Source organism: Limnoraphis robusta BA-68 BA1, assembly GCF_034932365.1.
GTDB lineage: Bacteria > Cyanobacteriota > Cyanobacteriia > Cyanobacteriales > Microcoleaceae > Capilliphycus > Capilliphycus robustus.
This window is the reverse complement of the sequence record NZ_JAYGHR010000092.1, coordinates 1-52,251: the sequence shown is the minus strand read 5'-3', so window position 1 is coordinate 52,251 and position 52,251 is coordinate 1. Positions and strand designations below refer to the sequence as shown.

Genomic DNA, 52,251 nt, shown 5'->3' with positions numbered 1-52,251 from the left:
ACCGGAAGATTCCTGCGACTCCAAAGCTAGGAGCGAAGAACCAACCTGACTGTCCTAAAGGATACATCAAAAATACGCTGACGAATACTGCGATCGGTGCAGTAAAGGCAATAGCGTTGTAGGGACGGACACCGACTAAACGGGCGATTTCTAACTGACGTAAGCAGAAGCCAATTAGAGCGAAAGCACCGTGCAGGGCGGTGAAAGCCCACAAACCACCGAGTTGGCACCAGCGAGCGAAGTCCCACTGAGCTTCCGGTCCCCAGAGGAACAGTAGGGAATGTCCCAAGCTGTTAGCAGGGGTACTGACGGCTGCCGTTAAGAAGTTGCAGCCTTCTAAATAGGAGCTAGCTAAACCGTGAGTGTACCAGGAGGTTACGAAGGTGGTTCCGGTTAACCATGCGCCTAAAGCGAGATAGGCACAGGGGAAGAGCAGGATACCCGACCAACCTACAAATACAAAGCGATCGCGTTTCAGCCAGTCATCGAGGACATCAAACCATCCTCTCTGGACTTGAGAACGTTCGATAGCAATAGTCATCTACGAAATTCTCCAGATTTATGATTACAAGAGGCTAAGTAACTTTATATTTTACAGTCTTTCTCATCTGCTTTAACAAAAAATGAGAGACAGTACAAGATGATGTTACTTTTCTTTACCTCTGTGATCAGTATAAGGATTATTTCTGTTTGTGACAAGGGGGAGTTTTGACAGTGATCAGTAAACAGTGACCAGTGACCAGTGACCAGTGACCAGTGACCAGTGACCAGTGACCAGTGACCAGTGACCAGTGACCAGTTATCAGTGACCAGTTATCAGTGACCAGTGACCAGTTATCAGTTATCAGTTATCAGTTATCAGTTATCAGTTATCAGTTATCAGTTATCAGTTATCAGTTATCAGTTGTCCGTTCCTCCATTCCTCCCTATTCCCCATTCCCTAATCCCCATTCCCTAACCCCTACCCCTACCCCTAACCCCTAACCCCTATTCCCTGTTCCCTGATAAACGGAGAATGAAATACTATACTGAATTGATGAAGTTCCAATTCTGCAATTTTTTTAGGCCCCATGTTCTCGATTGATATTATTGTTAAGTACACGCCCATCCCCTTATCTGTAGAGCAGAAGTCCCTCGAAGATGCTCAAGCCACTTATCAAAGGGTGATTGATGCTATGCAAGCCAGTCAGCCCCAAGTGATTGAACTGACTTGTGATAAGATTCCCGACAAAAAGATTTCTATTGTCAGTAGCGAAATTTCAGCCGTGCAAATTTCCCAAAAAACAGCATCCACCACAGGTAGAGCGCCCGGCTTTGCTATGCTTGGACAATGAAACCCTCAGACTCTGTAAATGTTCCGATCCCTGCTATTACGGTTCGTAACCTTTGCTATAGTTGGCCGACAGGCGCTCAGGTGTTGAAGTCTTGTTCTCTAGCTGTTCCCCAAGGCGAATTCTGGATGCTATTGGGGACAAACGGCAGTGGGAAGTCAACGCTGTTGCGTCTGTTGGCGGGTTTACTCACCTCCCATTCTGGGGAAATGACGATTAACGGGCGAGTTGGCTTTGTTTTCCAAAACCCTGACCATCAACTGGTAATGCCGAGTGTGGGGGCTGATGTGGCGTTTGGGTTAGTCGAAGACCAACTGTCTTTAACTGAAATTCGTCAACGAGTCGCTGATGCACTCTCAGCAGTCAAGTTAGAAGCGTTGCAGCGAAGGCCAATTTATGCCCTCAGTGGCGGTCAAAAACAGCGCATTGCGATCGCAGGCGCTTTAGCCAGACAATGTGAAGTGTTACTCTTTGATGAACCAACCGCCCTGCTTGACCCGGACAGTCAACTTGATCTCGTCAGTCAAGTCCGTTCTTTGGTTAAAAGTCGAGGAATTACAGCCTTATGGGTAACCCATCGCCTCAATGAACTCGACTACAGCGACGGTGCTTTTTTACTCTCAGGTGGACGAGTTGTCGCTCAAGGTGATCCTGAACCCCTCAAGCAGCGTTTGATGCAACATCTCAAATAAGAGTAACCCGTGAACAGCTTTGTCGGGGCGGGTTCCACCTAGATGTATGTCTTCCCCCAAACAATCAACATAAACCCGCCCTCTTATTACAGGCAGTCTTTTGAACTCCTGAACTTCTGAACTCTTTTTATTTTTTTGTTATTCTTTCCTGCTCATGTAATAATGTGTTAAGAAAAAAATGTCACCGCTATTTATAGCAGTACACTGTACAGGTTTATGCAAAAGTATCAGAGTCCTAAGCCATGCCACGTCTTTTATCTAAGGCTATCCTGTTAGTTGATGGCTACAACATGATCGGAGTCTGGCCCCAATTGCAAAAAAAGCAAGAAGGGGAAGGAATGGAAGAAGCTCGTCGCACACTTGTAGAGACATTAGTCAACTACAGTGCTTTTGAAGGACTTGATGCTCGGGTCGTCTTTGATGCTCACTATCAAAATACCCCTAGCGTTATCGAAAGCATAACTCGGAACTTATCCGTTCACTACACGGGTTATGGTCAAACCGCAGACAGTTATATTGAAAAAATCTGTGCTTCTATGGCTCATCAACTTCGCTTGTCTAGACGGCGGTTGATCGTTGCAACTTCAGATAGAGCGCATCAACTAACTGTTATCGGTTACGGGGCTGAATGGATGTCAGCCTTGCAATTGGCTCACGATGTCGAATCTACCGCTCGTTGTCGCCAACGCCGTCACAAGTCCAATAAACAGTCTTCTAGTCGTTTTCTGGCGAATTCTCTCGATGTAGAGTCTCAGAAACGTCTAGCCATGTTACGCATGGGACTCAAGCCCTAAACCTCAAAAAAAATATTTAAATAGTGCTTGACTTTTTTGGGTGCAGTGGGTTACTATAAATAACTGTGACTAAAATAAATTTTTAGAGCGATCCTCGGTAGCTCAGTGGTAGAGCGGTCGGCTGTTAACCGATTGGTCGTAGGTTCGAATCCTACCCGGGGAGTTTGAACAAAGGAAAAAAGGTGAAGGATGAAGGACAAAACGCTGAGTTTAGAACTTCAAACCTCAGACTACGGGAAGTATTGGTTACTCGATGCAGATGTAACCTTTCTTAATCATGGTTCCTTTGGAGCTTGTCCCACTCCGGTTTTACAGCTACAAACCCAACTGCGAGAACAGCTAGAACGTCAACCTGTGCATTTTTTTGTGCGGGAATGGGAGTCTTTACTCGATGAGGCGCGTCGTCAGTTAGCTGAATTTGTAGGGGCTACAGCAGAAGAATTGGTCTTTGTTCCCAACGCCACAACGGGTATTAATAGTGTACTGCGATCGCTGTCTTTTTCCCCAGAAGATGAACTGCTAACCACCAACCACGAGTATAACGCCTGTCGCAACGCTTTAAATTTTGTCGCTGAACGTTGGGGGGCGAAAGTGGTTGTTGCTAATATTCCCTTTCCGATCAATTCATCGGATGAGATTATTAATTCTATTTTAACACAAATTACCCCACGCACCAAACTCGTTTTAATCGATCATATCAGCAGTCAAACGGGTTTAATCTTTCCTCTGAAACGTTTAATTCAAGAACTCAATACACAGGGAATAGAAAGCCTCATTGATGGCGCTCATGCTCCGGGAATGTTACCCTTGAACTTACAAGAAATTAATGCGACTTATTATAGTGGAAACTGTCATAAATGGCTATCTGCACCCAAAGGAGCTGCTTTTTTATACGTTAAACCCGATAAACAAGCCGCCATTCGTCCTCTAACCATTAGTCATGGTGCGAACTCTCCCCGCACAGATCGTTCTCGGTTTCAACTCGAATTTGATTGGATGGGAACCCACGATCCGACGGCTTATTTTTGTATTCCTGAAGCGATCAAATTTATGGGATCATTGCTACCGGGTGGATGGTTAGAATTGATGCAATATAATCATAAAATGGTGATTGAGGCGCGAAAAATGTTGAGTGATCAATTAGACATTGCCCTCCCTTGTCCAGAAAAAATAATCGGTTCAATGGCAACGATTATCTTACCCGATAAAATACAGTTAATTCCTCAGCTACAAGAAAAACTTTGGCAACAATTTAAAATTGAAGTTCCGGTAATTCCTTGGGACAATCAGCCTCAAAAATTACTGAGAATTTCGGCTCAGGTTTATAATACCCATTCAGATTATAATAGATTAGTCGAAGCTTTAATTAGCTTATAGCGTTTCCGACTTGAGCAAGGTATAGGCAGCAGGTTGTAAGCCTTGCACCCCTAAAGTTCACTGCACCTCGTCTGAATGAAAAAGGCTATAATGTGCGCTACAAATTATTAATATTAAAAACAATTGTAGGGTGCATCAAATATCTTGCATTTTATTCAGCAAACAAGAACTACGGTTTGATGCACCCTACCTCCAGAAAAGATAAAAACTCAGTTTTTCAGAGAAACCCGGTTTTTGAACGGTAGCTCACCATTTGAGAAAGAACTGAGTATAATAGGTTAACCGAGAGTTTATATTAATAGAACCAAGAGAATCAGTAAATTGCTGATTAACATGAGGAAAGTATGAGTCAGAATATTGTAGAAAATAAAGTCAGTCAACAGTATGGTAAAGTGTATTTAGTGGGTGCTGGGCCGGGAGATCCCGGGTTAATCACCTTAAAAGGGAAAGGACTACTGCAATGTGCAGATGTTGTCGTTTATGATGCTTTAGTGAGTCCGCCTATTCTGGACATGATTAACCCTGAAGCTGAACACATTCACGCTGGAAAACGACGGGGACGACACTCAAAAAAGCAAGATGAAATTACTCAAATTTTAATCGAAAAAGCCAAAGAACACGCGATCATTGTGCGGCTAAAAGGCGGTGATCCCTTTGTCTTTGGACGAGGTGGCGAAGAAATGGAAGACTTAGTTAAAATGGGAATTCCTGTGGAAGTGGTTCCCGGTGTAACGTCTGGAATTGCAGCACCCGCCTATGCCGGAATTCCACTGACACACCGCAATTATAGTTCATCTGTGACCTTTGTAACGGGTCACGAAGCTGCGGGAAAATATCGACCGGAAGTCAACTGGAAAGCGATAGCCGTTGGTTCAGAAACCCTTGTAATTTATATGGGTGTTCATAATTTAACTCATATTACCTCAGAATTGATCGCCGCAGGTCGAACTCCAGAAACACCGATCGCCTTAATTCGTTGGGGAACTCGACCCGAACAAGAAGAATTAATCGGACAGTTAGATACAATTGTACAACAAGTAGAAACCACAGGATTTGAAGCGCCTGCGATCGCCGTTATTGGAGAGGTGGTTCATCTGCGTCAGATTTTACCGCATTGTCTCCCCTCTGTCGAAGGTAGATAGATTCTCAAAAACCACGTTAAACTGGAGGGAGATCATCAATGATGTTGCGTATTTTTCCGTCAAGTTTAAAGCTTTCAGTTGATTGTGTCTAGCCTAGATTATCAAGCTAAAAAAGCCTATCAAGTGGGAATGCGCTGGCTAACCGGAGCGTTTATTTTAGCCAGTGTCAGCTTAGGTGGAGTTTGGGGTTATGATTGGATAAAAAATCGACCCTTGACTCCAACAACTGCTGAGTTAGTTGAGGTTGAATTAGACAATGTTGAAAATAAAATTAGTGCAGGCGGAACAGTTGAATTAGGGGGACAACGAACGATTAAATCACCCGAAGAAGGAGCCGTTGATCGGGTGTTAATTAAACAGGGAGACCGAATTTCATCAGGTCAAGAATTAATGATTTTAAGAAATCCTCAACGAGAGACAATCTTAAATAAAAAACAATTAGAAATTCAGAAACAGGAAATATTAGTTGAACGCAATCGAGAAAAAATAGAAGAAGCTGAAAAAAAGCTAAGAATTGCTCAAGCGGACTATGAAGAAGATGTGGAAGATTATCAAGAAGAATTAGCCTCTAAAGAAGCCATTCAAAACTTAGAAATCGACAAAATACAAGCAAAAATTAATCGAAATCGTCAGAAACTAGAAGAAGCAAAAGCGAATTTAGAAGCCGCAGAAGCAGAACTCGAAAACTCAGAAAAACTGTTAGAACGAGGGTTCATTGCTCAACAAGAAACTGATCGCCAAAAACAAACTGTTCGTGAAAGTAAAGCCTCATTAAGAGATGCTGAACTTGAGTTAAAAAATTCCAAAATCGAGTTAGAAACTGCCCAAGTTAGAGAAGTGGAAATTCAGGCTAGTGTTGATAGTAGTACAATTTTTGAAGCTGAAATAAACCTCCAAGAAGCTCAGTCTGAATTGAAACAAAGTCAAAGTGATCTTGAGCGTATAAAAATAGAATATCAAGAAGAAACCCTAACTTTAGAAAATAATATTGTTACCGCTCCTATTGATGGCGTTATTCTGAATATTAACGTTAAACCAGGAGATGGCGTTAACCGCAGTGATGAATTAATGACATTAGGCGATCCCAATCAAGAACTAATTCAACTGCAACTTTCTACTCTCGATGCCGCTCAAGTCAAACCCAATCAACTGGCTCGAATTAGTGTCATAGGCCCTAACACAGAAACCTTCACTGGACGAGTTCAAAGCATCGGTTTACAAGCCAGAAGTGCAGGAAATAATAATAATTCGGAGTCATCAGGTCAAGCCACAGTCCCCGCAACCATTCAACTCGATCAACCCACGAAAACATTAATTCCAGGAAGCGCAGTTAGTGTAGAAATTGTCTTAGAAGAACGCAATAATGTAGTCGTATTAAACACCGAATTAATTCAACGTGACGGACAATCTCCCTATGTTTGGATAATAGATTCTAATAATACCGCACAAAAACAAGCCATTACGTTAGGATTAGAAGGGTTAATTCAAGTTGAAGTTACATCCGGTTTAGAAGCAGGTGATCGCGTCATTTCACCCTCTCCTGATACGCCCTTAGAACCAGGAATACCGATTACAGAAGCTTCTTCTACTCCCACTGACAGTAATCCTCAAAGTAGTCCTCGACGCAACCGCAGACGTCGATAATTATCCTATAATATCTATTCAAAAATGAGTCTATCTCCTTTTAATTTAATGGGTTTAAGTTGTCAGTCACTTCTCGGAAACCCCGTGCGTTCCGGCTTATCAATCATTGGGGTTTTTATGGGAGTTGCTGCGGTGAGTGCAACCCTACAAGTTCGTAATATTAGTCAAGCTGTTATCGTTCAACAACTCGCAGAAAGAGACGCTCCTCAAGTTGGTTTTACTCCTCAGTGGAACCGTATTACTCGTCAAAGAGTATCGTTCAACTTAGAAGATCTGGAGTTTTTACAACGACGTTTAAGAGGAGTACAAGCAATTAGTGGTATAAATTGGATGCGTTCATCTCAAGTCGTCTTTCAAGATCAAGAAGCCACACCTGGAATGAGAGCAGTAACGCTCAACTATCTAGAGACAATAGGTCAACGATTGCTTGCTGGACGTTCTTTTACATCTACAGATTTTGAACAATATCGACCTGTTATCATTATCGATCAATACCTAGCTGAACAACTTTTTCAAGGCAAAAATCCTCTCGGTCAAAATATTTATATTGAATATCGACCTTATAGTATAATAGGCATTATTCCAACTGCAAGTGATGAGGAACCGACCGGAACTATTTATATTACGACGGCGTTTCACAGTACAATTACTGGAAATAATACGATTAGCTCAATTTCGATACGTCCTCAAAGACTTGAAGATTTACAATCTTTAGAGGAACAGGGTCTAAAACTTTTAGAACAGCGTTATCCCGGCTCTAAATTTTGGTCTTGGAATACTGTAGATGATATTTTAGAACAGAAAAAAACCCTTGAATCAGTCTCAACTGCATTGTTAGTCGTTGGAGCAATTTCACTGTTAGTCGGCGGGGTGGGAATTGCCAATATTACCATTGCAGCCGTGATTGAACGAACCCCCGAAATCGGCTTACGACGAGCCATTGGAGCCACCCAAAACGATATCATGTTGCAGTTTGTCCTAGAAGCGGCTATCTTAAGTTTGGTTGGGGGAAGCATCGCAATTTTGACGGTACATGGATTAACCGTAATTGTCGCCCAACGCTTTGAGTTCCCCTACACTTTTGAGAGTCGCAGTGCAGCACTCGCTTTATCTTCTGCGGTGTTAGTCGGTGTCGGAGCGGGATTTTTCCCAGCGTTACGAGCGAGTCAGCTTGATCCGGTGAAAGCGTTAAAAGGACAATAACTAAAACTCATTTATTTGTTGATGACATTACTCGTCAGTTTCTATGTCTTTATCTCCTGATCACTCCTCGGAAAATTCTGTTTCTCAGTCTCCAACGTCTGGGAAAAATAAACTGGGTTTAATTCTTGCTGGAGTTGCAAGTTTAGGGGTTACTTTCCTACTCGGATGGCGATTTTCTAATGCTAATGCTGTGCGATCGCCCTCAGAAGTTCAACAGGAAACTCCACCGCAATTATTAACACAAACTCCCCCCGTTGAACCTCAACCCTCCCCAACCCCAACCTTTAAAATTCCTCAACCTGTTGAAAATAAAGCAGTAATGGGAGAGATTTTACCTCAGCCTACACGTTCTACTCTCAATCGGGAAAAATTCACGCCCACTCCTCAATTTAATGACGAGCAAAATCACGAGATAAATTTCGGTGATTCTCAGAGTTTAAAAAATAATATTCCTCCGATAGAATCCGCAAAAATAGAACAGGAAATAGAAACAGAATTGAATTTTAACTCCCCTATTTACTTGACAGAATTTAGAGCAAAAATAGAAACAGAAAAATTTCAAAAAACTCAAACCCAACCCGAAATAAACCTAGAACCTCAACCCAGTTTATCCCCATCTCTACCTGCTTCAGTTGAACTTGAATTGCCAGATGTAATCTTTTTAGCCTTAGAAAATAATCGTATCATTAAAAATCAATATCTAGAACGCATTGTTCAACAACAAGATTTAGCCGTTGCAGAAGATAAATTTAGACCCGATTTTACGCCAAGAATTGCTTTAGATTGGCAAAATATAGAGCAAGGCGGAACAACCAATACAACCAGTGGTTTAGTGTTATCCGCACAGTTAGAAATGACCATTCCCACAGGAGGCGAATTAAATTTGGGTTGGGAAGGTCAACGAGAAAACCGCAGTGGAGATGGTTTAAGTGATCAAAATAATAATATTTTTAGACAAAATTTAGAACTTTCTTTTAGACAACCTTTATTAAGAGGAGGAGGAATTGATCTCAATCAAGCTTCGATTAAAATTGCTCGCATTGATGAGACTATTCATTTACTGGACTTAAAATCAACATTAATTACTCAAATTACAGAAGCAATTTTAGCCTATCGACGTCTCATTCAAGCTCAAGAACAACTAAAAATCGAACAAAACTCTTTAGAAATTGCTCAACAACAAGTCGAAAATACTCAAATTTTAATCGATGCGGGTCGTCAAGCCAGAGTCGATTTAGTTCCCGTACAAACTCGGGTTGCGAATCAAGAAATTAGTGTATTAGATGCCGAAAATAATCTTCAACAACAACGACTAGCATTACTTGAAGTTATTGATGTCGATCAGAACTTAAATATTGTTGCAGTTGAAGAAGTAACATCGATTGAATCTCAATTTCTTGATTTTGATGTTATTCAACAACTTGCTTTAGAAAATAGACCGGATTATTTAAAATCAAAGCTTGATTTAGAACGTTCCAATTTTGAACTGCAAATCGCGGAAAATAACCGACGTTGGAATATTGATTTCAGCACAGATATTAGTCGGAATTTAGCACCAGATATTCTTGAAGATAGAACCGAAGCTCGAGCGGGAATTGAACTGAGAAAAACGTTGGGCGATCGCAATATCGAACGAGATTTTCAGCGAAGTCGAGTTAATGTATTACAGGCTGAAAATAATCTGAATGAGGAATTTCAGCAAATTGAAATTGAAGTTCAAAATAAAATTAGAGATGTCAATGATAACTTAAGAAAAGTTCAACTCGCTCAAAGAGCAGCTCAACTGGCTGAAGAACAGTTTCGCAATGAAGAAGAAAAAGTTAGACTCGGAGTAGGAAATAACTCAATTGTTGATTTAGTTCGGTTTCAAGAAGATTTGGGACGGGCGAGAAATAATGAACTTAATGCTAAAATAGATTATCTCAATTCTATTACCGAATTAAATCAAGTAGTGGGAACGACATTGGAAACCTGGAATATTACCCTTGAAAAAAATGTAGAGATGTCTCCTAATTCTCAATCAAGTCACCAAAATGAACAGTGAAAGCATAATAACTCTAAGTGTATCTGAACAAAGCCGTTTAGAGCCACAAAATCAACGCTTAGATCGTTGGTTATCAGAACATCTAGAAACCCTCTCGCGATCGCGCATTCAAGACTTAATTTCCCAAGGTCATGTGACCGTTAACCAACAGGTTTGTACGTCCAAAAAGTTAACCCTAAAAACCGGAGATTCTATAGAAGTCAAAATTCCTCCCAACGTCCCGTTAGAATTGGAAGCCGTTGACATTCCTCTTGATATTTTATACGAAGATGAACACCTGATTATAATTAATAAACCCGCAGGTTTAGTCGTTCATCCTTCCGCCGGACACAGTAATGATACTCTCGTTAATGCCTTACTCGCCCATTGTCAGACCCTCGCTGGAATTGGAGGGGTTGAACGTCCGGGGATTGTCCATCGTTTAGATAAAGATACCACAGGTGCAATAGTTGTGGCAAAAACCGATTTTGCGCTGCAACATCTCCAACAACAAATTAAAGCAAAAACCGCCCAACGTCAATATTTAGGTGTCGTTTATGGTTCACCCAAAACAGAATTTGGAACCATAGAACAACCCATCGGGCGACATTCTGTTGATCGCAAAAAAATGGCAGTTGTTCCCGTTGAAAAAGGGGGAAGAAATGCCATCACCCATTGGAAAATTCAAGAACGTTTAGGAAACTATACCTTAGTTTTATTTACCCTAGAAACCGGAAGAACCCATCAAATTCGCGTTCATTCAAACTTTATCGGACACCCCATTGTCGGCGATCCAGAATACAGTAATAGACGCTCAATTGGGGTGAATTTATCCGGTCAAGCCCTTCATGCGTGGAAGCTGAAATTACAACATCCGGTTACAGAAGACTGGATCGAAGCAACAGCCCCTATTCCCGAAGAAATGAACACCTTATTAAACGTATTGCGGCGTCGTTCAAAATCAACTTGATTCTCGTAAAATTTAACTCGATGGAGGAGAACTTGCAGGAGGAAGTATTTTTTGACTATTTTCGACAATTTGCATTAATTTTACCATAAAATCCGTATGAATAGGAACCGATGTTTTCGGGGGTTTAGTCGAATAAAAATTGAGACGAGTCAAGGGTGTAATCGCAACTATATCCGAAGAAGAAAGGGTTGTTGAGGGGTTGACTTCCACAGACAATTCTTCAGTATCTTCTAGAGTAGAAGCAGAAGACAACAGCAGAGTAGATTGAGGTAAATTTCGACTAATTAACTGTTCAAACTCTAGATTAAAATGATAAATGGGCTTGCCTCGACGTTGCCAAATCGATAAAATTTGTGTAACCGAAATCGATTTGTAGCGACCCTGATAGAGAGCCTCAATAACCGCCAGATAAATCCAATAATACTCATAGTTCTCCGCCCATCGATCAATCATTTGTTCGCTGGAATAGTCCCCCAAGTCAAAACTATAGTGATTCAGCAAAGCCGCCGCGATCGCCGCCTGATCGAGTGAAACATCAAACACAATAAAAATTCATTAAAAATCAACGGTTAATCACTCAAATTTTTAACAAATCAAAGCAATACTAGCACAAGCAAGATAGAAAATGAGTTAATCTTTAATCCCCGAGAACGGTTCCGAGCCACCCGTCCAATTAAAGTCACTGATCCGCAGGTTTAAACTGCCCACCCGTCGCACAGGACTAACCCGCAAAATAACCCCATAAGTCCGACGACTATATTCTAAAGAAAACTCATTATCAACCGCCAAACCATTTTCCAGGTTAATCGAATACTCAAAACCCGCCCGCAAACCGCCATAAATTTGCTGAACCAGTCCAAACGTCAGAATACTTTCATCCACCCGACGATCAAACAAAAACGGTGATTCCCCATCAAGAGCCACTTGAGTATAAAGGATATTAAATCCCGTATAGTCCAAAAAGTCTCGGGAAAAATGACCAAATTGCCCTTGCAAACCAACCGTACCACTTAAATAGGACTGGGAATCATCTTCAGTGTAAATACTCGTCACACCTTGAGCCACCATAATCAAACGAATAAATGGAACCACAGGTCTAGCCGTGTATTTTAATCCTTCCGTGGGAGTCGCAGGTAAAGCTTTTCCCTGCCAAATAATTGGAGGATAAATTAAAGTTGCTAGTCCTTGAAAGCGAGTACGAGTAATCCGATCATTGTCCCGACCCGGTTCACTGAGAATATCCAAGCGATCCGTTCTCGCTTCAATTTGTTGTAAGCCGCCTTGAAATCTAAACACCGCCCCAGAATCTCCCAGTAAAATTTCTGGAGAGGTTAAAACCGCCCCCGCACTGCGTTGAATCGTTCGGAAGCCTAATGTCCCATTGAAAATCCGATCGCGATAGCTATACTCCCCCGTCAGAGTATAACCGCCAATTAACTGTCGTACCCGAAGACTGGCACGATACTCATCTTCTTCGAGATCGGGAAAATCCTCAAAATTGGTAATCGATAAGCGGCTATCAAAAAAGGTGTAAGGAGAAAGTGGCCCCGACAATTCCGCTTGCAAGCCGTAAAAGCCGCCATCGGAGGGATTAAGATCTTCCTCAAACGCTCTTTGAAGTAAAAATTGGGGAGAAATATCCAAGCCAATCGGACCAAATCTCACCGGACTCACATTCCACTCTACATAGTAACCCCCCAAATCATCGAGGTCATAACCAATGGAAAAGGGAGCGGGTTCTCGTTGGCGGCGATCAATCACCGTGCGATCGCGAAACAAAGGTAAACTAAATTTTTGATCAAAAACTAAGCGGGAACCTGTCGTTAAGATTTCATCTTGTAAGGGGGAGATGCGTTGCAGTCGAGCGGTATCTGCCCTTAATTCCAGTTCCGGCGGAGAAAAGGGATCGTTTGTAATTCGCACATCTTGGGCTTCCCATTCCCCATTCGGGAGAATATCAATCCGTTCCGCTTCAAAGCGCAGGCGGTTGACATCCCCTTGCAAGTCGGGAAAGGACAAACCACTCACCTCAACATCAGCCCCCTCTGTGGGAGCCACATTTTCCACGGGTTGGGCCGAAGTGATGCGATCGCTAATCGGGGATCTCACCGCTTGTCCAACCCCTTGTTCTTGTAAGGGTTGAGCCGCTAAACCCGGACCGAGATCGGAAAGAGAGATCACGCCACTCGCATTGCTAATCACTCCTGTACTTTTCACCAAGTTGTAGTCCATGCGTTGGCCGCGAATCACTTGGTTTTCTCGCGTTAGGGCGACATTCCCGCTTGCGACCACCTGACGAGTATTGAGATTAACTTGGGCTTTATCCGCATCAATTAAAGTATTTTGAAAGCGGATCATCACATTCCCTTCGGTTGTAATAATTTGCCGTTGTTGGTCAAATTCCTGGCGGTCTGCTGTCACTTCCACCAGATCTGTCGGTAAAATGACAGGAATTGGAATGGTTTCAGGGCTGGGTTGAGAAGGGGTTTGTGAGAGTAATGAATCTGCTGTCCGGTTTTCATTCGCTGAAAAGCTGAATGATTTGGCCACCTGATAGTCGGCTTCCCCAGAGGGTTGAGTTGTCAACGGGGAAAATATCTGAGGTTGAGTCAATTGAGAGTTCGTTAAACCTAAAGACAAAGCAGGCCCCAGGGAGTCAGCCGATACTGAGGTGGAGGGAGAAAAAGAAGCCAACTCTTGCTCTAGTGCTTTAAGTTTGGGGAGTTGATAGGCTACGGTTTCATTTTTGTGGATTTGTTTAGGCGATACAACATCTGAAGACAACTGCATTGGAGTTGAAACAGTCTGCGGCTGAAGAGGATTGAGGGTTGAATCGGGTAGGGTTTGAACAAGCGGAGGTGGTTCAGGCGGCGGTACCGGGTAGGGCATAGTTTAGTAACAAAAATCACAGCAGCAGCCCGGATTTATGGGCTTAACCGCGTGAAGGACTGCACTAGAAGAATGCCATTAGCCATGAAGCCTATTGACTGATGACTAATGACATTCAAGCTCGTTATCTTAACACAGTTGAGGGGTTACTCTGTCGAGCAATTCCGAAAGCTTTTGAAATTCAACACCACTTAACCGTGTCTACAACCCGGATTTCCTTCTCTTACTCCAAGTCTTTCCGTTTGGGGTTGCGGGCGGGGTCGTTCGACAAAAATCCAAAGATAAACAGCAACACAAAAAAGGACACCACTATATAAACAATGACTTTTAGAGTCTCCATGACAATTTCTCCTAAAGGGCGATTTTCAAAATGGGTTGCGATGCAACAATCTACAGTTTTCTTATACTATCTTAAAATTTGACTCATTTTTTCCCCGATTTAACGGGCTGTCCATTTTTGCTTCACCCATTCCCAGGCTTTAATTACGGCTTCTTCTACCCAGAAAATTACTCGATCTACCCATTCTAACACTCTCTCTAACGGGTGCTTCACATACCCCACTGCTCTTGCTTCTGTTTGCACGCAGTTAGATTCTTCTTGCCGATCGCTTTTTGAGGATGTGTCTAAATATTTGCAGGCATCACTCATTATTAAACCATAAGCCGGGGAGGTTGTCAACCCTTTTTCTGAAAAATTTTGAGATTTTGTCTTCAAAATTTTGACAACCGTTTGAGACGTTGTTAAGGGTTGAATTTTTCCCGTTGGGGGAATAAATTTTTGAGGTTGGGGTTTTCCTGCAAGCAAATTTTCCGGTGGCGAGGGTAAATTTAATTGTTGATTATGATCTTTAAAAAAGAAATAGTCAATCGCCGCCCAAATTACCGCTTGCACTTGATGGAAATTCGCGGTAACTGAGGTTTGCAGAGAGTGATTTTCCGCAGTATAAACCGTTAAGTCGCTGGCGCTGGTTTTCCAGGCTTGAGCAAGGGTAATTCCTAATTCTTCGGTTTGGCGGGTGATTGCGGTTGTATATTTCTGAGCCGTTGTCATTGCACCCGACAACAGGGTTTGCAGTTGTGAAGATTGAGGAGATTTTTCCCGTTTTCTCAGACTCGAAAGATCAGCAACTTCCCGAGAAATCAATTGGCTAAGTTTTACCCTTTCTCTCCAGGACAGCACATCTAAAATTTGCTGCTCCGCCCCAACTAAGACTAATTTTTTCGTTTTGACTTGGCAGGCGATCGCTTGCACTGAATTTGGATCAACCTTTAACCGAGGTGAACCCTTGACTTGTGCGATCGCAATGGTCACAATATCAATAATCGGCTGATCAACTCCATCGAGCTGCTTTTGACTGGCTTGCGCCTCCTTGAGTTGCGGTGATTGGGGTTGTTGAGTAGACCCAAGGCGTTTCTTTCCTTTGACCAGGCTCTCCAACAGGGAGTAAACTGAGTACATCACTGTCTGTACAGTTGTACTGGTCGAAAACTGAACTTGTCGCCAAGTCAAACCACAGCTATCGAGAAACTGCTGATAATTCTCGACAATTAAGTTCAACAGACGGCTTTTAAAGGGGCCAGAAGCAGGAGAGGACATCTCTAAAATTGGGTTGAATTTTTATATTTGGGTAAATTCGAGACTGGGGTCAGTGAGTCTAACGGAAATACTGCTCTTATTTTAACGAACCATGACCGCATTGGGAGCATCTTTATCTCAAATTTCCACAACAATTGAGCGTCTGCGTCAGTTAACGCGGCTGGATGTTCAAACAAGTTGGAATTTTTGTCAGCCCGATGGGAGTATTTCCCCCGTTGAGTTAAACGAACGTCAACATATTGCTTGGCCGCCTCAACAAGTTATCGAGTTACAACAAACTATTATTGTTCCCACCACTTTAAACAATTTTCCGTTAACCGAGTTTAGTTTACGACTCGTTTTAAAATGGTGGGCGGAAGTTGCCTCTATTTATGTTAACGATCAACTCATCCAAACCGGAGACTTATTTGATTGTTCGACAAGGGTTTTATTATCGAACTCCGTAAAACCCGGAGATGTATTTACCCTTCGTTTACAGTTAGTTAGTCCGAAACATGATCACGGAGCCTTAGTTCAGTCGGTTTGTGTTTATGAAACCTCAACAGAAAATCGAGTTGACCCCGGTTTTCTCGCGGATGAGTTGGAAGTATTTCTGATTCAAATTACCCAAAACCCCACCTTAATTGAACAACGACAAGAACATCTAAACATTTTCGCCACAACTCTCAACCAAATAGACTGGTTTGCTTTACCAGAACATCCCGAAAAATTCAACAACTCTCTGATTGCTGTTCGACAAACCCTAATTCATTATATTTCCACTAACCTCCCCAACTTTAACTCAAAAATCGCCCTACTCGGACACGCCCATCTAGACCTCGCTTGGTTGTGGCCTGTCGCTGATACCTGGAAAGCTGCCGAAAATACCTTTAAATCTGTATTATCCCTACAACAAGATTTCCCCAACTTAATCTTTACCCATTCTTCCCCCGCCTTATATGCTTGGATAGAAACTCATCATCCTGATATATTTTCCCAAATTCAACAGCAAGTTAAAAACAAACATTGGGAAATTGCAGCCGGGTTATGGGTAGAACCAGAACTGAATATCATTAGTGGAGAATCTATCGCCCGTCAACTCCTCTATGGTCAACTTTACACCCAAGAAAAATTTGGTCAAGTTTCCCCCATTGCTTGGCTACCCGATAGTTTTGGCTTTTGTTGGCAACTTCCCCAATTGTTGAAACAAGGGGGAGTTGAATATTTCGTGACGCAAAAATTGCGATGGAATGATACGACTCAATTTCCCTACGGTTTATTTAACTGGCAATCTCCCGATGGTACGGAAATTGTTAGCTATATGTCGGCTTTAATTGGAGAAGGCATTGACCCGATTAAAATGGCGACTTATGCCGCAGAATGGCAAACTCAAACGGGGTTAAAAACAGCTTTGTGGTTGCCGGGAGTGGGCGATCATGGCGGAGGACCGACACGAGATATGTTGGAAGTCGCCGGGCGCTGGGAAGGTTCTCCCTTTTTCCCGAAATTATCCTTTTCTCAGGCTATTGATTATTTAAGCGATATTTCTCAACAGTCTGGAGAACTTCCCGTTTGGCGGGATGAGTTGTATTTGGAGTTTCATCGCGGTTGTTACACGACTCATGCTGACCAAAAGCGCTGGAACCGTCGCTGTGAGAATTTGCTCTATCAAGCGGAGTTGTGGTCTGCTGTGGCAACGTTACAGACAACTGCCGTTTATCCTAAAACCGAGTTAGAAGCGGCTTGGAAGCAGGTTTTATTTAACCAATTTCACGATATCCTTCCCGGTTCTAGCATTCCTGAAGTTTACCAAGATGCTAATCAAGCTTGGCAGGAGGCTTACAACACCGCAGAACAGCTTCGAGAACGGGCAATCATGGCGATCGCAACTTCGACTCCCCTCCCTCCTCCTCCCCAACCCGGTTGTTATCCTGTTCTCGTTTGGAATAGTCTCAATCAGTCTTGTTCCCAAACGGTAGAACTTCCCTTATCTTATCCCGGCGTTTGGAAGCTGTATGATACTGCTGGAAAGGCTTTGCGGTGTCAAGTTGGGGAGGGAAAATTGCGGTTTTTGGCAACTGATGTGCCATCGGTGGGTTTTCGGGTGTTTTGGTTGAGCCGAGAAATGGCTGAAACCCATGAAAAATCGTTAGTCGAAGCCCCCAAAACCCCCCTACAGGCAGACGCTTCCGCAGATTTTAGTACAAGTATCCCATTGATACAGAATTTTGTCAATCTTAATATTAATTATCCCCAAAGTTGGGTGTTAGAAAACGAATGGCTAAAAGTTGAAATCCCTGATAATACGGGAAAAATTAGCCAAATTTGGGATAAGAAAAACCGGAGAAAAGTCTTGGCAGAAATGGGCGGGAACGACTTACAGTTTTTTGGGGATTCTGGTCAGTATTGGGACGGGTGGAATATCGATCCAAACTACAAGCAATATCGCTTAGAACCTCCCCAATTAAAATCAATAACTTGGAAAGAACAAGGAGAGATTCAACAGCGATTACAAGTGATTCGAGTTTGGCGAAACTCCGAATTTATCCAAGATTATGTTTTAGAAGCCGATTCCCCCATCTTAAAAATTGAGACAAAAGTCAATTGGCAAGAGCGTCATGTGTTAGTAAAAGCGGCATTTCCGTTAACAATAACGGTTGATAGGGCTAATTGTGAAATCCCCTGTGGAGTGATGCAACGTCCGACAAAACCCCAAACAGAAACAGAGAAAGCAAAATGGGAAATTCCGGCGATGAATTGGGTTGATTTAGGGGATGAGAATTATGGGGTGAGTCTGTTGAATGACTGTAAGTATGGCTATGATTTTCAACCCGATCAAATTCGCTTAACCTTATTACGCGGTTCAACCTGGCCTGACCCGGAAGCGGATTTAGGAACTCATCAGTTTACTTATAGGATTTATCCTCATTCTGGAAATTGGAAAACGGCGAAAGTTACCCAGTATGGTTATCAGTTAAATCAACCGTTACAAGTGCAAGTTTTGAGTTTAGAAGATTGTCAATTTTCAGAACAAGGGCTGGGAAGTCAAAGTTTTCTGAACTTAGGAACTGACGCTTTAATCTTGATGGCATTCAAACAAGCCGAACAGAATTCCCAGCAGTGGATTTTAAGATGTTATGAGAGTTGGGGTGAGGAAACGGAGTTAAAATTAGAGAATGCTTTGGGATTAGCGATCGCCAATTCGGTGAACCTGTTGGAAGAAGTGATAGATTCTCCCAACTTTCCTAAAATTCCCCCCTGGAAAATTGTCAGCCTGCAACTGTTCAATTCTTCTGAGTCCTAACAAAGATAATGATTTCACGGCTAACTTTTAATGACGGTTTCTCGGTTTTTCTAAAATCTCAGGGAATTTACCCGGATGGGTTTATAGATGCTAGAAGGGGAAAAATGCAGCAACCGCAATCCTTACAACCGGATTTTTTTAGCGTAAATTCACCATTAATATATTCTGGGAGTAACGATAATATCATCTAGCAATGCTTTGTTATTGAATTCGACAGTGCATGAGAATTAGCGATTAGCTGCGGCTTCTTTGATCACATCCACAACTTCTTTTGCATGAGAAATAATTGGAAAGTGACTTGATTCTAAAACAACTGTCGTTGCACCCATTCGTTTAGATAAATCATGCTGTAAATTGGGTGGAACAGCCCGATCATTGTTGGCAATCATATACCAGCTTGGCTTATATTTCCATGCAGGCTTCTCTATTTTTTCGTTTGGGAGTGAGGTAGAAGGTGGAGTTTGAGTCGCATAGATCAATGCTATTTCTTCTGGTGAAAGAGCGCTTGCAATAATCTCTTTTACACCTTCTTTTGAAATCCAAATAAAACCCTCTTGTTCTTGAAAATGGGGTGATGGAGATCCGTATTTACTCATCAAATCTATCATTGATTCGTTAGCATCGGGAGCAAGTGCGGCAATATAAACCAAGCCAGAAACTCGTTCATCATTGCCAACTTCGGTAATCACCATACCGCCCCAAGAATGACCCACCAGAACACATTGACCTTCGATACGATCCAAAGCACGTTTGGTTGCAGCAACGTCATCAGCTAGCGAAGTGAGCGGGTTTTGAACTGCGATAACTTCATAACCTTCTGCTAACAATATCGGAATTATATTACGATAACTAGACCCATCAGCCCAAAAACCATGAACCAACACAATATTCTTAATTTTGCTCATCATTGTTGTCCTAAACTAATCTCTGTGTTTTCCTCTAATCTATTCTAGGTGAAACTATTTCATGGCTGTTTTGAAATAGGGTTACAGTTTCAATAGTACCATATATAAGGTATCCCCCAAATTTGGAATGAGGGAAACTCGGGAGAAAACTAAGTTTAAATTAGAGAATAGGTTGGGAGTAGCGATCGCTAATTTAGTTAAGTTATGGTCAGAAACGATAACATCTCCCAACTTGACTCAATCTAAGAATGCTGAGTTATCGGAAAAAAAGATAATGATTTCATGGCTAACTTTTAATGACGGTTTCTCGGTTTTCCCAAAATCTCAGGGAATTTACCCGGATGGGTTTATAGATACTATCGGAGTAGAGAAGAAAACTGAGTTGAAATTAGAGAATGGGTTGGCAGTGGCGATCGCTAATTTCGTTAAGTTATGGTCAGAAACGATAACATCATGGAGAGACGTTATATATAAGGTATCCACCAAATTGGGAATGAGGGAAACTCGGGAGAAAACTGAGTTTAAATTAGAGAATAGGTTGGGAGTAGCGATCGCTAATTTCGTTAAACTCTTGTCAGAAACGATAACATCTCCCAAGTTGACTCAATCTAAGAATGCTGAGTTATCGGAAAAAAAGATAATGATTTCATGGCTAACTTTTAATGAGGGTTTCTCCCGTTTCCAGATATCGAAAATTTTACTAACTGTTTTCGCTTGGAGTTGGGGATTGCCTGTTCTCGCACAAGGACAAGTGTTAATCACTCCCAATTTTAGAATAGAGATAGAACAATTATGCCCGCAAGGGGTTGTGGTTTGTGATCATATTAGATATATTGGCACCGATAGAAAGACGGGGAGTTCAATTAACCTGATGGGGAGAAGTCATCATACAATAGGGGCAGATGGGGTGACACCTTCTCGGTTTTTGGGATATATTTTTGAAAATGGAGAGTACAAGTATATCATTTCAACAGAAGGACACCTGAGAATTTTACAAGGAGAAACCGTTATCCTCGAAGAAAAAGGAGAATGGCAATAAACTCAGTTCAAAATTATCGTTTTTGAGAGGAGATTAATTCAATGCAATATCGCAAACTCAGACCAGTCATAATGACATTCTTGATGGGGGCAACATTGACGACAATGATCACTGTTGTTGCTTCTCCTAAAGGATATGCTCATCATGGTTGGAGCGAATATAATCAACAGGAAACCTTAAATGTAACTGGAACAATTCGGAGTATGGGTTATGAAAATCCCCATGTTGTTATTGAAGTGGAAACGGCTAATAATCAAGTTTGGCGGGCTGTACTCGCTCCACCGTCTCGAATGCAGAATCGGGGATTACCCCAAAGCGATCTGAAAGTGGGGGAAACGGTGCAATTAGTTGGGTATCCTCATGGTTCTGAGAGTCGTGAACTGAGAGCAGAACGAATTATTATCGGTGAAAAAACGGTAGAATTGCGTTGATGGAATTAACAATAGAGGCCGGGTGGTTAGTCCAGTTGAAAAATAGTGCTTTGGTTGAGATTGTTAACCAATGGGTTTGGACTTATCCGATGATAGAAGTGGTGCATATTTTAGGGATAACCTTGTTAGTGGGGTCTGTGGCGCTGTTTGATTTGAGATTGTTGGGAGTTTCTCGTCATTTATTGGTAACAGATCTCGCACAGCATCTTTTACCTGTGTCTTATGCGGGTTTTGGGGTTGTGGTTCTGTCTGGTTTTTTGCTGTTTGCAACGGATGCGCCTGCGATCGCTTTGAATCCAATTTTTCGGTTAAAATTGATCTTGATTTTAGGAACTGGGATCAATGCGATGATTTTTCATGGGAAGTGTTATCCTTCTGTCCTACAATGGAACCGCAATATTAAGCCGCCTGGGAGGGTACAATTGATTGCAATGGTTTCACTTCTACTCTGGGTTGCTGTGATTATTTGTGGGAATTTGATTGCTTATGTCTAAAGTTGAGGTTGAAGATATTCTAATGATTCAGGGTGAAACTCAAAATGACAACTGTATTTGATATTGCAATCATTGGTGCTGGGTTTGCAGGATTAATAGCCGCCCAAGACTTAAAACAAGCGGGTTATTCTGTCATCCTCTTAGAAAAATCTCGCGGAGTGGGTGGGCGTTGTGCAACTCGTCGAGTTTCAGATATTCCGGTTGATCATGGTGTGCGGTATTTAGAAGCCACCGGGAAACAAACTCAAAATTTAATTCAACAGTTAACCGCCACAAATGTTTTACAACTGTGGATGGATAAAATTGATGTATTCAAAGATAACCAACTGCAACCCCAACAAACTCAACCTTTATATATAGCCCCCAACGGGATGAACTCTGTCGGGAAAGAACTGGCTGTTGGTTTGGATATTTGGTTTAACCGTCGTGTGGAAAGATTAACCCCTACTTTGAATAAAACTTGGTATCTTTCTTTAGAAGTGACTCACCCCACTGCGACTGAAAACCCCGAAGAAGTCGAAGCCAAAGCCGTTATTTTAGCCATCCCAGCCCCGCAAGCATTATTATTGTTAGAACCGCTAACGGCTGAACTTCCTGCGAATTTTGTTGAACAGGTTCGTTCTGTGGAATATAATGCTTGTATTACCGTCATGGCGGGATATGAGTTCACCCATACTCCTCCCTGGAAAGCGATAACGTTTCCCGAAAATGAAACTATTGCTTGGGTGAGTTTGGATAGCAGTAAACGAGATAACCCCAAACAAACGGTTTTGGTTGTTCAAAGTTCGGCTAAGTTTGCAGAAGATTATCTAGATACAACTGACTTACAACCCGTCGGGGAAATGTTGTTAAATGCTGCAACTGATTATTTATCGTTAGGGAAACCCGAATGGATGCAGGTTCATCGCTGGAAATATGCCTTCTGTCGGAAACCCTTAACTGTTCCTTGCTTAACCACAATTACCCCTTTACCCTTAGTTTGTGCAGGAGATTGGTGTGGGGAAAGCCAGATAGAAACCGCATTAGCTTCAGGGAAAGCTGCTGCTCAGTTTTTTCAAGATTAATTGTTGTGTCTTCGTGTCTTCGTGGTGAACACCCTAACCCAAACTTTAGTTTATAGGCGCGCACATTTTCCCATGATATAAATATAGCATAGATGATAAATTTTGTCAAAGGATTTCCAATAGACGTAGAGGGGGGGCGGGTTGATGTAAATTGGTTCTGGGAATAGATAAATTTGGCCGGAACCCGCCCCTACGAAAGCGATCGCATTTACAGTGAACAGTTATCAGTGACCAGCGCAAACTTGCGACCCGGCGGAATAGTCGGTAGCAAAGTTTGTAAGAGAGTGACCAGTGAAGACAGTGACCAGTAACCAGTTACCAGTTACCAATTTTGCATGAGCGCAAGCAAAGCCTATGTAAGGTGATAAATACTTTTGGTAGCCGGAAATCGAAGCGATCGCTAAATCAATACTTAAATTGATACCTAATCGGCGCACACCTTTTCCTATTGTATAACTTACCATGTCTGTTAAAACTTGTCAAATGCTTGTTAATTCCTGCTACCCAAAGCGATCGCGGAATTTCCGATATTTGCCAAATGTGACGAAAAATATTACCGAGTGTTAAGCACTATTGCAATGTATCACAACTCTGAAAAATAAGCGTTCGTGCTTGCGGTATCCGTGATACCATCTGACCTGATAACAACGAGAGATATAGGAGAAAACCTGTGACGCTACGGGTTGCTGTTGTCGGTTCTGGCCCTGCTGGGTCTTCAGCCGCTGAAACATTAGTTAAAGCTGGAATAGAAACCTACTTATTTGAACGCAAACTCGATAACGCCAAACCCTGCGGCGGAGCCATTCCCCTGTGTATGGTGAGTGAGTTTGACTTACCCCCGGAAATTATTGATCGGCGGGTGAGAAAAATGAAAATGATTTCTCCGTCTAACCGCGAAGTTGATATTAACCTGATAAACGAAAACGAATATATTGGAATGTGTCGCCGGGAAGTTCTCGATGGTTTCATGCGAGATCGGGCGGCACAATTAGGGGCTATCCTAATTAATGGTACGGTTCATAAACTGGAAATTCCCACAAAAACCAACGAAGCTTATACCCTGCATTATTCTGATCATTCGGAAGGAAATACAGTCGGTACAGCGAAGACTTTAAAAGTAGATTTAGTCATTGGTGCAGATGGGGCAAATTCTCGCGTTGCTAAAGCCATTGATGCGGGAGATTATAATTATGCGATCGCGTTTCAAGAACGAATTCGCATCCCCGAAGATAAGATGGCTTACTATGAAGATCGGGCAGAAATGTACGTCGGAAATGACGTTTCTCCTGACTTCTACGCTTGGGTATTTCCCAAATATGATCACGTCGCTGTTGGTACCGGAACCATGAAGGTTAACCAAGCGATGATCAAGAAATTACAAGCCGGAATTCGCGCCCGTGCGGCTCATCGCATTGAGGGTGGTAAAATTATTAAAGTCGAAGCCCATCCCATCCCCGAACATCCCCGTCCTCGTCGGGTTGTGGGTCGGGTAGCGTTGGTAGGAGATGCCGCCGGAACGGTTACAAAATCTTCTGGAGAAGGCATTTATTTCGCTGCTAAGTCGGGTCGGATGTGTGCGGAAACCATTGTGGAAATGTCAAATAATGGTGCTAAAATTCCCACCGAAGATGATCTGAAAATTTATCTCAAACGTTGGGATAAACAGTATGGTATGACTTACTTGGTGTTAGATATTCTGCAACGAGTATTCTACCGGACTGATGCCACGCGGGAAGCGTTTGTTGAAATGTGTTCTGACCTGGATGTTCAGAAGATGACGTTTGACAGTTATCTGTACAAAACGGTTGTTCCGGCTAACCCCTTAGTTCAGATGAAGATTACGGCTAAAACCCTTGGAAGTCTGTTAAGAGGTCATGCGTTAGCGCCTTAAGTTTTCTGTTGATATTATATCACAAAATTGCCTGGTTTCTTCCTAAGAGAAATCAGGTTTTTTAATGAGTTTAATGTGAAAAGAAAAACGGTGTTAGATGAACGCCAACTGCTAACTTGAGAGAACCTTGAATAGCTGAGAGCGACAGATTAGAAGTTGTTAAAGCGTTATTAGGTAATTTATCAGCCTCGTCCATAAACTCTTTAAAACTGCTCATTACTTATCCTCTTTTTTACTTTGTATTTGTCCAATATCTATAAAAAACACGAAGCAACTCTGTAAATGTTTGAACAGTTGTTTCGATAATTTGCCGCTTTGTTTTCTGAGTATTAACTCGGTTTCCAATAGCCGTAATTTTACCGATGCAATTAATCAGACTGAATAGAAGAAATATTTTGTCAATCTTTTAGTTGAACTTATCGATGCTTTCAAGCAACATAAACATCCAACCTAGTGTATAGTAATAATGTAATTATTCTATGCTTCTGAAAAAACAGTGTTTTCTGATCCATGCACAATTATTCACGGGGACTCGAAAGAAGAACTAGTCCGTATGTCAGAAGGAATTTTCCAATGTTGCGTTACAAGTCCGCCTTACTGGGGGTTACGGGACTATGATACAAAAGGACAAATTGGAGCAGAAGATTATATAAATGATTATTTAGATAATCTTGTATCAGTTTTTCGCGAAGTTCGTCGTGTACTTGCAGATGATGGGACTTTATGGCTAAATATTGGAGACTCTTACACCAGTGGAAATAGAACTTGGCGAGATGATGATAAAAAGAATCCCGCCCGAGGAATGAACTATAGACCACCAACGCCAGATGGTCTAAAGCCTAAAGATTTAATTGGCGTTCCTTGGCGTGTTGCTTTTGCCTTACAGTCAGATGGTTGGTATTTGCGAACAGATATCATCTGGCATAAACCAAACTGCCAGCCCGAATCTGTCAAAGATAGACCAACACGTTCCCATGAATATCTTTTTCTATTCTCAAAATCAGAACGTTATTATTACGATAGCGAGTCGATCAAAGAACCTTCACAAACCAATGGTAAGACTAGAAATAAAAGAACAGTATGGGATATCAATACAGAACCGTTCAAAGATGCTCACTTTGCTGTATTTCCACCTGCTTTAATTCGACCTTGTATTCTTGCAGGTAGTAAAGAAGGCTCACTTGTACTCGATCCATTTTTTGGTTCAGGTACTACGGGTGAAGTGTGCTTGAAAACTAACAGAAAATGCGTTGGAATTGAATTGAAGTCAGAATATATAGACATTGCAAATAAACGTCTGTCAAGTTTCCAGTTAGAGTTGAGCATATAAATCTACAGGCGGAATTTGCCATAGGGCATGAACACGGCAATATTTTTTTTGCAAACGTTGTATTTGCAGTTTTCTCTCGGTACCACCGTCAAAATATAGTCGGAATTTATCTTCCCCAAATTCGTCTCGGATGTAACAATAACCTGGCTTTGGAAATTGTTTACTATTAAGCATCATTTCTAACTGTCCATGCTTGGCTTGCAAAAGGAGATTTTTAGGAATTTCCACAAGTTCATAACGCCAATCAGAAGGCGACTTAGAAAGAGTCCTAAGCGACAATATTCGTTGATAAGAGTTCATGTGACGGAAGAATTGTTCTCTCAACAGAACTAAATCTTTAGGATCATCTCCCCATTGTCCTTGACCCAACTCCATAAATTTAGAAATATGAATTTCATTATCCTTAATTTTGCGGTCAGCCTGAGTCTTCAGTGAAAATTTCTCTTGGTTGATAGTGATATCATGCCCTGAATTGCCTTTGTTCGCAATTTGAGCATTTTGACCACAGAAATTAGAAACTCTTTCTAGTACATATTCAAACTTATCTTTAGAAAATGCTTCTTTCGACATACAGTGGTGAATTAATAGAGCATCACCAAAGCTATTTAGTATACATTCGTCAAAGATATCAGAATCAACAATCTGATATTGATATTGAACCGAAAACTGATTGATAATAGCTTCAACCCAGCTAATTTGAGAATCGCTTAGATTGTAGAGCCGATCAATAAGGGACTGAATTTGTCTTGCTTTATCGTTACTCATATTTATTCAAATCATCTTGTTCAAACTTACACTACTGTAAGAACTGTTAATTATAACTCAATATCTTCATTAGCACTCTGAACCTTCTATATTAAACTTAAACCAAAACAGCAAAACCTACAATGATATAAACACTGAACTTTTAAAACTCTTTAGGTATTAATTATGTTCTCCATATCAGTAATTTTACGGATGTTGTTTTTGAGAAGCAGTCAATGTTTTGATGATGATTTAATTAGCCTTTTTAACAGAGGTTTGAGATTGATGATCTTCAACCACCATAACAGGTAATAAACTCGTTTCTAAAACTGCTTGAGAAACAGACCCAATTAACACGTCTGGGAATGAACGATGTCCGCGTTTTCCGATAATAATCTCTGCTACATTATAATCTAATGCCGTGCGAACAATTTCTTCGGGTACTGTTCCCGATGCGGTGATAAACCGATAACGAATATCGGCTAAAATCTGTTTAGCTTGTTGTTGTAATTCGTTAATTTTTTGAGTATCTTCAACTCGAATAACGTGCAGTACAATCACTTCCCCATCACTGCGACGGGCTAAGTCTGCGGCTTGGGTTAATACCTGTTTTGAAAGAGGGGAAGTATCAACAGCAGCTAATAAAATAATACGACGAGATAAAGCAACTTTTGTCGGGTCTACTTCCCCTTTTTCTAATAGTTTAGGGGCAAAAGTGGGAATCGCCCAAGCGCCCAAAGGTGCTGTTACCAAAATCGATAAGGCAGCGATCGCTAAAATGGTGTCACCGCCATCAATGCCTTGAGCGAGGGGTATTGCGCCAATAGCGGCTTGAACGGTTGCTTTAGCCGAATTTCCGGGTAATAGAAATAATCGCTCCTTCTGTGTCCAATTACTGCCCAATGTGGAAACATACCAACCAAGCGATCGCCCGACTAAGGTGCCAATTGTTAATACTAATAAACCCACTAAAAAAGTATCCTTTAAAACATTGAGTTGAATACTCGCTCCGAGTAATACAAATAAAATAATTTCAGCAATTCCCCATAAACTATCAAAACCGCCTCGTAAACGTCGGGCTAAAGGGGCATCAAATTCGATGAGGAAAAATCCCGTTGACATGACAGCTAAATAGCCCGAAAAAATAGGAAATTCTTCTGCTAATACAACTAATAATAGGGCCAAACTGGCAGCAACGAGAGAATCTTGAAGGGCATTTTGAGTCCAATTTTGTTTGGCTAACAGTGAGACTAAGAGTTGAGCGGTTAACCCTCCTAATATTACCCCTAATACAATTTGTAGAATAATTTGTACGGGAAGTAACTGAATAGAACTTAACGTTATGCCACCGGGAAACGTTATTCCTGTGGTTGCACCTTGAGAGAGAAAGGCTAACAGTAAACTAAAGACTAATAAAAGTAATACATCCGACAGCGCACTTCCGGTTAAAATAGCATCAGGAATGCCTTTTTTGACTCCCCATCCCAAACTTTTGAGTCGCAACATTCCGGGTACAATGACAGCCGGAGATTCTGCACCAATAATACAGCCTAAAAGTAATCCTGTGGGAAAATCAAATTGAAAGAGCCACATGGCAGCAAAAGCAACAGCGATCGCTTCACAAGCCGCAGGTAAAAAGCCTAATCTGAGGGCAACAGTTCCCTGTTGGGCGAGTTTTTCGCGATCAAGTCCTAGCCCTGCTTTCATTAAGATTACTATGACGGCGATGGTACGCAAAGCGTCCGCAGCCTCTAAAACACCGGGGCTAATAACATTGCCAATTTGGGGACCTAAAAGCATCCCAACCAACACCATCCCCACGAGGGCGGGAACGTTGAGACGTCGAGCAATTTGCCCAACAAAAAAGCCCATCAGCAAGATCCACAGGATACTTTCTAACATGACGCTAGGTTTTAATAGTGAACAGTTATAGCAATGAGCAGGTTAATGTTTACAACTTCTTTGTGTCTTTGTGTCTTGGTGGTAAATTCAAGGCTTGACCCTTGTAAACAAGCCAGCGCGACCTGCTATATGAATTATGAATTATGAATTATCAATTATCAAGGTTTCCTGTCCCCTATCTTGCCTATTGCCTGGGTTAAAAATATTAATAAAAAAGCGAGAACCGTTAAATGCCCTCGCTTTTTTTGTTATTTTTACACAGTTTTTTGAGCTATTCATCTCTAACCTAATAATAAATATTAGGTTGTTTGTTCCCCCTAGCACCGCTAAGATCATCAACAAATGGGTAACAGCCATTACACTTTTAAAAGTGTTATTGTGTGATCTTTTTCAGCTCTAAACTGATGTAAATTCACGGTTGTTTAATCAAACCTTATAGAAGACTAACAGAAATAGTTGAAAAAATCTTTGTTTTATATCACGGCTATTGGTGATCATTATCACAAATAAAATCAGCCTATATCACGGCAGTTTCTAACATCTTTATTCTACCCAAACTGGCATCAATTTCGACCTCAACACCCTGGGGAACGGTAAACTGATTGGGAATATGACCAATCATCGAACCATACCAAGCGGGAATTCCCAAAGGGCGAATATGATCGCTTAACACTTGCCACAGACTCAAGGTTGGAGAATCATCTTCCTCATCTAAACAGCGAGTACATTGACCAAAAATAAAACCCGACAGTTGTTGTAGTATTCCCGCTAACTTCAAATGAGTTAACATCCGATCAACCCGATAAACATCTTCTCCGGTATCTTCTACAAATAAAATGGCTTGATTCCAGTCAGGTAAATACAAAGACCCGACTAAAGTGCTAATGACGGATAAATTTCCTCCGAGTAGCCGCCCTCTGGCTTGTCCGGAAGTAATCGTTTCGACGCGCACCTCAGCCGAATTTTGAAACGTAATAGCTTCCCCCTCAAACAGTAGTCGTTTTAAATAACCGACTGAAAAAGGGTTCCAAATCGAAGTTCCTAACAACCCGTGAAACGTAACAACTCCACTGCGACTATAAATTCCTAATAATAAAGCGGTGATATCGCTATAACCTAATACAATTTTAGGATTACGGCGAATCAAATCATAATCTAATAAGGGTAAAATCCGACTACTTCCCCAACCGCCCCCTGTGGCTACTAACGCTTGAACCGATGTATCGGCAAAAAAACGATGAATATCTGCCGCCCGATTTTGATCAACTCCTGCTAAATAACCATATTCATCAAAAGCATGGGGTGCGACTTTTAGATTTAATTGTTGTCGGGCGAGTTGAGATTGAATTAATTTTAAATAGGACTTTTTAACGGGACTGGCGGGAGTGACTAAGCCAACAGTATCACCGGGTTTGAGTCGTGGTGGTTTGAGAAGCGCCCCATTTGCATTCGCCGTGATTGGAGAAAATTGAGTCGATAATAAAGTTTGTCCGAACCCGGTTAAAAATTGGCGACGGTTCAACATGATTTCGGTAATATCAACAGTCCTCAACCGATTTCTCAGGAGTAGAGACGCCCCACCAGAACGTCTCCAAATCTCCCAAAAATTAAACTTCCAGATGATAACGACTGGTTAATTTATCCAACTGTTTAACGAGTAAACTCAAAAACAGTCCGACATCTGTCACCACACCGACAGACTCAACAGAACCGCGATCGCTGAGTTTTGTTACCACTGCGGGGTTAATATCGACACAAACCATTTTCACCCCTGCGGCGGTCATATTTCCAACGCCGATGGAATGTAACATTGTCGAAAGCATCAAGATCATCTCTGCGCCTTGCAACAACTCGGTATAGTGTTGTTGAGCTTTAATTAGATCCATCTGGGTATCGGGAAGCGGGCCGTCATCTCGAATGGAACCGGCTAGAGAAAAGGGTACATTATTCTTGACGCATTCATACATGACGCCACTCTTAAATAAACCCTTTTCTACGGCATTAGCGATACTTCCACAGCGTCGAATGGTATTAATCACCTTTAAATGGTGGCGGTGTCCCCCTTTAACGGCGGTTCCCTGCTTCATGTCTACCCCTAAAGAGGTTCCCATCATCGCTTGTTCGATATCGTGAACGGCGATCGCATTTCCGCCTAACAACGCTTGGACATAGCCTTCGCGAATTAAATGAGACAGATGTTCAGCCCCGCCTGTGTGGATGACAACAGGTCCTGCGGTGACAACAACTTTCCCGCCGCGATCGCGAATTTGCCGGAGTTCCCAGGCGACTTGTTCAACGATTAATTCTACCCGACGTTCACTAGAAACACCTGCCGACATGAAGCCAAATTCTTGGGGTGCATTGCGTTGTTCACGGGATTCTGTTTTGCGAATGGTACGAATTCCGGCGACATCAACCACGACTTTTTCACCGACTTCGAGATCGCGCAACAGCTTACATTGGGCTATAATGCCTTCTGGCGTTTCCTTTACAGCGATCGCTCCGTCCATGCGTTGTTTTTGGACTTGTACCCATTCTCCATTCACCCGTATTTCTGTGGGATAAATGGTGGTGACATAGAAATCATCGGGACTGACGCCATGTTGAGTAACAGGTTCTAACTTGGCATCTTGAATATCTTCGTCTAAAGAAACCGCCCCGATATCAATGAGTTGACTAATAATATCTTCCATCACTTGATGGGAGGGAGCGGAAATTTTAATTAAAGCATTAGATGTGCTTTGACGTTCTTCACCTAAGTTAAATTGTTGAACTTTGAAACTTCCCCCGCCTTCGACAATTAAATCTAGGGCTTGGTTAATTAAGCCTGCATCGAGTAAATGTCCTTCCATGCGAACAGTTCGGGTTTCGATCAACACAGTTGCATGGCGATCGGGGATAATCGGTTCGGTGACGCGCAGGGTGAGACATTTGGCGGCGCCGCCTGCTTTGAGGAATTCTGTTAAAGGGGTTTCAATAACGTTAAAGCCTGCTTCACTTAAACGGGCTTTGAGATTATCACTGACTTTGTTCATGACTACCGTTTGGTTAATGTTAACGGCGTTACAAGCAAAGTTCACGGCGTCGGGTTCTTCGATAGCGATGCGTTTTTCGGGAGGAATCCGCATTTCAATCAAGCGGTTAGAATAGGAGTCAAAAGCAGGGGGATAATAGAGGAGATAGCCTCCACTTAACGGACAGAAGCAGGTATCGAGGTGATAGAAGCGTTCATCCATTAAGCGCAGGGATAACACTTCGATATTCAACCATTCTGCAATTAGAGGATGGGAGTCGAGTTCGGAACGGAACCCATATCCCGCCCACAAATAGCGTCCTGAGCGATCAAATAACGCATCTCCGGCCCCTTCAAAGGGTAAGTCTTTGGGGAGTTCGTGAACGGTAAAGCCTTGGGACTCAAACCATTCTTTGAAGTAGGGTTCTTCGCCTTGACGTTCTTTGTGATAGAAGCGACTGAGGACAACGGTTTTATCGAGGACTAAACCCGCATTGGCGGTAAATACCATGTCGGGCCAGCCTTTTTGGGGTTTGACCAACTCGACAATAGCATGATCTTTGAGGGTGTGATAAAGCTTTTGCCACTGTTCAACGGAGCGATCGCGGGAAGATTTATGAATATTGCCCTCCATCCAGGGATTGATCACATAGTCCACGTCGTAGTGGTCTGGAGAACACATGAGGAAGCGAATCGAATCAGTCATAATAGGTAGAACTAGGTAGAACTAGGTAGACGCTAAACAGAGCTATTCACAGACATTTAAACCATTAACATTCGACCCACTTCTCAGGCTTAGAGGTGGGTAACTTTTCTGTTAATAATGCCAGTCTAATATTGTAGCAGCTTCTGGGACGTCAATATTTGCTCTCTGACATTCTCTCCCCAGTCGGGTGCATCAATTTTTCAAAGCTTTTTTCTCTCTAACAAAATTAACGGATTTGACACCCAGTCCAAAAACCCGGTAACTCCTACGAAATCGGGTTTTTATCAAAAATGCACCTTACCGACTAAATTTCACAGAAATGATCGATTGTTAAAGATGATTATTCAAGCAACTTTTATTTCCGTAATTTTACTGAGAAAGATTTGATAATTTAACATTTGAAGATCCGTGAAAACCCCATTTTTTTTCTCGGCGATTCCGACTAGGATGAGAAGTAGCAAGTTGAAAACAATCAATTATCCCTTCTAATCCTGGAGAATCAATTATGGATACCCAAGAGTTATTGGCACCGACTGAGTGGGAGGAGATCAAACGTCAACTGAAACCCGACGAGATACTGTTGGCGGTTGCGACTTCCTATGAGTGGGGAAAACCCAAGCAACAAATTTGTTTTCAAGTTGAAGGAGAATATTGGGGAGAATGGATGCCAGTAAATGATTTACCCCAGCAGGTTCCAGACTTTAAAACACCTCAAAAAGATCAACCGCCATCTCATATAAAGGTTGCAATTCCTCTTTCAGAACTTCCTCTAGATCCTCAAGTAGTAACTTTAGAGCAAGAAGCCGATGTAGATGCTTGGAATCAATTACTTAATTGGATTAATGAGTCTCTTTTCAATTTAAACTTGTTAGCGGCTGAAGCTTCTGTTCAACGACTTAAAAATCGATGTCCTAATAAAACAACACGAGAAATTGCTCAAACCCTAATTTTTCAAAAATGTTTACAAGTCTCGGGTTTAACTCTCATAAAAGCTGTTCCTAAAGTTGAAAGTATGCTTGATAATTTGATGGCAATTCAGTTGCCTGAAATTGCTAAAATTTCAGCAGAGATGGTATATCAAATCTCATCTTTATATGGATTCACAGAAGATCTCGTACAACAGGAAAATGAAATTTTAATGGCTTTCAGCGTTGCTTTACTAGGAGAAAAAGCTATTAATGCTGGTCTTGGATGGTTAAAATTGGGTTTTGTAGCCAGTACAGCTTTAAGTGCAACGGCTAAAGTTTTAATGATTCGTCTAATTGGCGATGTAGCCTGTCTATACTATGAAAATAAACGAGGAAGTTATGAACATAAACTAGAAAATCTAGATGAAGTTCGATCTGAAAGTCAGTTGTACTTAGAAACTCAGATGATTACAGAATCCATTACTGATTGGCTAGAGGAAGAAATTGAAACAGACTACGAGCTTATAAAAGAATATCAAAAAGAAACAACTCCATCAAAAATTAAAAATAATTCCAAAACAAAATTGCAAGAAAAACCTGGAGAAACTGCAACAAAAGAAGCAGAAGTAATCGTATCAGAGGTTCAAGAAGCTACAGCAAAAGCTAAAGAAGCAAAAGTAATCGTATCAGAGGTTCAAGAAGCTACAGCAGAAGCTAAAGACGCTCAAGAACAAATTTCTGCTTTAGTCCAATACGTTGAAAATATTGACGCAGCGATCGCGAAAAAAGAATACACTGAGATTAATGATTTTATCCTAGTTATAGGAAAGGAAAAACGTGTTATTGTCAAAGCTGGAGGAATCCCGAAAATTCAAAACACCGACAAATTCACTAAAGAATGCTTGAACACAGTAAAAATTTCTGTAGATGTTTCTAAATCGGTACAACAAGTTGTTCAGGAAGTTTGGACTCGTTACTGGCGTGAGCGTCTACTCGCAATTCTCAAAGACAAAAAAGTTTTTGAGCAAACAAAAACAAAACAAATCTTTTTCAAACTAAAAGAAAACTATCCCGCAGAAACCAAGCGTCTACTCGCCAACCGTTTCATTACTGAAAAATCTCTATTTGCAACCTTAGCAGGATTGGTGAATGTAGTTCCTATCGACGGAGAAAAAGTTAAGGTCAATTTGCTAAAAATATCGGCGTTTTTCATAGAAATGATTGAGCAAATTGCTTACATCTATGGCGATGATGTAATTAAGGATGGGGATAAACTGACAATTTTAGCGATTGTCTTTGAAACTGAAATTATTGCCAAGTTGCATTTAGAGTCTCTGACGAAACAAGGCGTTGTTAAAATTAAAAACGGTCAAATTGAAGCTGGAATTAACCTGGCATTATTCTTGTTAGTGGGATACGCAACTTGTGAATACTACGAATATAAACTGAAGAAGGAGAAATCAATTCTAGAGGATAAAGAAGCATTCAAAGAACTGAAGACGAAAGTAATCGCTTACTCGGAAGAATTAGTTGTTCAAGAAACGACTTTAGAAGCCGAAGTCATTGAAAAAGCAGTTGAAATTACAAAACAAGTTGAATCGATTGAAGCTAAAATCTCGCACCTGAAGAGAGGAGAAAAGGAACTCTCCCATATCAAACTGTAGGCTTCAGTAGTCCTCTCAAGAGGACTCATACAATAATCAAGAATTGAGTCGGTTAAAACCGACTTTTATTTTTAGACAGGGACTTCAGTCTCCGGCTTAGATGAAATTGAATTCACTGAGGTGCTTTATATGAAACGATGAAACTTTCTCCGTTCATCAAAGTTTTTTCTGTTTCGCACAATTAACGGGTTTGATGCACTCTACACAAGTGTTCTGGCGACTGCTATAGCAGAAATCAGGAGACAGGAGACAGGAGACAGAATTGAAACCTTTATCATAAAAGGATTTGACAGAAAAACAGTGTCCTAATCAACTCTTTCTCTGCTATATAACTTAGAACAAAACCATCCAAAAACGCAAAAAACGCCCTCCTTTTGGAGAGCGCTTTGAGTTATTCAAGCTAGCAATTAGCCTTTGATAACGGGTGCAGATTCAACAGAAGCTAAGTCTAAGGGGAAGTTGTGGACGTTGCGTTCGTGCATGGCTTCAATCCCTAAGTTGGCATGGTTGATTACGTCAGCCCAGGTATTAATTACTCGTCCGCTAGCATCAAGTACGGATTCGTTAAAGTTGAAACCATTCAGATTGAAGGCGAAGCAGGCAACCGCCAGAGACGCGCACCAGATGCCGACTACAGGCCAAGCTCCTAAAAGGAAATGTAAGCTACGGCTATTGTTGAAGCTGGCATATTGGAAGATTAAACGTCCAAAGTAACCGTGGGCTGCAACAATGTTGTAGGTTTCTTCTTCTTGACCAAATTTGTAACCGCAGTTTTGAGATTCGCTTTCGGTCGTTTCACGAATTAAAGAAGAAGTCACTAATGACCCGTGCATAGCGGAGAACAACGCTCCACCAAAAACACCGGCTACACCAAGCATATGTAGCGGGTGCATTAAGACGTTATGTTCGGCTTGCAGGACAAACATAAAGTTGAAAGTACCGGAAATTCCAAGGGGCAAACCGTCAGAGAAAGAACCTTGACCGATGGAATAAACCAGTAGTACCGCAGTAGCAGCAGCCACAGGAGCGCTATAGGCAACGCAGATCCAAGGACGCATTCCCAAGCGGTAGGATAATTCCCACTCCCGACCCATGTAGCAGAATATACCGATTAAGAAGTGGAAAATAATCAACTGGTAAGGGCCACCGTTGTACAACCATTCATCTAAGGATGCGGCTTCCCAGATGGGGTAGAAGTGCAGACCAATGGCGTTGGAGGAAGGAACAACAGCAGCAGTGATGATGTTGTTTCCGTACATTAAAGAACCAGCTACGGGTTCACGGATACCGTCAATGTCAACCGGAGGTGCTGCTACGAAGGCGATGATGTAGCAGATGGTTGCAGTCAACAGGGTGGGGATCATCAATACACCGAACCACCCGACATAAAAGCGGTTGCTGGTGGATGTTACCCAGTTGCAAAACTGATCCCAGAGGTTGGCGCTTTCGCGCTGCTGTAAGGTTGTTGTCATATCTCAAATATTATTGCTAGTGATTTTCAAGGTTTGTCGGCTATGTTTTACCGCTTTCTCATATCAATATATAACTACATAGTTAAGTAACTTGTCAAGGATACATCCATAAAATTTATAAGGTTTACTGAACTAATCAATAAGTAAAACTAATTATTTCAAGGAGGCTTCCGCCTTGGGGTTTTTGACAAGTAGCTTGAGAGTCAGGCGGGGTTTTGGGTTTTGGCCAAGGAGTGTTGGTTACTCCCGTCCCAATTTCCCTATTCCAACGGCCCTATGCTGCGAGCCTTCTCGTTGCATTAAGATAAATAACGTTCAATCAGAATAATCGCCACAATATCATCAATCGGGCGGGGAGGAGTGAGCATTCCTTGAGGAATTAAACGAGTTAATCCTTGAGGCGGATACATTTGCCAATAGCGATCGCGTGCTTCTAAGGTGCTATAACGTTCGTCTATTTGAATGATTTTTACGCTTTCTGGTAAGGCTTCAAGGAGTTTTTGTTTCCAAGTTTTAGATGTGGTTTGATTTCCCATCACACACAAATCAATGGGAAATTGTTGACACAAAGATTTTAAGGTGGCGATCGCTTCGGATGATGCGACAACTTGATGATATTTTAACAGGTTATCTGTTCCCATCACCGCAATTCCACATTTATCTTTACCCGGATCAAAACCTAGAATTATTTCCGGCATTGTTAGCTTCCTCCGCCTATTAAATGCTTCAAAACCTATTGTCTTTCATTGAATAAGGAACGAGTTCGATCTATCCTAAAAGAACCACCCTCAGTCTGAGTTTCTTTAGGTTTTGCATCCTCGGCTTCCCAGGGTTGTAAAATTTCGGGTTCTTCTTCAGTGATCATTTCTTGATCTTGAGGACGGGTACTAAAGATGATCTCTCCATTTTGACGTGCCAGTAAGTCAATTTTTAAAGGCCCAATTGTGTAAGTATCTTCGGCGGCGACAGCTTGTAATTCTACGGGTTGATCATGTTGTTGTAATTTTTCAAAAAAGTTAACTAAAGTTTCAACACGACTATCTCCAATTAGAATTAACCCATCGACATCTAAAACACCTACAAAACGAGCGCGAAACCGAGACGCATCTAGCAGTTGTTCAAGTTGTTGCTGAAGTTGATCATCGCTGAGAGTTGAAGGTTTGATTGAAGTTCCTGCGATCACTTCTCCTGATGTAAAAAGCAGTCTATTAGGTTCTGCTTTTGTAAAAACAGCCACCCGACTTTCTCCCGCCAAATAATTGGCTGCTGAAATAATTTGTACCACATAATCACGACCATCATCAATCTCCGTAATCAGTTCTTCTACTTCAGTTTTTGTAATTTGAATCACTTGTTCCTTCTCAACATTAGAGTTTCCCAGTTGGACTGAATTCATCGCATTACGATTAGCTTCTTGCAATAAACCATGAATTACATTTGTTGATTGCTTGGGATCTTTGACCCTTATTAAACCACTGGCTAAAACGGCGCCTCGTTTCAAAACAACACTACCTTCTCTTAAAAGCTGAAAATCTCGTTCAACGAGTTTAAATTGCTCTTTTAGATAGGCTTGTTGCTCCTCTAGTTTGACTTGTTGTTGTTCGAGTTCTTTGAGGAGTTTTTCCCGTTGAACAATAACTTTATCTCGTTCAGCGAGAACTTTATCTCGTTCAGCGATGACTTTATCTCGTTGAGAAATAACTTGATCTTGCTCGGCGATGACTTGCTCTTGATCGGCGATTTCGCGATCGCGCTCTTGTATTTGTGCTTTGACTTGCTCTCGTTGTTCGATTAATTTTTGGCGTTCAGCTTGCAGTTCTTGAATTTCTACTTGCAGTAATTTCTTTTGATCAAAGACTTCCTGAAGTTGATTTTCAGTCCGGTTGAGTTCTAATTCCGTTTGATTTTTTGCTTCGTCAATTTGACTCAATTGACCCTGAAGTTCATCGAGTCTTGTTTGAGTTTGTTGAAGTTGACTTTGAGTTTGTTGGAGTTTTGTTTCTGTTTCGGTTGCTTGACTATTGGCTTGTTCTAAAGAAGAATTGATTTGATTGAGTTGAGCTAAAGCAGCATTGAGAGAGGTTCTCGCCTTTTCTAATTCGGTTTCTACCCTTTCTTTTTCGTCTGATGTTTGTGTTAAATCTTTACGAGATTGGTTGAGTCGTTCTTGAATTTCATCAATTCTAAAGACTCCCCGACGCAGAGGTTTACTTGCAGCAAATAAAATGCCGAGTGTCAAACCCGACAATACAGTACCCGTGACCATCGTGACAACAACAGCAGTCGTTCGAGGGCGCAGCTTGAAAAGACTCAACCGAGCTTTACCCACTTTTGTCCCCAAGCGATCGCTAACGGTAGCGATCACGCCCCCCAACACCAATATTGAGATTACGAGGATGAATCCGGCGGTCATTTCAGTGATCGGTGATCAGTTACCAGTTGTTTGGTTCTGCTTTATAAAACTGATATAACGCGGTACAAACCGTGTTAATGTTTACTTCCTGCATCACCCCGGACTGTCGGCAGCACCCGGTCAGACAGGCAAATTAGCCGAGAAGCCCTCGGCATAATGTAATAAATTCAGACTCGCATTATAGTCACGATCTTTGACTTCACCGCAATTTAAACAATTGAAAACTCGTTCTTTCAGTGCTATTTCTTGAACGTGACCGCAACTTGAACAGGTCTTAGTTGACGGATAGAATCTATAGCGCAAAAACTACAACTGAGCCGTACCACGAGGATTTATACTCAACTTGGCGGCGAATTTCATAAAAAGCAGAATCGGCAATAGCACCCGCTAACTTGTTATTTTTCAACATCCCAGAAACATTCAAGTCTTCTAACCCGATGACTGCGTGGTTTTTGCATAGCCATGAGGTGAGTTTGTGAATTGTATCTTTCCGAATGTTGACAATTCTTTGATAAGCTTTTGCTAATTTTAGCTTGGCTTTATTCCTGTTGTTTGAACCCTTCTGTTTTCTAGAAAGTTCGCGCTGAAGTCGAGCCAGATTTTTCTGTGCTTTTTTGTGGGCTGCTGGATTGGCAAAAACAGTACCATCTGAACAGGTCGCCAATGCCTTAACCCCAACATCAACACCCAGATAAACTCTTGATTTAACAGTCTGTTCTGGTTCAAATTCGTAGGCTACAGACAGATACCAAGAATCAGCGACTCGACTAATTGTGACTCGTTTAGTCTGAATTTCCGGGAGGGGTTCATAAGTGAATACCCATCCAATAAAAGGAAGCTTCAATCTCCTCCCTGAAAACCTCATTACTTGGCCACAATTATCGAGAGTAAAGCTATCATTTCTGCCTTTTTTCTTGAACTTAGGATGTTTGGCAACGCCTTGAAAAAAGCGACTGAAAGCTTCCCCTAAGTGCATGAAGGCAAATTGATAAACTCTAGAACTTAGCGTTGACTGCCAGGGATAGTTTGGCTTAATGTGATTGGTGTAGAACTTTTTTAGCTTATTCGCAGAAGGTTTTAAACCCTGTTTGTAAGCTTCATTCCACATCGATAACGCCCAGTTCCAAACCCACCTAGAATATCCCTCGGTCGCAGCCCTTAAGGTTCTTTGACGGTTGTTAAGTTTGAGTTTGGTATGATAGGCTCGTTGCATAGATATATTATCTGATCTTACAGATAGTACCGTTTTGTACCATAAATCGTCTACTAAGTTACTGCTCCCGGATCTAGGTAAATTGCTGGCTCAGGGTCACAGGATTATGAACCGTTATCTTTTTCTTATGAATTGAGATCATGTTCTTTTGTCTGAGATCCCCGAGTAGACGAGTTACTGTGACTCGGGTTGAACCGATAGCTTCTGCGATCGCCTGATGAGAGAGCTTGAGATCGATTCTAATCCCCTCTTGACCCGGAACGCCAAAATCCCGACACAGAATTAATAAAAAGCTCACAAGTCTTGATCCCATATCTCGATGAGCCAGCGTTTCAATCATCATCTCAGTTTGCAAAATCCGAGATGACAATCCTCGCAGCATCACCATTGACAGTTCAGGATTGCTTTTGAGGGCTTTCTCGACCTGTTCGATCGGAACTGAAAGTAATTCTACGGGGGTAAAAGCGACGGCATGATAAAACCGATCCGATTTATGACCCGTAATCAAGGAGAGAACACCAAAGACGCTATTTTCTCGTAATAAGGCGACGGTAATTTCTTCTCCAGCTTCATAGACTCTAGAAAGTTTCACCGCTCCCTTGATGAGAACGTAGACGCGCTCTGCTGGATCTCCTGGGAAAAAGATGGTTTTACCCCGTTCAAAGGTTTCTACAACGGGAGGATATGCCCCGCCTCCGATCTGGCGGAACATCGCTGCTAACGGTCTATCATACGTCACGTCCCGATCCCTTGCGCTAACCAATGCCCTACTGTGTTCTACTACTTAATTTGAGTTTGGGTTAAGTTGATCTCTAAGTCAACCCGTACCCTCGTTTCCCTTTCTTAGCATAAGCTTAACAGAGAACCTGGGGTTACGAGCAGCTTTAGTCAAAACCTACATTTTGAGTGGGATTTTCTCTGCTAGTTACTAACACTGAGTCTGTGTTTACAGCAGCGTTCCCTATCGCCTCATACGCTAGCATATTTACGGCATAATCGCCTTGATTGAGAAAAATCTTCTGAATGGCGGCTAAATGCTACTGACCTTGCCTCCTTAAACCGACCCTGGCTTTCCATCTATTGAGGAAGGACATGAGATGTCAGAGGTGGCTGTGTCCGATGACCGAAGAAATGGGATACAAGCCTCGCCCTTCTAGGGGGACTTTTTCAAGGATTTGATGTAGTCCCTAAGAACTTCAGACATTGGTATTTGCTTGGACTTAGCGTAGTTCTTGAGTGCTTCATATTCTTGTTCGGACAACAGAAGTTGTAGTCGCTTAGTTCTTGCCATAGCTCTAAATATGTGTAGAATTAGATTATAGCGGGCTGGGTAATCAACCGCTCTAAAAACCCAGCCTAATGGCACTACGCTGAACCTTGGCAATTGAATCTATGGGGTTCTACTTGATTGTTCTAGATCCGAATCTAGAAGTAGGTAAAAGATTATATTGAGCTTGACGAGCAGTATTTTGGGAGTAATCCCAATCCAAGCCAACTTTGAAGGACTCTTCAACTACGGTGGGGCGCACCGAAAGTAACGGTTGGGGAGAGAACCACCTCTGGACTAGACGCTGCAAGGTATCTAATCTAAGTGGACTCGTTGAACCAAGAATCCTCTCGCCTAAAGGCAGAGGAGCGTCAAAATTCATCCTATGATAAGGGATTGGAATTCAGCCCAGAGCAACAGACCGATAACTTCTAGAATAAACGATTATGCTAAACCTGGACGGAAAAAACGCACTGGTAACGGGGATCGCCAACAATCGCTCGATCGCTTGGGGTATTGCCCAACAGCTTCACGCCGCCGGAGCGGACTTGGGAGTAACCTACCTTCCCGATGATAAAGGTCGGTTTGAAAAAAAAGTTGGAGAACTGGTTGAACCCCTCAACCCCAGTCTATTCCTCCCCTGCAATGTCCAAGATGACAGCCAAGTAGAGGCTGTATTCAAAACCATTGAGGACAAGTGGGGAAAACTGGACATTCTGATTCATTGTTTAGCCTTTGCGGACAAAGACGACTTATCCGGTGATTTTAGTAATGTCTCCCGTGAAGGCTTTACAAGGGCGCTCGATATTAGCGCTTACTCGTTGGTACAACTGGCGGCAGGCGCTAAACCCCTGATGGGTGAAGGCGGTAGTATTGTCACCCTGACGTATCTCGGGGGTGTGCGAGTGATCCCCAACTACAATGTTATGGGAATTGCTAAAGCTGCCTTAGAAATGAATGTTCGCTATTTAGCAGGGGAAATGGGGCCTTTGGGGATTCGGGTGAACGGCATTTCCGCAGGCCCAATTCGCACACTGGCTTCCTCGGCGGTGGGGGGTATTTTAGACATGATTCATCATGTTGAGGAAATCGCCCCGCTTCGTCGCACCGTGACTCAACAGGAGGTGGGAAATACTGCCGCTTTCCTGTGTAGTGATCTGGCCAGTGGGATTACCGGACAAATTTTGTATGTAGATTCCGGTTACTGCATCATGGGAATGTAGCAAAATAGGTTAAGGGTTAGGTGTTGGTGAACCGAATCAGAACACTTAACCCGGGAATTCAACGATTTCACCTTGCCTGACATCTGACAGTTACTCAGTTGTTCAGTTAGATTTAACTCAAGTGAGTAAGGACGATTTTAGTTGTGATTATTGCTATTTAAACCTAATTGCAATAAGTTCAAGTATTGGGTTAATGTAAACGCATCCACACCCAACTCTGTTTTGTCTTTTGCTGCTTTTATTCCGGCTTGGGCGTGCCACCAAACGGCTGTTTTCACGATAGCATCTATGGGCGTTTGATTTAACACCACTGCGGCTAATAATCCACCTAATAAACCCGTTAAAACATCACCACTTCCTCCTCTAGCTAATGCGGGTGTACTTTCGGGATTCATCCAAACTGTGTTCTCGGTTCCGATACAAACTCTCGCCCCTTTTAAGAGGACAATACTTTGACTTTGTTGGGCGGCTTTTTGCGTGACTAATATACGATTCTTTAACTCCTCGACTAAATCAGGAAATAATCGCTTAAATTCACCCGGATGAGGAGTAATAACCGTTGCCGCTTGTCGTTGAGATAGCGTAGAAATGGGGTCAAGTTGGGCTAAAATATTTAAACCATCTGCATCTAAAATTAACGGTTGATTACCGTCGAGAATCATTTGTACAATTGTACTAGCTGATTGTGTTAAACCAGGGCCACAGGCGATCGCATCAAATTGATCTAAACTAAAATGAGAGGGAAAGTCTAAAATTGCCCCATCTTCTGTTTCTGGACAACCCACAATTAAAGCTTCTGGAAGTTGGCTACTCAATAAAGGTTTAATCGAGTTAGGAACTGCAATAGATAGCATTCCCACACCCGACGCCCTCGCCCCTAAACCTGCTAAAATTGCGGCTCCCGTATAACGATGAGAACCTGCTACAATCAGTAAATTACCGTTCTTGTATTTGTGAGAAGTCAAAGGACGAGGTAAGGGTAAATCAGCGATGGCGTTTTCTTTAGTAATCCGTCGAAATTCGGGGTTTTTCCCTAAAATAGCCTGAATATCAGCTAAGGGAATATCAAAGTCAATCAGTTCAACATTTCCCAAATAATCTAAGGCTGAATCTTGTAAAAATGCTAACTTCCACAATCCCAAACAAAAGGTGTCAGTCGCGTTAATAGCCGTTCCTAAAACTTCTCCGGTATCCGTATGAATCCCGGAAGGTAAATCAATACTCAAAACCCTTTTCTTCCAAGCATTAATCTGATTCACGGCTTCTGCTAATTCATCAGTTATCGGACGTTCTAAACCAAAGCCAAACATCCCATCAATAATTACATCGCAGTTTTGCAAAGATTCAATATTTAGATTGATCAAAATTCCCAAACTTGTGATATACTTCAAATGGGATTGAGTGAGTTCTTTTTGTTTAGAAAACGGACAATAAACAACCAAAGAATATCCTAAAAAATGCAATTCCCGAGCGACAACTAAGGCATCCCCGCCGTTATGACCCGGCCCAACAATCACCCCAATCGAAGTAACAGGAATTGACTCGATTTTGCTGAGAATCCGTTGGGTAATTCGTCCGGCTACTTTTTCCATTAATGCGGCTACAGGCATTCCTGCATCAAACAGACGAGTTTCTATCGCCTGCATTTGTTTAGCAGTGACGACAAAATGTTGAATTTCGGTTCTATTTTTACGGTTAAACATAATTAAATAGTAGGTTGGGTTGAGGTACGAAACCCAACATTCAAAGACTTCGTTTCCCCCATTTTACAACTCGTCGGTTGGGTTGAGGTAAAAAACCCAACTTTGAATAATTATTGTTGGGTTTCTACATTGTTGGGTTTTTATATTGTTGGGTTTTTATATTGTTGGGTTTCACTTCGTTCTAGCCAACCTACTACCCAACTTTGAATAATTATTGTTGGGTTTCTACATTGTTGGGTTTCTACATTGTTGGGTTTCACTTCGTTCTACCCAACCTACTGACTACTTACCAAAATAAACCTGCGCTCCCGAAATTCCTGCATCAATAAAATAATCTTCCCATTCTTTAGCAAGGGTTTGATTTGCAAATGGCCCCACTGCAATAAAAGGGTCAACCGCTAAGTCTTGAATCATCACACTGTTTTCCGGCGCACCCAACGTAATCACATCATTTGCGATGATATTTAAATCAGCAGCTTGAGCGGGAATTAACACAAAATAACGATTCGTCTCCGATAACCCATAACCGTCAGTATCCGAAGGTTTAGAGGTAATAGGTGTCGTCGGAACTTCCGGTTGAATCGCCACCCAAAGCTGCAAATCTTGCAAACTTTGAATAATTTCTGAAGGAATTCCTCGCAAGTTTAATTCATCCGCCAGGAGTCGAGCATTACTCCAATTGACAAAACTCCCCGCTTGAATAAGCAGTTTACCTTCATATTCTTTGACTTCCGCATTGGGTGCTACTTTCTTCACCTCAAATAACGCCGCATCATTAACACTTACAAACACTTGATATAAACCTAAACTTCCTTCAGGAAAGACATAAATCGGCGGAATATTTGTTTCAATCGGTTTTTCTTCGTTAGTGGGTAAAGGAACAATAGGAGGTGCCGCATTAATCGCCCCTGTAAACACTTTTTCGTCTTCAAAGTTGGTAATTTGGGCTTCTATACCGTAGGATTGCAAATCTTCAACGACTCTTTCGGCTTCACTCTCTCTAAAATAGATACCCGCATCTATGATTCTGCGATTTCTGTAGTTGCGAATCACAGCGCCGGGCTGGACTTGCTGAACGACTTCTAACAAAAAGGGACTATCGCTGTTAACATATACCCCATAGCGTTGTTGCTGTGCGAACCCTGGAGAAATTTCAGCTAAACCCGTCCCCAATAGCAGTAAAATCGCCGTTAGTGGGGTTCGCAATCTCTGCTGAATCCACCGTTTGTAGTTTTTATGTATTATCATAGAAGTTACAGACATTCTCGGTTCCTCCAACACTAAGCGTAATAATGTCATCATTTATAGAGAAGTACATCTAAACTAGCAGCTTATTATCGCCTAATCCCATGAAAAAAGTCGTTGTCGGTTTATCAGGAGGAGTTGACAGTTCAACCGCCGCCGCTATTCTGCACCACCAAGGCTATGAAGTGGTGGGGTTAACGCTATGGTTAATGAAAGGAAAAGGTCAATGCTGTTCAGAAGGGATGGTTGATGCCGCGTTTATCTGCGAACAGTTAGGCGTTCCTCATCATATCGTGGACAGTCGAGATTTGTTTCAAACTCATATTATCGATTATTTGGTCGAAGGCTATAGTGCGGGAATTACGCCGTTACCCTGTTCTCAATGTAATAAAGCCGTGAAATTCGGCCCGATGTTGCGGTATTCACGAGAAGAATTAGGCATTGATTTGATTGCTACAGGTCATTATGCCAGAATTCGGTATGATCAACAAAGTGACCGTTATCAACTCTTAAGAGCGGTTGACAAAAGTAAAGATCAGTCCTATTTCTTGTATGATTTAACTCAAGATTTGTTGGCGGGTGTTGTGTTTCCCTTGGGGGAAGTTCTCAAAAGTGAAACCCGACGCATTGCGGCTGAATATAACTTGAAAACGGCGGATAAACCGGAAAGTCAAGACCTCTGTTTGGTTGAGGCAAATGGTTCAATGCGGGCGTTTTTGGATAAATATATTACAGGTCAAAAAGGCGATATTGTTGATCAAAATGGTCAAGTTTTAGGTCAGCATGAAGGGATTCATCACTATACCATCGGACAACGCAAAGGTTTAGGAATAGCCGCGCCAAACCCATTATATGTTATTGGCATTGATGCCGGACGAAATCAAGTGATTGTTGGCGATCGCGAAAATGCGACTCAAACGGAGTGTATCATTAAACGGGTGAATTGGGTATCAATGGCGCCGCCCACTTCTCCCATTCGCGCTGAAGTGCAAATTCGTTATCGAACAAAACCCCAACCTGTTACGGTTGTACCGTTAAATTCCGCAGAAGGCGAAGAAGTCAAATTGATTTTTGATGAACCCATTTTCGGAATTACACCCGGTCAAGGTGCGGTTTGGTACGATGGAGAAATTGTGTTAGGTGGCGGAATTATTTGCAGTTAAAACCTCTCCCTAAATCCCTCTCCAATCCCCCCTTAATCCCCCCTTAAAAAGGGGGGTGGGGTGAGGGACTTTGAAGAACCTCTCCCTAAATCCCTCTCCAATCCCCCCTTAATCCCCCCTTAAAAAGGGGGGTGGGGCGAGGGACTTTGTTTTAAATTTGGCGATCGCCGAAGCGATGAAAACAAATATATTATAATCATATAAGCTTGTAAAGTCGTTGAAAAAATGTCTGCTAGAGATCGATTTCATAATGCTGTTAAAAAAGCACTTCAGAAAGAACAGTGGATGATCACCCATGATCCATTAAGAATTGAGTTTGGGAAAGATGATCTAGTTGAAATTGATTTAGCCGCAGAACATTTTATTGTAGCAGAAAAAGCAGAAGTAAAAATTGCAGTTGAAGTTAAAAGCTTTTTAAGAGATTCTGCTTTATCGGACTTTCATACTGCGTTAGGACAATTTTTAAATTATCGCTTAGTGCTTGAAGAAAGCGAACCCGAACGTACACTTTATTTAGCAGTTCCCATTTCCGCTTATGAAGTCTTCTTTCAACGAAAACTCCCCCAAACGGCTATCAAAAAGTATAAAATAAAACTAATTGTCTACGAACCGACTGATGAGGTGATTGTTCAATGGATCGACTAGAACACTACCGTCAATGTATTCAAAAATTACTGCTGGAACATTGTCAAGGTCAGTCTCCTAATGGTGAATTTGAGGTTCATCCCATTTTTGATCGGGAACGAGATCATTATTTAATTGTGGATTTTGGATGGGATAATTACCGTCGGATTTATAATTGTGTGATGCACTTGAATATTCAGAATAATAAAGTCTGGATTCAACGCAATCAAACGGATTACAGTCTTGCTGAAGAATTGGTTTCGTTGGGAATTCCAAAGGAAGATATTGTTTTGGGACTTCAGCCAATTTCTGTTCGAGAATATACGGGGTTTGGCGTCGCTTCGGAGTGAATAAAATCGCAGTTGGTGAAAATGAACCTCTCCCTAAATCCCTCTCCTATCAAGCGAGGGACTTTGAAGAACCTCTCCCTAAATCCCTCTTTTAAAAGGCGAAAAACTGTGAAGAACCTCTCCCTAAATCCCTCTCCAATCCCCCCTTAATCCCCCCTTAAAAAGGCAGGGCTGTTTCATTCTAGCAAAATCCAAAGCCTAGACCACCTGTTATTAAGCCATCTTTGACCTTCAGTAATAGAGACAAATCCTAACAGTCGAAACAGATTCATTGCTATAGTTTGGAGGATGGATAAATTCGTTCGGGCTTGAAAGTGATGGATTTGAGAACTATCCTCTTTAAAGATTACATCTTTTACCCAGTGAAGCTGATTTTCTATTAACCAATGCCCTTTTATTTGCGTTGCAAAAACTTCAGCTTTTTCAGACAAACTACTGATGTAGTAAGCGACTTGATGATAATTATTTTTACCTCTTTTACCCCATCTTTCAACTCGAATTAAGCTTTGAATACCACACCAATTAGATTTCAGGGGATCTATACTCTTGAAAACCGAGACTTGACGTTTAATTTGGCGACCATGACTTTTATCTTGCTCTATATTGATACTCAGAGGCTCTTCAGAGTGGGTGACAGACTCTAGAGCTTGATACAATTTTTTTTGATTCTTTTTGACCGTGATTAAGTAGTGATTTTCTGATTTAATAATTTGTTGAATTGTTTGCTTTTGGCAGTGCAGAGCATCCAGAGTAAATACTTTATTCTTAAGGGGTAAATTTCCGATGATTTCTTGGACTTGCTTAATTTCTGAACAGTGTTTGTTCTCGAAGCAATTTAATCCCAACACAACTTGATATTCTTGACTATACAAGGAAACAAATGAAACAAAATTTTGATGAGAGTTAGCAAAATTGTCTACGGTGCTGCTCAAACTTTTTCCATCAATACAGACCCAATCTCTCAAATCACTCAACTCATTAAGTTGACTCGACCATTGATTAAAAATATCTTGAAGATTCGACCAGTCTACTCCAATTAGCACTCGTCTTATTGTTGATGAAGAAGGGACTTTTTTCGAGAAAATTTTAAATTTATTAAGAATTAGCTGTTGATTAGCTTTGGCAAAATCTCCCATCGCTCTATACCCTAAGTATCCCTGCATCGCTGCCAAAATTACTATCAATAAAACCAACCATAAAGGATGTCTTCTGCCTTGGCAGGGCGCGAAAGTCCTTGATTTTTTTGAGTGCTTCAATTAGACTATTCATATCTAGAAATTTTCTGAAAAAGCTGGCGATCGCTATCATCTTACATCAAGTGCGATCGCCAGTTTCATTATTAAACTCCAGATTGACCGATGGGAGTCCAAAGTGATGTTTGAGTTTGGCGATCGCTACGCGATCGCGACAGCGCAATCGCTATGTTTTTCTAGGATTTTAGATTTTCTGAAAAAAAAAGGAGTGAAACAGCCTAATTTCTAAGGTCAAGCGCGATCGCAAAATTTTAGAACGAAACGGCCCTGCCCTTAAAAAGGGGGGTGGGGCGAGGGACTTTGAAGCATAGCGATCGCATTTTAAAGATTTTCAGCAATAGTCAGTTCATAGTGCAGAACTAAAATTTCATCTGTGTTTAGGGTTGCTATTGCATATTATAATGAGCGATCAATAATTGCTTGCATTTGCTGAAGAATATCCTCAAAAGAAGAACTATTTTCAGATTGAGATTGATTGTTTTTTTGAGTTGCCGTTAATTTTCTCAAGCAGTCTGCATAATTTCCTCGAACTGTGATTGTATCGCGATGACCAACTCCGAGAGTTCGTTCAAACATTTCTAAGGCTTGCTGATACAGAGGTTCGGCTTCACTGTTGCGTCCCTGGGAGTGGTAAAGCAAGGCGAGGTTGTTCAGGCTGGAGGCAACATCGGGATGATCTCCTTGAAACAGCCGTTGTCTCATTTCTAAGGCTTGCAGATACAGGGGTTCAGCTTCGTTGTTGCGTCCTTGAGAGTCGTAAAGGGAGGCGAGGTTGTTGAGGCTGGTGGCAACATCGGGATGGTCGCCTTCAAACAGCCGTTGTGTCATTGCTAAGGCTTGCTGATACAAGGGTTCGGCTTCACTGTAGCGTCCTTGTGACTGGTAAAGGTAGGCGAGGTTATTCAGGCTGGAGGCTAGATGGGGATGGTCGCCTTCAAACAGCCGTTGATACATTTCTAAGGCTTGCTGTAAAAGGGGTTCGGCTTCACTGTTGCGTCCTTGTGACTGGTAAAGTCCGGCGAGGTTATTCAGGCTGAGTGCAACATTGGGATGGTCGCCTTCAAACAGCCGTTGATACATTTCTAAGGCTTGCTGATACAGGGGTTCGGCTTCACTGTAGCGTCCTTGTGACTTGTAAAGGTAGGCGAGGTTATTCAGGCTGGAGGCAACATCGGGATGGTCGCCTTCAAACAGCCGTTGTGTCATTGCTAAGGCTTGCTGATACAGGGGTTCAGCTTCACTGTAACGTCCTTGTGAGTCGTAAAGTAAACCTAAGTTATTCAGGCTGGAGGCTAGATGGGGATGGTCGCCTTCAAACAGCCGTTGATACATTTCTAAGGCTTGCTGTAAAAGGGGTTCGGCTTCACTGTTGCGTCCTTGTGACTCATAAAGGTAGGCGAGGTTATTCAGGCTGGAGGCAACAGAGGGATGGTCGCCTTCAAACAGCCGTTGTCTCATTGCTAAGGCTTGCTGTAAAAGGGGTTCGGCTTCACTGTTGCGTCCTTGTGACTGGTAAAGGGAGGCGAGGTTGTTCAGGCTGGAGGCAACATAGGGATGGTCGCCTTCAAACAGCCGTTGTGTCATTGCTAAGGCTTGCTGTAAAAGGGGTTCGGCTTCACTGTTGCGTCCTTGTGACTCATAAAGGTAGGCGAGGTTATTCAGGCTGGAGGCAACAGAGGGATGGTCGCCTTCAAACAGCCGTTGTCTCATCTCTAAGGCTTGCTGATACAGGGGTTCAGCTTCACTGTAGCGTCCTTGTGACTCGTAAAGGGAGGCGAGGTTGTTCAGGCTGGTAGCAACATCGTTATGTTCATCTCCGAAACGGGTTTTTGCCCTCTCCAAACTTTTCTTTAGCCAAGGTTCAGCTTGAGAGTATAACGTCTGACTTTGATAAAACCAAGCTACACGAGTAAAGGGTGTAACTAAATCTTCATTAGATAACAACTCAGTGAAACTATTAGCAACTTCTTCGATATGTTTAATGGCAGGTTCAACCTGTTTGACTTGTTGCGTTGTCATATTGTGAGGAATTTCATCAGCAATTTTAACCATTGTGGTGACAAAGGCTTGTTTCATTGCGGTTGCGGCTTCCTGTTCCTCCAGTTTGTCGCGGAAAAACTCTCGCAGGAGTCGATGGAGGCGATAGGTTTTTTGTTCGGTTCGTTTGAGGAGACTGAGTTTAACTAACTGGCGTCTGCCGTCTTCAACATCTTCGAGATCAATTTCCTCCCCCTGCCAAAATTGATACACGATTTCAACCAACTCCCACAACATCTCATCGGGATAAAACAGAGACAACAAACAACCCAACCGTTGAGTTTCTGGCTGTTGCTGCAACCGTTCCCAACTCAACTCAAATGCTGCGGCGACTCCCAATTTTGCCGTTACTGCTGCCTCTGCATCTCCGAGAGAACGATGTTTTAGGCGTTTGCGTTGCAGGCGTTTCTGCATCTCGGCGAGGGAAAGAACCTCATCCTCTGCCAGATATTTCCCCACCAATTCTAACCCCAAGGGCAAATATCCCAACCATTCACAGAGTTGTTGGGCGGTTTCCGGTTCGGCTTGAACTCGTTCCGTTCCGATGATAGACTCCAGTAACTTTAAAGCATCATCGGGGTGAAGTACCTCTAAATTTAGGGGAGTAACGTTGGGTATCTGTTCTCGCGTGGTGATTAATATTTTGAACCGAGGATCTCCGGGCAAATAGGGCTTAACCTGTTGCTTGTAGCCGATGACATCATCAACAATTAACAACACCTCACCTTCCGCCCAATGTTGCCAGCAATAAGCCAACTGTTCCGCTTCCAAAAAGCCTGTAAAATCCATCTTGGGGAAAAACCGGGGACGGGCAAATTGAATCACCTCAAAGATAAAACTCCCCCCAGAAATGAAGCAAACGCCGCCTTTGTAGGTATCATTGAGATGTTGACGGGCGTATTGGATGGCGAGTTCGGTTTTGCCGACTCCTCCCATTCCCACCACTGCTGCGGCGATCGCAACTTGGGTATTTTGTTGTAGGAGTTGGTGGAGTTCTTCGAGAGGTTCATCCCGTCCAAAAAACTTTTCGGGTTCGAGAATGCCCCGTTGCCCTAAATTTTGGTAGGGTTCAGCCCCCCTTGCCCCCCAAGTTTGGGGAGAACCTTCTTGAAAGCCCCCAGTATTGGCAGGGCCGTTTCATTCTAAAATTTGGCGATCGCGCTTGACCTAAGAAATTAGGCTGTTTCACTCCTTTTTTCTTCAGAAAATCTAAAATCCTAGAAAAACATAGCGATCGCCAAACTTAAACTTC

Annotated in this window: 40 protein-coding genes, 1 tRNA gene and 2 pseudogenes; 22 read left to right on the top strand and 21 right to left on the bottom strand. The window is 42.1% G+C overall.

Annotated features, from left to right (window positions below; genetic code table 11):
- Positions 1 to 541: pseudogene (locus tag VB836_RS26815) on the bottom strand (photosystem II D2 protein (photosystem q(a) protein)); the annotation flags it as partial.
- A gap of 529 nt (positions 542 to 1,070) precedes the next feature.
- Between VB836_RS26815 and VB836_RS26810 the strand changes: the two are divergent.
- The 10 genes from VB836_RS26810 to VB836_RS26765 all read left to right on the top strand — a co-directional run bounded on the left by VB836_RS26810 (position 1,071) and on the right by VB836_RS26765 (position 11,176).
- A complete protein-coding gene (locus VB836_RS26810; protein WP_323224133.1) occupies positions 1,071 to 1,334 on the top strand; it encodes a hypothetical protein in 264 nt (87 codons plus the stop codon).
- A complete protein-coding gene (locus VB836_RS26805) occupies positions 1,331 to 2,023 on the top strand; it encodes an energy-coupling factor ABC transporter ATP-binding protein (RefSeq protein WP_046279251.1) in 693 nt (230 codons plus the stop codon). Before VB836_RS26810 ends, VB836_RS26805 begins: the two co-directional genes overlap by 4 nt.
- Before the next feature lie 242 nt (positions 2,024 to 2,265).
- Positions 2,266 to 2,817 (top strand): NYN domain-containing protein, encoded by a 552-nt coding sequence (locus tag VB836_RS26800; RefSeq protein ID WP_046279252.1) that lies wholly within the window; start codon positions 2,266 to 2,268, stop codon positions 2,815 to 2,817.
- Between the two features lie 91 nt (positions 2,818 to 2,908).
- Positions 2,909 to 2,980, top strand: a tRNA-Asn gene (locus tag VB836_RS26795).
- Positions 2,981 to 3,006: 26 nt separating this feature from the next.
- Positions 3,007 to 4,194: an aminotransferase class V-fold PLP-dependent enzyme gene (locus VB836_RS26790; protein WP_323224131.1), complete on the top strand. Its 1,188-nt coding sequence runs from the start codon at positions 3,007 to 3,009 to the stop codon at positions 4,192 to 4,194.
- A 344-nt stretch (positions 4,195 to 4,538) separates the two neighbouring features.
- On the top strand, positions 4,539 to 5,336 hold the full coding sequence (gene cobA, locus VB836_RS26785) for a uroporphyrinogen-III C-methyltransferase (RefSeq protein WP_323224128.1): 798 nt from the start codon (positions 4,539 to 4,541) through the stop codon (positions 5,334 to 5,336).
- An 84-nt stretch (positions 5,337 to 5,420) separates the two neighbouring features.
- Positions 5,421 to 6,980, top strand: coding sequence for an efflux RND transporter periplasmic adaptor subunit (locus VB836_RS26780; protein WP_323224126.1), 1,560 nt, complete (start codon positions 5,421 to 5,423; stop codon positions 6,978 to 6,980).
- Positions 6,981 to 7,004: 24 nt separating this feature from the next.
- Positions 7,005 to 8,183, top strand: coding sequence for an ABC transporter permease (locus tag VB836_RS26775; RefSeq protein ID WP_323224124.1), 1,179 nt, complete (start codon positions 7,005 to 7,007; stop codon positions 8,181 to 8,183).
- A 43-nt stretch (positions 8,184 to 8,226) separates the two neighbouring features.
- Positions 8,227 to 10,227: a TolC family protein gene (locus tag VB836_RS26770; RefSeq protein ID WP_323224122.1), complete on the top strand. Its 2,001-nt coding sequence runs from the start codon at positions 8,227 to 8,229 to the stop codon at positions 10,225 to 10,227.
- Positions 10,217 to 11,176, top strand: coding sequence for an RluA family pseudouridine synthase (locus tag VB836_RS26765; RefSeq protein WP_323224119.1), 960 nt, complete (start codon positions 10,217 to 10,219; stop codon positions 11,174 to 11,176). The genes VB836_RS26770 and VB836_RS26765 overlap by 11 nt, the downstream gene beginning before the upstream one ends.
- A 12-nt stretch (positions 11,177 to 11,188) precedes the next feature.
- Here the strand turns inward: VB836_RS26765 and VB836_RS26760 are convergent, their stop codons facing one another.
- From VB836_RS26760 to VB836_RS26745, 4 genes are all read right to left on the bottom strand, one after another.
- The gene (locus tag VB836_RS26760) at positions 11,189 to 11,719 is read right to left on the bottom strand and encodes a hypothetical protein (protein WP_323224118.1); all 531 of its coding nucleotides are present in this window, start codon (positions 11,717 to 11,719) and stop codon (positions 11,189 to 11,191) included.
- Positions 11,720 to 11,806: 87 nt separating this feature from the next.
- Positions 11,807 to 13,966, bottom strand: coding sequence for a DUF3769 domain-containing protein (locus tag VB836_RS26755; protein WP_323224115.1), 2,160 nt, complete (start codon positions 13,964 to 13,966; stop codon positions 11,807 to 11,809).
- A gap of 322 nt (positions 13,967 to 14,288) precedes the next feature.
- Entirely contained in the window at positions 14,289 to 14,405 is a 117-nt protein-coding gene (locus VB836_RS26750) for a photosystem II reaction center protein I (RefSeq protein WP_072075578.1), read from the bottom strand.
- 99 nt (positions 14,406 to 14,504) lie between these two features.
- Positions 14,505 to 15,662 carry a hypothetical protein gene (locus VB836_RS26745; protein WP_046279260.1) on the bottom strand — a complete coding sequence of 386 codons (1,158 nt, stop codon included), beginning with the start codon at positions 15,660 to 15,662 and terminating at the stop codon, positions 14,505 to 14,507.
- 91 nt (positions 15,663 to 15,753) lie between these two features.
- Between VB836_RS26745 and VB836_RS26740 the strand changes: the two genes are divergently transcribed.
- Complete coding sequence (locus tag VB836_RS26740; RefSeq protein ID WP_323224113.1) at positions 15,754 to 18,945, top strand: alpha-mannosidase; 3,192 nt, start codon at positions 15,754 to 15,756, stop codon at positions 18,943 to 18,945.
- A gap of 227 nt (positions 18,946 to 19,172) precedes the next feature.
- On the opposite strand, the gene VB836_RS26735 is transcribed toward VB836_RS26740, so the two are convergent.
- Positions 19,173 to 19,853, bottom strand: a complete 681-nt coding sequence (locus VB836_RS26735) for an alpha/beta fold hydrolase (protein WP_323224111.1) — start codon at positions 19,851 to 19,853, stop codon at positions 19,173 to 19,175.
- 124 nt (positions 19,854 to 19,977) lie between these two features.
- Here VB836_RS26735 and VB836_RS26730 point away from each other — a divergent pair, with 124 nt between their 5' ends.
- From VB836_RS26730 to chlP, 5 genes are all read left to right on the top strand, one after another.
- Entirely contained in the window at positions 19,978 to 20,889 is a 912-nt protein-coding gene (locus tag VB836_RS26730; protein WP_323224109.1) for a hypothetical protein, read from the top strand.
- A gap of 41 nt (positions 20,890 to 20,930) precedes the next feature.
- Positions 20,931 to 21,320 carry a DUF6152 family protein gene (locus VB836_RS26725; RefSeq protein ID WP_323224107.1) on the top strand — a complete coding sequence of 130 codons (390 nt, stop codon included), beginning with the start codon at positions 20,931 to 20,933 and terminating at the stop codon, positions 21,318 to 21,320.
- On the top strand, positions 21,320 to 21,814 hold the full coding sequence (locus VB836_RS26720) for a hypothetical protein (RefSeq protein ID WP_323224104.1): 495 nt from the start codon (positions 21,320 to 21,322) through the stop codon (positions 21,812 to 21,814). Before VB836_RS26725 ends, VB836_RS26720 begins: the two co-directional genes overlap by 1 nt.
- A 44-nt stretch (positions 21,815 to 21,858) precedes the next feature.
- On the top strand, positions 21,859 to 22,878 hold the full coding sequence (locus tag VB836_RS26715; protein ID WP_323224102.1) for an NAD(P)/FAD-dependent oxidoreductase: 1,020 nt from the start codon (positions 21,859 to 21,861) through the stop codon (positions 22,876 to 22,878).
- 670 nt (positions 22,879 to 23,548) lie between these two features.
- Positions 23,549 to 24,769: a geranylgeranyl reductase gene (gene chlP / locus VB836_RS26710; protein WP_046277091.1), complete on the top strand. Its 1,221-nt coding sequence runs from the start codon at positions 23,549 to 23,551 to the stop codon at positions 24,767 to 24,769.
- Between the two features lie 70 nt (positions 24,770 to 24,839).
- On the opposite strand, the gene VB836_RS26705 is transcribed toward chlP, so the two are convergent.
- Positions 24,840 to 24,986 (bottom strand): hypothetical protein, encoded by a 147-nt coding sequence (locus VB836_RS26705; protein ID WP_323224099.1) that lies wholly within the window; start codon positions 24,984 to 24,986, stop codon positions 24,840 to 24,842.
- A gap of 336 nt (positions 24,987 to 25,322) precedes the next feature.
- Here VB836_RS26705 and VB836_RS26700 point away from each other — a divergent pair, with 336 nt between their 5' ends.
- Positions 25,323 to 26,099, top strand: a complete 777-nt coding sequence (locus tag VB836_RS26700; protein ID WP_323224097.1) for a DNA-methyltransferase — start codon at positions 25,323 to 25,325, stop codon at positions 26,097 to 26,099.
- Here VB836_RS26700 and VB836_RS26695 read toward each other — a convergent pair.
- The 4 genes from VB836_RS26695 to argZ all read right to left on the bottom strand — a co-directional run bounded on the left by VB836_RS26695 (position 26,082) and on the right by argZ (position 32,464).
- Positions 26,082 to 26,864 (bottom strand): hypothetical protein, encoded by a 783-nt coding sequence (locus VB836_RS26695; protein WP_323224094.1) that lies wholly within the window; start codon positions 26,862 to 26,864, stop codon positions 26,082 to 26,084. The two genes, VB836_RS26700 and VB836_RS26695, sit on opposite strands and share 18 nt — an antisense overlap.
- Before the next feature lie 231 nt (positions 26,865 to 27,095).
- Complete coding sequence (locus VB836_RS26690) at positions 27,096 to 28,745, bottom strand: cation:proton antiporter (protein ID WP_323224092.1); 1,650 nt, start codon at positions 28,743 to 28,745, stop codon at positions 27,096 to 27,098.
- A gap of 517 nt (positions 28,746 to 29,262) precedes the next feature.
- On the bottom strand, positions 29,263 to 30,270 hold the full coding sequence (locus VB836_RS26685; protein ID WP_323224091.1) for a S66 peptidase family protein: 1,008 nt from the start codon (positions 30,268 to 30,270) through the stop codon (positions 29,263 to 29,265).
- Between the two features lie 82 nt (positions 30,271 to 30,352).
- Entirely contained in the window at positions 30,353 to 32,464 is a 2,112-nt protein-coding gene (gene argZ, locus VB836_RS26680) for a bifunctional arginine dihydrolase/ornithine cyclodeaminase (protein WP_323224089.1), read from the bottom strand.
- A 664-nt stretch (positions 32,465 to 33,128) separates the two neighbouring features.
- Here argZ and VB836_RS26675 point away from each other — a divergent pair.
- Positions 33,129 to 35,036 carry a hypothetical protein gene (locus tag VB836_RS26675; protein WP_323224087.1) on the top strand — a complete coding sequence of 636 codons (1,908 nt, stop codon included), beginning with the start codon at positions 33,129 to 33,131 and terminating at the stop codon, positions 35,034 to 35,036.
- A 407-nt stretch (positions 35,037 to 35,443) separates the two neighbouring features.
- On the opposite strand, the gene psbA is transcribed toward VB836_RS26675, so the two are convergent.
- The 6 genes from psbA to ntcA all read right to left on the bottom strand — a co-directional run bounded on the left by psbA (position 35,444) and on the right by ntcA (position 40,873).
- Positions 35,444 to 36,508, bottom strand: coding sequence for a photosystem II q(b) protein (gene psbA, locus VB836_RS26670; protein ID WP_323224085.1), 1,065 nt, complete (start codon positions 36,506 to 36,508; stop codon positions 35,444 to 35,446).
- Positions 36,509 to 36,807: 299 nt separating this feature from the next.
- Positions 36,808 to 37,197, bottom strand: coding sequence for a pre-16S rRNA-processing nuclease YqgF (locus tag VB836_RS26665; protein ID WP_046281905.1), 390 nt, complete (start codon positions 37,195 to 37,197; stop codon positions 36,808 to 36,810).
- A gap of 44 nt (positions 37,198 to 37,241) precedes the next feature.
- Positions 37,242 to 38,921: a DUF3084 domain-containing protein gene (locus VB836_RS26660; protein WP_323224083.1), complete on the bottom strand. Its 1,680-nt coding sequence runs from the start codon at positions 38,919 to 38,921 to the stop codon at positions 37,242 to 37,244.
- A 120-nt stretch (positions 38,922 to 39,041) separates the two neighbouring features.
- Positions 39,042 to 39,224, bottom strand: a complete 183-nt coding sequence (locus VB836_RS26655; protein WP_323224082.1) for a zinc ribbon domain-containing protein — start codon at positions 39,222 to 39,224, stop codon at positions 39,042 to 39,044.
- Positions 39,214 to 40,134, bottom strand: a complete 921-nt coding sequence (locus tag VB836_RS26650; protein WP_323224080.1) for an RNA-guided endonuclease InsQ/TnpB family protein — start codon at positions 40,132 to 40,134, stop codon at positions 39,214 to 39,216. The genes VB836_RS26655 and VB836_RS26650 overlap by 11 nt, the downstream gene beginning before the upstream one ends.
- Positions 40,135 to 40,207: 73 nt before the next feature.
- On the bottom strand, positions 40,208 to 40,873 hold the full coding sequence (gene ntcA, locus VB836_RS26645; protein ID WP_425354776.1) for a global nitrogen regulator NtcA: 666 nt from the start codon (positions 40,871 to 40,873) through the stop codon (positions 40,208 to 40,210).
- A gap of 974 nt (positions 40,874 to 41,847) precedes the next feature.
- Here ntcA and fabI point away from each other — a divergent pair.
- Positions 41,848 to 42,624 carry an enoyl-ACP reductase FabI gene (fabI, locus tag VB836_RS26640; RefSeq protein WP_046281901.1) on the top strand — a complete coding sequence of 259 codons (777 nt, stop codon included), beginning with the start codon at positions 41,848 to 41,850 and terminating at the stop codon, positions 42,622 to 42,624.
- Positions 42,625 to 42,761: 137 nt separating this feature from the next.
- Here the strand turns inward: fabI and VB836_RS26635 are convergent, their stop codons facing one another.
- Together VB836_RS26635 and VB836_RS26630 are read right to left on the bottom strand one after the other, a co-directional pair.
- Entirely contained in the window at positions 42,762 to 44,327 is a 1,566-nt protein-coding gene (locus VB836_RS26635) for an NAD(P)H-hydrate dehydratase (protein WP_323224078.1), read from the bottom strand.
- A gap of 282 nt (positions 44,328 to 44,609) precedes the next feature.
- Entirely contained in the window at positions 44,610 to 45,590 is a 981-nt protein-coding gene (locus tag VB836_RS26630; RefSeq protein WP_323224076.1) for an SPOR domain-containing protein, read from the bottom strand.
- 86 nt (positions 45,591 to 45,676) lie between these two features.
- On the opposite strand from VB836_RS26630, the gene mnmA reads away from it, so the two are divergent.
- From mnmA to VB836_RS26615, 3 genes are all read left to right on the top strand, one after another.
- The gene (mnmA, locus tag VB836_RS26625; protein ID WP_323224074.1) at positions 45,677 to 46,735 is read left to right on the top strand and encodes a tRNA 2-thiouridine(34) synthase MnmA; all 1,059 of its coding nucleotides are present in this window, start codon (positions 45,677 to 45,679) and stop codon (positions 46,733 to 46,735) included.
- A gap of 225 nt (positions 46,736 to 46,960) precedes the next feature.
- Positions 46,961 to 47,380 (top strand): XisH family protein, encoded by a 420-nt coding sequence (locus tag VB836_RS26620; RefSeq protein WP_046282352.1) that lies wholly within the window; start codon positions 46,961 to 46,963, stop codon positions 47,378 to 47,380.
- Positions 47,368 to 47,709, top strand: a complete 342-nt coding sequence (locus VB836_RS26615) for a XisI protein (RefSeq protein WP_323224072.1) — start codon at positions 47,368 to 47,370, stop codon at positions 47,707 to 47,709. The genes VB836_RS26620 and VB836_RS26615 overlap by 13 nt, the downstream gene beginning before the upstream one ends.
- A 176-nt stretch (positions 47,710 to 47,885) precedes the next feature.
- Here the strand turns inward: VB836_RS26615 and VB836_RS26610 are convergent.
- Together VB836_RS26610 and VB836_RS26605 are read right to left on the bottom strand one after the other, a co-directional pair.
- Positions 47,886 to 48,978 (bottom strand): annotated as a pseudogene (locus VB836_RS26610) (ISAs1 family transposase).
- 380 nt (positions 48,979 to 49,358) lie between these two features.
- Complete coding sequence (locus VB836_RS26605; RefSeq protein ID WP_323224135.1) at positions 49,359 to 52,040, bottom strand: tetratricopeptide repeat protein; 2,682 nt, start codon at positions 52,038 to 52,040, stop codon at positions 49,359 to 49,361.
- Between the last annotated feature and the right edge of the window lie 211 nt (positions 52,041 to 52,251).

What these genes read in the sequence shown, in the direction of transcription:
- VB836_RS26800 (WP_046279252.1), top strand. Translation starts at nt 2,266, where the DNA reads ATGCCACGTCTTTTATCTAAGGCTATCCTGTTAGTTGATGGCTACAAC.
- argZ (WP_323224089.1), bottom strand. Translation starts at nt 32,464, where the DNA reads ATGACTGATTCGATTCGCTTCCTCATGTGTTCTCCAGACCACTACGAC.
- VB836_RS26685 (WP_323224091.1), bottom strand. Translation starts at nt 30,270, where the DNA reads ATGTTGAACCGTCGCCAATTTTTAACCGGGTTCGGACAAACTTTATTA.
- VB836_RS26715 (WP_323224102.1), top strand. Translation starts at nt 21,859, where the DNA reads ATGACAACTGTATTTGATATTGCAATCATTGGTGCTGGGTTTGCAGGA.
- VB836_RS26725 (WP_323224107.1), top strand. Translation starts at nt 20,931, where the DNA reads ATGCAATATCGCAAACTCAGACCAGTCATAATGACATTCTTGATGGGG.
- mnmA (WP_323224074.1), top strand. Translation starts at nt 45,677, where the DNA reads ATGAAAAAAGTCGTTGTCGGTTTATCAGGAGGAGTTGACAGTTCAACC.
- VB836_RS26805 (WP_046279251.1), top strand. Translation starts at nt 1,331, where the DNA reads ATGAAACCCTCAGACTCTGTAAATGTTCCGATCCCTGCTATTACGGTT.
- VB836_RS26740 (WP_323224113.1), top strand. Translation starts at nt 15,754, where the DNA reads ATGACCGCATTGGGAGCATCTTTATCTCAAATTTCCACAACAATTGAG.
- VB836_RS26770 (WP_323224122.1), top strand. Translation starts at nt 8,227, where the DNA reads ATGTCTTTATCTCCTGATCACTCCTCGGAAAATTCTGTTTCTCAGTCT.
- VB836_RS26660 (WP_323224083.1), bottom strand. Translation starts at nt 38,921, where the DNA reads ATGACCGCCGGATTCATCCTCGTAATCTCAATATTGGTGTTGGGGGGC.
- VB836_RS26750 (WP_072075578.1), bottom strand. Translation starts at nt 14,405, where the DNA reads ATGGAGACTCTAAAAGTCATTGTTTATATAGTGGTGTCCTTTTTTGTG.
- VB836_RS26650 (WP_323224080.1), bottom strand. Translation starts at nt 40,134, where the DNA reads ATGCAACGAGCCTATCATACCAAACTCAAACTTAACAACCGTCAAAGA.
- VB836_RS26765 (WP_323224119.1), top strand. Translation starts at nt 10,217, where the DNA reads ATGAACAGTGAAAGCATAATAACTCTAAGTGTATCTGAACAAAGCCGT.
- VB836_RS26635 (WP_323224078.1), bottom strand. Translation starts at nt 44,327, where the DNA reads ATGTTTAACCGTAAAAATAGAACCGAAATTCAACATTTTGTCGTCACT.
- VB836_RS26790 (WP_323224131.1), top strand. Translation starts at nt 3,007, where the DNA reads ATGAAGGACAAAACGCTGAGTTTAGAACTTCAAACCTCAGACTACGGG.
- VB836_RS26755 (WP_323224115.1), bottom strand. Translation starts at nt 13,966, where the DNA reads ATGCAGTTGTCTTCAGATGTTGTATCGCCTAAACAAATCCACAAAAAT.
- psbA (WP_323224085.1), bottom strand. Translation starts at nt 36,508, where the DNA reads ATGACAACAACCTTACAGCAGCGCGAAAGCGCCAACCTCTGGGATCAG.
- VB836_RS26700 (WP_323224097.1), top strand. Translation starts at nt 25,323, where the DNA reads ATGTCAGAAGGAATTTTCCAATGTTGCGTTACAAGTCCGCCTTACTGG.
- VB836_RS26735 (WP_323224111.1), bottom strand. Translation starts at nt 19,853, where the DNA reads ATGATGAGCAAAATTAAGAATATTGTGTTGGTTCATGGTTTTTGGGCT.
- VB836_RS26810 (WP_323224133.1), top strand. Translation starts at nt 1,071, where the DNA reads ATGTTCTCGATTGATATTATTGTTAAGTACACGCCCATCCCCTTATCT.
- VB836_RS26630 (WP_323224076.1), bottom strand. Translation starts at nt 45,590, where the DNA reads ATGTCTGTAACTTCTATGATAATACATAAAAACTACAAACGGTGGATT.
- VB836_RS26695 (WP_323224094.1), bottom strand. Translation starts at nt 26,864, where the DNA reads ATGAGTAACGATAAAGCAAGACAAATTCAGTCCCTTATTGATCGGCTC.
- VB836_RS26615 (WP_323224072.1), top strand. Translation starts at nt 47,368, where the DNA reads ATGGATCGACTAGAACACTACCGTCAATGTATTCAAAAATTACTGCTG.
- VB836_RS26730 (WP_323224109.1), top strand. Translation starts at nt 19,978, where the DNA reads ATGAGGGAAACTCGGGAGAAAACTAAGTTTAAATTAGAGAATAGGTTG.
- VB836_RS26690 (WP_323224092.1), bottom strand. Translation starts at nt 28,745, where the DNA reads ATGTTAGAAAGTATCCTGTGGATCTTGCTGATGGGCTTTTTTGTTGGG.
- cobA (WP_323224128.1), top strand. Translation starts at nt 4,539, where the DNA reads ATGAGTCAGAATATTGTAGAAAATAAAGTCAGTCAACAGTATGGTAAA.
- VB836_RS26675 (WP_323224087.1), top strand. Translation starts at nt 33,129, where the DNA reads ATGCCAGTAAATGATTTACCCCAGCAGGTTCCAGACTTTAAAACACCT.
- VB836_RS26705 (WP_323224099.1), bottom strand. Translation starts at nt 24,986, where the DNA reads ATGAGCAGTTTTAAAGAGTTTATGGACGAGGCTGATAAATTACCTAAT.
- VB836_RS26775 (WP_323224124.1), top strand. Translation starts at nt 7,005, where the DNA reads ATGAGTCTATCTCCTTTTAATTTAATGGGTTTAAGTTGTCAGTCACTT.
- VB836_RS26720 (WP_323224104.1), top strand. Translation starts at nt 21,320, where the DNA reads ATGGAATTAACAATAGAGGCCGGGTGGTTAGTCCAGTTGAAAAATAGT.
- VB836_RS26620 (WP_046282352.1), top strand. Translation starts at nt 46,961, where the DNA reads ATGTCTGCTAGAGATCGATTTCATAATGCTGTTAAAAAAGCACTTCAG.
- VB836_RS26745 (WP_046279260.1), bottom strand. Translation starts at nt 15,662, where the DNA reads ATGTCCTCTCCTGCTTCTGGCCCCTTTAAAAGCCGTCTGTTGAACTTA.
- fabI (WP_046281901.1), top strand. Translation starts at nt 41,848, where the DNA reads ATGCTAAACCTGGACGGAAAAAACGCACTGGTAACGGGGATCGCCAAC.